The organism is Streptococcus downei MFe28, assembly GCF_900459175.1.
Taxonomy (GTDB): Bacteria; Bacillota; Bacilli; order Lactobacillales; family Streptococcaceae; genus Streptococcus; species Streptococcus downei.
This window is the reverse complement of the sequence record NZ_UHFA01000002.1, coordinates 461,055-518,042: the sequence shown is the minus strand read 5'-3', so window position 1 is coordinate 518,042 and position 56,988 is coordinate 461,055. Positions and strand designations below refer to the sequence as shown.

General features: G+C 44.0%; 57 protein-coding genes, 15 tRNA genes, 6 rRNA genes and 1 pseudogene (2 of these 79 running past the window's edge). 3 read left to right on the top strand and 76 right to left on the bottom strand.

Annotation, left to right across the window (positions count from 1 at the left end; all coding sequences use genetic code 11):
- A protein-coding gene (gene pbp1b, locus DYE66_RS02540) for a penicillin-binding protein PBP1B (protein WP_044123857.1) crosses the window boundary here: on the bottom strand, positions 1-72 show its start. The gene continues 2,331 nt to the left of window position 1, outside the view; the window shows 72 of its 2,403 coding nt (coding positions 1-72); its start codon is at positions 70-72; its stop codon lies off the left edge, out of view.
- A 101-nt stretch (positions 73-173) separates the two neighbouring features.
- On the opposite strand from pbp1b, the gene tyrS reads away from it, so the two are divergent.
- Positions 174-1,430 carry a tyrosine--tRNA ligase gene (gene tyrS, locus DYE66_RS02535; RefSeq protein ID WP_002999040.1) on the top strand — a complete coding sequence of 419 codons (1,257 nt, stop codon included), beginning with the start codon at positions 174-176 and terminating at the stop codon, positions 1,428-1,430.
- Between the two features lie 747 nt (positions 1,431-2,177).
- Here the strand turns inward: tyrS and DYE66_RS02530 are convergent.
- The 37 genes from DYE66_RS02530 to rpsJ all read right to left on the bottom strand — a co-directional run bounded on the left by DYE66_RS02530 (position 2,178) and on the right by rpsJ (position 25,482).
- Positions 2,178-2,984, bottom strand: coding sequence for a metal ABC transporter permease (locus DYE66_RS02530; protein WP_002999059.1), 807 nt, complete (start codon positions 2,982-2,984; stop codon positions 2,178-2,180).
- Entirely contained in the window at positions 2,977-3,681 is a 705-nt protein-coding gene (locus DYE66_RS02525) for a metal ABC transporter ATP-binding protein (RefSeq protein WP_002999046.1), read from the bottom strand. The genes DYE66_RS02530 and DYE66_RS02525 overlap by 8 nt, the downstream gene beginning before the upstream one ends.
- Entirely contained in the window at positions 3,681-4,124 is a 444-nt protein-coding gene (locus DYE66_RS02520; RefSeq protein ID WP_002999062.1) for a zinc-dependent MarR family transcriptional regulator, read from the bottom strand. Before DYE66_RS02520 ends, DYE66_RS02525 begins: the two co-directional genes overlap by 1 nt.
- Before the next feature lie 353 nt (positions 4,125-4,477).
- Positions 4,478-4,551: transfer RNA gene (locus DYE66_RS02515), tRNA-Asn, on the bottom strand.
- Positions 4,552-4,556: 5 nt separating this feature from the next.
- Positions 4,557-4,672: ribosomal RNA gene (rrf, locus tag DYE66_RS02510) — 5S ribosomal RNA — on the bottom strand.
- Positions 4,673-4,828: 156 nt separating this feature from the next.
- Positions 4,829-7,729, bottom strand: a 23S ribosomal RNA gene (locus DYE66_RS02505).
- Positions 7,730-7,924: 195 nt separating this feature from the next.
- A tRNA-Ala gene (locus DYE66_RS02500) sits at positions 7,925-7,997 on the bottom strand.
- A 204-nt stretch (positions 7,998-8,201) separates the two neighbouring features.
- Positions 8,202-9,758, bottom strand: a 16S ribosomal RNA gene (locus tag DYE66_RS02495).
- The 16S, 23S and 5S rRNA genes sit together here with 2 tRNA genes alongside, the layout of an rRNA operon.
- A gap of 490 nt (positions 9,759-10,248) precedes the next feature.
- The gene (rplQ, locus tag DYE66_RS02490) at positions 10,249-10,635 is read right to left on the bottom strand and encodes a 50S ribosomal protein L17 (protein WP_003001330.1); all 387 of its coding nucleotides are present in this window, start codon (positions 10,633-10,635) and stop codon (positions 10,249-10,251) included.
- Positions 10,636-10,655: 20 nt separating this feature from the next.
- Positions 10,656-11,594 (bottom strand): DNA-directed RNA polymerase subunit alpha, encoded by a 939-nt coding sequence (locus tag DYE66_RS02485; RefSeq protein ID WP_003001340.1) that lies wholly within the window; start codon positions 11,592-11,594, stop codon positions 10,656-10,658.
- Positions 11,595-11,645: 51 nt separating this feature from the next.
- Positions 11,646-12,029: a 30S ribosomal protein S11 gene (gene rpsK, locus DYE66_RS02480; protein ID WP_002959353.1), complete on the bottom strand. Its 384-nt coding sequence runs from the start codon at positions 12,027-12,029 to the stop codon at positions 11,646-11,648.
- Between the two features lie 17 nt (positions 12,030-12,046).
- Positions 12,047-12,412 carry a 30S ribosomal protein S13 gene (gene rpsM / locus DYE66_RS02475; protein ID WP_003001297.1) on the bottom strand — a complete coding sequence of 122 codons (366 nt, stop codon included), beginning with the start codon at positions 12,410-12,412 and terminating at the stop codon, positions 12,047-12,049.
- Between the two features lie 17 nt (positions 12,413-12,429).
- Positions 12,430-12,546 carry a 50S ribosomal protein L36 gene (rpmJ, locus tag DYE66_RS02470; protein WP_002959355.1) on the bottom strand — a complete coding sequence of 39 codons (117 nt, stop codon included), beginning with the start codon at positions 12,544-12,546 and terminating at the stop codon, positions 12,430-12,432.
- A 25-nt stretch (positions 12,547-12,571) separates the two neighbouring features.
- Entirely contained in the window at positions 12,572-12,790 is a 219-nt protein-coding gene (gene infA, locus DYE66_RS02465) for a translation initiation factor IF-1 (protein WP_001040189.1), read from the bottom strand.
- A gap of 115 nt (positions 12,791-12,905) precedes the next feature.
- Positions 12,906-13,544 carry an adenylate kinase gene (locus DYE66_RS02460; RefSeq protein ID WP_003001310.1) on the bottom strand — a complete coding sequence of 213 codons (639 nt, stop codon included), beginning with the start codon at positions 13,542-13,544 and terminating at the stop codon, positions 12,906-12,908.
- 318 nt (positions 13,545-13,862) lie between these two features.
- Complete coding sequence (gene secY, locus DYE66_RS02455; RefSeq protein WP_003001346.1) at positions 13,863-15,167, bottom strand: preprotein translocase subunit SecY; 1,305 nt, start codon at positions 15,165-15,167, stop codon at positions 13,863-13,865.
- Positions 15,168-15,182: 15 nt separating this feature from the next.
- Positions 15,183-15,623 carry a 50S ribosomal protein L15 gene (gene rplO / locus DYE66_RS02450; protein WP_003001307.1) on the bottom strand — a complete coding sequence of 147 codons (441 nt, stop codon included), beginning with the start codon at positions 15,621-15,623 and terminating at the stop codon, positions 15,183-15,185.
- Positions 15,624-15,757: 134 nt separating this feature from the next.
- Positions 15,758-15,940, bottom strand: coding sequence for a 50S ribosomal protein L30 (gene rpmD, locus DYE66_RS02445; protein WP_003001281.1), 183 nt, complete (start codon positions 15,938-15,940; stop codon positions 15,758-15,760).
- A 14-nt stretch (positions 15,941-15,954) separates the two neighbouring features.
- Complete coding sequence (rpsE, locus tag DYE66_RS02440; protein ID WP_003001334.1) at positions 15,955-16,449, bottom strand: 30S ribosomal protein S5; 495 nt, start codon at positions 16,447-16,449, stop codon at positions 15,955-15,957.
- 17 nt (positions 16,450-16,466) lie between these two features.
- Positions 16,467-16,823: a 50S ribosomal protein L18 gene (gene rplR / locus DYE66_RS02435; protein WP_003001342.1), complete on the bottom strand. Its 357-nt coding sequence runs from the start codon at positions 16,821-16,823 to the stop codon at positions 16,467-16,469.
- A 100-nt stretch (positions 16,824-16,923) separates the two neighbouring features.
- On the bottom strand, positions 16,924-17,460 hold the full coding sequence (gene rplF, locus DYE66_RS02430; RefSeq protein WP_003001350.1) for a 50S ribosomal protein L6: 537 nt from the start codon (positions 17,458-17,460) through the stop codon (positions 16,924-16,926).
- A 434-nt stretch (positions 17,461-17,894) separates the two neighbouring features.
- Entirely contained in the window at positions 17,895-18,293 is a 399-nt protein-coding gene (rpsH, locus tag DYE66_RS02425; RefSeq protein ID WP_003001294.1) for a 30S ribosomal protein S8, read from the bottom strand.
- Positions 18,294-18,627: 334 nt separating this feature from the next.
- Positions 18,628-18,813 carry a type Z 30S ribosomal protein S14 gene (locus tag DYE66_RS02420; protein WP_002959375.1) on the bottom strand — a complete coding sequence of 62 codons (186 nt, stop codon included), beginning with the start codon at positions 18,811-18,813 and terminating at the stop codon, positions 18,628-18,630.
- 17 nt (positions 18,814-18,830) lie between these two features.
- Positions 18,831-19,373 (bottom strand): 50S ribosomal protein L5, encoded by a 543-nt coding sequence (rplE, locus tag DYE66_RS02415; protein ID WP_003001326.1) that lies wholly within the window; start codon positions 19,371-19,373, stop codon positions 18,831-18,833.
- Between the two features lie 27 nt (positions 19,374-19,400).
- Positions 19,401-19,706 (bottom strand): 50S ribosomal protein L24, encoded by a 306-nt coding sequence (gene rplX, locus DYE66_RS02410; protein WP_003001275.1) that lies wholly within the window; start codon positions 19,704-19,706, stop codon positions 19,401-19,403.
- A gap of 95 nt (positions 19,707-19,801) precedes the next feature.
- Complete coding sequence (gene rplN, locus DYE66_RS02405; RefSeq protein WP_002959382.1) at positions 19,802-20,170, bottom strand: 50S ribosomal protein L14; 369 nt, start codon at positions 20,168-20,170, stop codon at positions 19,802-19,804.
- A 24-nt stretch (positions 20,171-20,194) separates the two neighbouring features.
- The gene (rpsQ, locus tag DYE66_RS02400; protein WP_003001300.1) at positions 20,195-20,455 is read right to left on the bottom strand and encodes a 30S ribosomal protein S17; all 261 of its coding nucleotides are present in this window, start codon (positions 20,453-20,455) and stop codon (positions 20,195-20,197) included.
- Positions 20,456-20,482: 27 nt separating this feature from the next.
- Positions 20,483-20,689, bottom strand: a complete 207-nt coding sequence (rpmC, locus tag DYE66_RS02395) for a 50S ribosomal protein L29 (protein ID WP_003001288.1) — start codon at positions 20,687-20,689, stop codon at positions 20,483-20,485.
- A gap of 9 nt (positions 20,690-20,698) precedes the next feature.
- Positions 20,699-21,112, bottom strand: a complete 414-nt coding sequence (gene rplP / locus DYE66_RS02390) for a 50S ribosomal protein L16 (protein WP_003001328.1) — start codon at positions 21,110-21,112, stop codon at positions 20,699-20,701.
- A 3-nt stretch (positions 21,113-21,115) separates the two neighbouring features.
- Positions 21,116-21,769: a 30S ribosomal protein S3 gene (rpsC, locus tag DYE66_RS02385; protein WP_003001322.1), complete on the bottom strand. Its 654-nt coding sequence runs from the start codon at positions 21,767-21,769 to the stop codon at positions 21,116-21,118.
- 12 nt (positions 21,770-21,781) lie between these two features.
- The gene (rplV, locus tag DYE66_RS02380; RefSeq protein ID WP_002959391.1) at positions 21,782-22,126 is read right to left on the bottom strand and encodes a 50S ribosomal protein L22; all 345 of its coding nucleotides are present in this window, start codon (positions 22,124-22,126) and stop codon (positions 21,782-21,784) included.
- A 15-nt stretch (positions 22,127-22,141) separates the two neighbouring features.
- Positions 22,142-22,417, bottom strand: a complete 276-nt coding sequence (rpsS, locus tag DYE66_RS02375; RefSeq protein WP_002959393.1) for a 30S ribosomal protein S19 — start codon at positions 22,415-22,417, stop codon at positions 22,142-22,144.
- 97 nt (positions 22,418-22,514) lie between these two features.
- A complete protein-coding gene (gene rplB / locus DYE66_RS02370; protein ID WP_003001305.1) occupies positions 22,515-23,348 on the bottom strand; it encodes a 50S ribosomal protein L2 in 834 nt (277 codons plus the stop codon).
- Between the two features lie 17 nt (positions 23,349-23,365).
- Positions 23,366-23,662, bottom strand: coding sequence for a 50S ribosomal protein L23 (locus tag DYE66_RS02365; protein WP_003001336.1), 297 nt, complete (start codon positions 23,660-23,662; stop codon positions 23,366-23,368).
- Positions 23,662-24,285, bottom strand: coding sequence for a 50S ribosomal protein L4 (rplD, locus tag DYE66_RS02360; protein ID WP_003001344.1), 624 nt, complete (start codon positions 24,283-24,285; stop codon positions 23,662-23,664). Before rplD ends, DYE66_RS02365 begins: the two co-directional genes overlap by 1 nt.
- A gap of 23 nt (positions 24,286-24,308) precedes the next feature.
- The gene (gene rplC, locus DYE66_RS02355; RefSeq protein ID WP_003001319.1) at positions 24,309-24,935 is read right to left on the bottom strand and encodes a 50S ribosomal protein L3; all 627 of its coding nucleotides are present in this window, start codon (positions 24,933-24,935) and stop codon (positions 24,309-24,311) included.
- Positions 24,936-25,173: 238 nt separating this feature from the next.
- Positions 25,174-25,482 (bottom strand): 30S ribosomal protein S10, encoded by a 309-nt coding sequence (gene rpsJ, locus DYE66_RS02350; protein ID WP_002959404.1) that lies wholly within the window; start codon positions 25,480-25,482, stop codon positions 25,174-25,176.
- A gap of 306 nt (positions 25,483-25,788) precedes the next feature.
- Here rpsJ and DYE66_RS02345 point away from each other — a divergent pair.
- Positions 25,789-26,202, top strand: a pseudogene (locus DYE66_RS02345) (transposase); the annotation flags it as partial.
- Positions 26,203-26,417: 215 nt separating this feature from the next.
- On the opposite strand, the gene DYE66_RS02340 reads toward DYE66_RS02345, so the two are convergent.
- The 29 genes from DYE66_RS02340 to DYE66_RS02200 form a co-directional block, all read right to left on the bottom strand.
- The gene (locus DYE66_RS02340; RefSeq protein ID WP_002962691.1) at positions 26,418-27,206 is read right to left on the bottom strand and encodes an acetoin reductase; all 789 of its coding nucleotides are present in this window, start codon (positions 27,204-27,206) and stop codon (positions 26,418-26,420) included.
- 136 nt (positions 27,207-27,342) lie between these two features.
- Entirely contained in the window at positions 27,343-28,629 is a 1,287-nt protein-coding gene (locus tag DYE66_RS02335) for an MATE family efflux transporter (RefSeq protein ID WP_044124101.1), read from the bottom strand.
- A gap of 177 nt (positions 28,630-28,806) precedes the next feature.
- A complete protein-coding gene (thrC, locus tag DYE66_RS02330; RefSeq protein WP_003001285.1) occupies positions 28,807-30,291 on the bottom strand; it encodes a threonine synthase in 1,485 nt (494 codons plus the stop codon).
- Between the two features lie 124 nt (positions 30,292-30,415).
- Positions 30,416-31,579, bottom strand: a complete 1,164-nt coding sequence (locus tag DYE66_RS02325) for a hypothetical protein (RefSeq protein ID WP_003001352.1) — start codon at positions 31,577-31,579, stop codon at positions 30,416-30,418.
- 227 nt (positions 31,580-31,806) lie between these two features.
- Positions 31,807-32,496, bottom strand: coding sequence for an adenine nucleotide alpha hydrolase family protein (locus DYE66_RS02320; RefSeq protein ID WP_003001338.1), 690 nt, complete (start codon positions 32,494-32,496; stop codon positions 31,807-31,809).
- 278 nt (positions 32,497-32,774) lie between these two features.
- On the bottom strand, positions 32,775-33,548 hold the full coding sequence (locus DYE66_RS02315) for a hypothetical protein (protein ID WP_003001348.1): 774 nt from the start codon (positions 33,546-33,548) through the stop codon (positions 32,775-32,777).
- Positions 33,549-33,644: 96 nt separating this feature from the next.
- Positions 33,645-35,426: an acyltransferase family protein gene (locus DYE66_RS02310; RefSeq protein WP_003001302.1), complete on the bottom strand. Its 1,782-nt coding sequence runs from the start codon at positions 35,424-35,426 to the stop codon at positions 33,645-33,647.
- Entirely contained in the window at positions 35,423-35,857 is a 435-nt protein-coding gene (locus tag DYE66_RS02305) for an MORN repeat-containing protein (RefSeq protein WP_003001313.1), read from the bottom strand. Before DYE66_RS02305 ends, DYE66_RS02310 begins: the two co-directional genes overlap by 4 nt.
- A complete protein-coding gene (locus DYE66_RS02300) occupies positions 35,836-36,261 on the bottom strand; it encodes a low molecular weight protein-tyrosine-phosphatase (protein ID WP_115324849.1) in 426 nt (141 codons plus the stop codon). The genes DYE66_RS02305 and DYE66_RS02300 overlap by 22 nt, the downstream gene beginning before the upstream one ends.
- Before the next feature lie 45 nt (positions 36,262-36,306).
- The gene (ruvB, locus tag DYE66_RS02295; RefSeq protein ID WP_003001324.1) at positions 36,307-37,305 is read right to left on the bottom strand and encodes a Holliday junction branch migration DNA helicase RuvB; all 999 of its coding nucleotides are present in this window, start codon (positions 37,303-37,305) and stop codon (positions 36,307-36,309) included.
- A gap of 254 nt (positions 37,306-37,559) precedes the next feature.
- On the bottom strand, positions 37,560-37,952 hold the full coding sequence (rpsI, locus tag DYE66_RS02290) for a 30S ribosomal protein S9 (protein ID WP_019769825.1): 393 nt from the start codon (positions 37,950-37,952) through the stop codon (positions 37,560-37,562).
- 19 nt (positions 37,953-37,971) lie between these two features.
- Positions 37,972-38,418, bottom strand: coding sequence for a 50S ribosomal protein L13 (gene rplM / locus DYE66_RS02285; protein WP_003001316.1), 447 nt, complete (start codon positions 38,416-38,418; stop codon positions 37,972-37,974).
- Positions 38,419-38,648: 230 nt separating this feature from the next.
- Positions 38,649-39,275, bottom strand: a complete 627-nt coding sequence (locus DYE66_RS02280; RefSeq protein ID WP_003001291.1) for a sigma-70 RNA polymerase sigma factor region 4 domain-containing protein — start codon at positions 39,273-39,275, stop codon at positions 38,649-38,651.
- Positions 39,276-39,977: 702 nt separating this feature from the next.
- Positions 39,978-40,061 (bottom strand) — tRNA-Leu (locus tag DYE66_RS02275).
- A 13-nt stretch (positions 40,062-40,074) separates the two neighbouring features.
- Positions 40,075-40,146, bottom strand: a tRNA-Gln gene (locus DYE66_RS02270).
- A gap of 5 nt (positions 40,147-40,151) precedes the next feature.
- Positions 40,152-40,224 (bottom strand) — tRNA-His (locus tag DYE66_RS02265).
- A gap of 6 nt (positions 40,225-40,230) precedes the next feature.
- Positions 40,231-40,301, bottom strand: a tRNA-Trp gene (locus tag DYE66_RS02260).
- 5 nt (positions 40,302-40,306) lie between these two features.
- Positions 40,307-40,387: transfer RNA gene (locus DYE66_RS02255), tRNA-Tyr, on the bottom strand.
- Positions 40,388-40,404: 17 nt separating this feature from the next.
- Positions 40,405-40,477, bottom strand: a tRNA-Phe gene (locus DYE66_RS02250).
- Positions 40,478-40,496: 19 nt separating this feature from the next.
- Positions 40,497-40,570, bottom strand: a tRNA-Met gene (locus DYE66_RS02245).
- A gap of 10 nt (positions 40,571-40,580) precedes the next feature.
- Positions 40,581-40,670, bottom strand: a tRNA-Ser gene (locus DYE66_RS02240).
- Positions 40,671-40,675: 5 nt separating this feature from the next.
- Positions 40,676-40,747: transfer RNA gene (locus DYE66_RS02235), tRNA-Glu, on the bottom strand.
- 10 nt (positions 40,748-40,757) lie between these two features.
- A tRNA-Ile gene (locus tag DYE66_RS02230) sits at positions 40,758-40,831 on the bottom strand.
- A gap of 33 nt (positions 40,832-40,864) precedes the next feature.
- Positions 40,865-40,935, bottom strand: a tRNA-Gly gene (locus DYE66_RS02225).
- Positions 40,936-40,940: 5 nt separating this feature from the next.
- Positions 40,941-41,013: transfer RNA gene (locus DYE66_RS02220), tRNA-Val, on the bottom strand.
- Positions 41,014-41,115: 102 nt separating this feature from the next.
- A 5S ribosomal RNA gene (rrf, locus tag DYE66_RS02215) occupies positions 41,116-41,231 on the bottom strand.
- A 156-nt stretch (positions 41,232-41,387) separates the two neighbouring features.
- Positions 41,388-44,288: ribosomal RNA gene (locus DYE66_RS02210) — 23S ribosomal RNA — on the bottom strand.
- 195 nt (positions 44,289-44,483) lie between these two features.
- Positions 44,484-44,556 (bottom strand) — tRNA-Ala (locus tag DYE66_RS02205).
- A gap of 204 nt (positions 44,557-44,760) precedes the next feature.
- A 16S ribosomal RNA gene (locus DYE66_RS02200) occupies positions 44,761-46,317 on the bottom strand.
- Between the two features lie 325 nt (positions 46,318-46,642).
- Between DYE66_RS02200 and DYE66_RS02195 the strand changes: the two genes are divergently transcribed.
- Entirely contained in the window at positions 46,643-48,016 is a 1,374-nt protein-coding gene (locus DYE66_RS02195; protein WP_002999538.1) for an NAD-dependent succinate-semialdehyde dehydrogenase, read from the top strand.
- Between the two features lie 239 nt (positions 48,017-48,255).
- On the opposite strand, the gene purB is transcribed toward DYE66_RS02195, so the two are convergent.
- The 9 genes from purB to purD all read right to left on the bottom strand — a co-directional run.
- Positions 48,256-49,554, bottom strand: a complete 1,299-nt coding sequence (gene purB, locus DYE66_RS02190; protein ID WP_002999470.1) for an adenylosuccinate lyase — start codon at positions 49,552-49,554, stop codon at positions 48,256-48,258.
- Positions 49,555-49,878: 324 nt separating this feature from the next.
- Positions 49,879-50,217, bottom strand: coding sequence for a hypothetical protein (locus DYE66_RS02185; RefSeq protein ID WP_002999563.1), 339 nt, complete (start codon positions 50,215-50,217; stop codon positions 49,879-49,881).
- A complete protein-coding gene (locus tag DYE66_RS02180; protein ID WP_002999540.1) occupies positions 50,207-52,369 on the bottom strand; it encodes a PHP domain-containing protein in 2,163 nt (720 codons plus the stop codon). The genes DYE66_RS02185 and DYE66_RS02180 overlap by 11 nt, the downstream gene beginning before the upstream one ends.
- 84 nt (positions 52,370-52,453) lie before the next feature.
- Positions 52,454-53,119 (bottom strand): hypothetical protein, encoded by a 666-nt coding sequence (locus DYE66_RS02175; RefSeq protein WP_002999695.1) that lies wholly within the window; start codon positions 53,117-53,119, stop codon positions 52,454-52,456.
- Positions 53,120-53,241: 122 nt separating this feature from the next.
- The gene (gene purK, locus DYE66_RS02170) at positions 53,242-54,321 is read right to left on the bottom strand and encodes a 5-(carboxyamino)imidazole ribonucleotide synthase (protein WP_002999660.1); all 1,080 of its coding nucleotides are present in this window, start codon (positions 54,319-54,321) and stop codon (positions 53,242-53,244) included.
- On the bottom strand, positions 54,308-54,796 hold the full coding sequence (gene purE, locus DYE66_RS02165) for a 5-(carboxyamino)imidazole ribonucleotide mutase (RefSeq protein ID WP_002999523.1): 489 nt from the start codon (positions 54,794-54,796) through the stop codon (positions 54,308-54,310). Before purE ends, purK begins: the two co-directional genes overlap by 14 nt.
- A gap of 11 nt (positions 54,797-54,807) precedes the next feature.
- Positions 54,808-56,019 carry an ATP-grasp domain-containing protein gene (locus DYE66_RS02160; RefSeq protein WP_115324845.1) on the bottom strand — a complete coding sequence of 404 codons (1,212 nt, stop codon included), beginning with the start codon at positions 56,017-56,019 and terminating at the stop codon, positions 54,808-54,810.
- Between the two features lie 122 nt (positions 56,020-56,141).
- Entirely contained in the window at positions 56,142-56,585 is a 444-nt protein-coding gene (locus DYE66_RS02155) for a 2-thiouracil desulfurase family protein (RefSeq protein WP_002959567.1), read from the bottom strand.
- Positions 56,582-56,988, bottom strand: partial view of a phosphoribosylamine--glycine ligase gene (gene purD, locus DYE66_RS02150; RefSeq protein ID WP_115324843.1) — the final stretch only. It continues 853 nt past the right edge of the window; only the last 407 of its 1,260 coding nucleotides appear in the window; its start codon lies beyond the right edge, outside the window; its stop codon occupies positions 56,582-56,584. Before purD ends, DYE66_RS02155 begins: the two co-directional genes overlap by 4 nt.

The following is a 56,988-nucleotide window of genomic DNA, read 5'->3' as shown; positions in this document are numbered from 1 at the left end:
CCTAGATCTATTTCTTTTTTTGGGGAAACCTTCCTGGAAGAGCCGACCAATTTTCTTAAAAAATTCAATCATAGCTTACCTCTAAGCCATTATATCAAAATCAAAGTCAACTTGCATGGCGGTCTAAAATTCTGCTATAATGGGCTTACTATTATATTTATTGGAGAGAATCTATGACAATTTTTGATGAACTGAAAGAACGTGGCTTGATTTTCCAGACCACTGACGAAGAAGACTTAAAGAAGGCCTTAGAAGCAGGCAGTGTCTCATTCTACTCAGGTTATGACCCAACTGCAGATAGCCTCCATCTGGGCCACCTGGTCCCCATTCTAGTCTGCCGACATCTTCAATTAGCTGGCCACAAGCCCTACCCTTTGGTTGGTGGAGCAACTGGTCTGATTGGCGACCCTTCCTTCAAAGATACTGAACGTAGCCTGCAAACCAAAGAAACCGTTGAGGGCTGGGTTAAGAAAATCCAAAAGCAACTCTCTCGTTTCCTTGATTTTGAAAACGGAGACAACAAGGCCGAGATGACCAACAACTACGACTGGTTCGGTTCTATCAGTTTCATTGACTTCCTGCGCGATGTTGGTAAATACTTCACCATCAATTATATGATGAGTAAGGAATCTGTCAAAAAACGGATCGAGACCGGCATCTCCTACACCGAGTTTGCCTACCAAATCATGCAGGGCTACGACTTCTACGAGCTCAACCGTCAGCACGGTGTCACTCTTCAAATCGGTGGTTCTGACCAGTGGGGCAACATGACTGCCGGAACTGAACTCCTCCGCCGTAAGGCTGATAAGACTGGCCACGTCATTACCGTTCCCCTCATTACCGATGCAACAGGTAAAAAATTCGGTAAATCAGAAGGAAACGCCGTCTGGTTGGACGCAGACAAGACCTCTCCCTATGAAATGTACCAGTTCTGGCTCAATGTCATGGATGACGATGCCGTTCGTTTCCTTAAAATCTTCACCTTCCTCCCTCTGGACGAAATCGCCGAAATCGAAGAAAAATTCAATGCTGCCCGCCACGAACGCCTAGCGCAAAAGATCTTGGCCAAAGAAGTGGTAACCCTGGTTCACGGAGAAGCGGCCTACAAAGAAGCCCTGCAAATCACCAAGCAACTCTTCGCTGGTAATATCAGGGCCCTCTCTGCCCAAGAACTCAAACAAGGCCTCAGTGGCGTTCCAAACTACGCCGTCCAAGCAGAAGACGACCTCAACATCGTGGAAATTCTGGTTAAAAGTGGTATCTCATCTTCCAAGCGCCAAGCCCGTGAAGATGTGCAAAATGGTGCCATTTACATCAACGGCGAACGCATCCAAGATTTGGACTATCAACTTTCCGATGCAGATAAGATTGATGGCGAATTAACCGTTATCCGCCGTGGCAAGAAAAAATATTTCGTGTTGACCTACTAATTAAAAAAACTATCGCCAAAAGGCCGGGATGCAAAAGCGTCCCGACCTTTTTTGATAGTCATACTCTTCAAAAATCAAAACTATCCTACGAATAAAGTCACTCTAGGATTTCTCATTAGGGTGACTACGAAAACTACGATTGTAGTCTTCTATATCTCTGGCTAACTCTGTATAAACTGTGGCAACGACAGTTTGTACCTTGTGTCGCATCGTTAACTCACTTTGCCGTACTTACTGAGGAAAGCGAAGCTTTCCCTCTTTCCAACCTCAAAAGGTCTCCCAGACCTTTTAAGCTACCTGCAGTTCGTGCGATGCGGAGCAAAGTTGGTCGATTTCACCAACTTTGTGAGGTTAGTAAGGGAGCTAGGCAATCGCTATAGAGATTGCCGTTTGGGAGTAAGACAGAAGGACTTTGACAGCTGTCAAAACCTTCGTCACCTCACACCTTTTTATTTTAAAGTGTCGGCTAAGACAGTCCGGACTGTCTTACTACCCCAGCAAGGGTGACTAGCTGTCTGCTGTGCCACATAGTGGCGCAAAGATAGCAGACACCTACTGCGACATCAGTCACTTTAGTGACTTGATGTCATTACTCCTTGCCTCGGCTAGATTGATTTTTATTGAGTAATAGTTGAACTTGTACCCATTCATTGACTGCCCTAAAAAACTACCCAAACTCCTAGTCTGACTCCTAAAAAAGCCTTCCTTGTTGAGCATCCAAAATCCCTTAAAAACTAAGCCAATCCCTCAATCCTTGAGTAAACGATCTAGGAGGCTGACCACCAAGAAGATGGCAATAAAAATAATAGTAATGGTCGCACTAGCTGGTGTTTCCCAATAATAAGAAAGGAAAATCCCCATCAGCATACCAAGAAAACCAATACCGATGGCCGTTAAAATAACCCCTTTAAAACTATCCGCCAGGCGCATAGCAATACTGGCTGGCAAAACCATGATAGTCGAAACTAAAAGAGCACCAGCCGCCGGAATCATGAGGGCAATGGCAACCCCTGTCACGATATTAAAGGCTAGGGACATGAAGCGAACGGGCAAACCATCAACAAAGGCCGTATCTTCATCAAAGGTCAGAATATACATAGGACGCAGGCAAAAGAGAGTCAGAAAGAGAACAAGCAGGGCAATGGCAAAGAGAGCCAGGACCTGTCCCTGGCTGATGGTAATGATGGAGCCAAATAAATACTGATCCAAGCTGATATTTGAACTGCTGGTCTTACTGACCACAATCAAGGAAACGGCCAGGCCCAAGGACATCAGGATAGCAGTTGAAATCTCGATATAATTTCGGTAGACCCTTTGCAAATATTCAAGGACCAGAGCTGCAATCACGACAATTAGAACTGTTGACCAAGTCGTATCCCAGCCCAGCAAAATCCCAAAAGCCACCCCAGCCAAGGAGACATGACTCAAGGTATCACTCATCAGACTCTGACGACGTAAAATCAAGAAAAGCCCCAGAATCGGAGAAAAAAGACTAATAGCCAGAACTGCTAGCAGGGCCCTTTGCATAAATTCAAACTGAAAAATTTCAAGCATCTTTAGTAACCTCCTCGCTGTCATGGATATTAAAACAACGCCAAGGTAAATCTTGATTTCTCACCAAATGAATATTTCGGTCAGCATAATCTTTAACTTCTTCGGGATCATGGGTAATCATCATGACAGACTTGCCATGCTGATGGGCACTATGATGCATGAGCTCATAAAAAGTCTTCGTTGTCCCTGCATCCATACCCGTTGTCGGCTCATCTAGGATAAAAATATCTGGATCAGAGGCAAACATCCGGGCAATGACAGCCCTTTGCTTTTGGCCTCCACTTAAGTCGCCAATCTTTTTCTGCCGATTTTCCCACATGCCTACAGACTCCAAACTAACCCTGATGTGGTCTTCGTCATGCTTGGTTAATCGCCTAAACCAGCCATTACGAGGGTAACGACCCGACTTTACGAACTCATAAACCGTTGAAGGAAAACCGGCATTAAAGCTGGAAATCTGTTGGGGCAAATAAGCTAATCGGAGCTTCTTACCATCTTTGTTCAACTTAGCAATTTTAACCTGGCCATGCTTAGGCTTAAGAATACCCAAGGTCGCCTTGATTAGAGTTGACTTGGCAGCCCCGTTTTCCCCTGTTAGGGTCACAAATTCGCCACTATCCAAATAGTAGCTAATACCTTCCAAAACAGGGTCCGAATCATACTGAAAGGATAAATTCTCCACAGTAATATAGCGCATTAGCGATCAAACCCCTTTTCCAAATTATTAATAAAGCGACCAATAACCGCCTGCTCACTAGTAGAAAAGCTACTTAAAATTTCATCATAAACGGCCAAGGTGGATTGATGGTGTTGATCATGTTCCAAAGCCACCGCCTTAGCTGCATCTGTTAAAGAGTAATAGCTTATCCGCGCATCGGAATCGTCCTTATGCGTCTCCAAAAGTTCCTGCCTAATCATGGCCTTGACCGCCTTAGTCACCGCTGCCTGACTGACCTTCAAGCGCTTTGCCAAATCAGAATTAGTCAAGCGCTCATGAGAAAGCAACATCAAGATATGCTCCTGTGTATTGGTCAATTCCAAATCAGATTGGCAGTGGCCCAAGAGCAACTCATTTTGATGTTCCGCCAAGACAAGAATCCTATTGAAAAAAACATCCAATTCCTTTGCTAATTTAGACATAAGACAAACTCCTTAACTAGTTAACAAAAACCATCTTACCATTTAAAAAAGACCAGGTCAAGTGAAGTAGATGAAAAAAGAATACTAAAGGCCTAATTTAAAGAGTAATTTCCTAGAGTAAATCGGAAAAGATTAGAAACATTAAGTAAAGGCACCCCAAATCATACTAGGCAGACTCTAAAACGAAAACTACAAAACAATCAAGTGTTTGGGCGCATAGCTCAGCTGATTAGAGCACACAAAGGCAATGTCCATCAACTACAGTCAAGTACCGCCCTATGCCCCACTTTCGGTCCTTCAGAAAAAAACAAAAAGAAAGAGCTCTCCTAGAACTCTCTCAAATCTCTTGTCTACTCCACCAGTAGGACTCGAACCTACGACATCATGATTAACAGTCATGCGCTACTACCAACTGAGCTATGGTGGATAAAGGCTAAGCGACTCCCATATCTAACAGGGGGCAACCCCCAACTACTTCAGGCGTTCTAGGGCTTAACTGCTGTGTTCGGCATGGTTACAGGTGTATCTCCTAGGCTAGCGTCACTTAACTCCTTGAGTGTACTCACTCAAAATTGAATACCTATCTATTGTACCAAGTCTCACCAAAACCTGTCAATGACTTTTGAAACCTTACTTATGAATTGTACGTCGGCACCTTCCTAATTTTCTGTTGCTTTCTTATTTGGTGCCTCTCGTAACTTATCTTGGATAAGTCCTCGAGCGATTAGTATTAGTCCGCTCCATGTGTCACCACACTTCCACTCCTAACCTATCTACCTGATCTTCTCTCAGGGCTCTTACTAACTTAACGTTATGGGAAATCTCATCTCGAGGGGGGCTTCACACTTAGATGCTTTCAGCGTTTATCCCTTCCCTACATAGCTACCCAGCGATGCCCTTGGCAGGACAACTGGTACACCAGCGGTAAGTCCACTCTGGTCCTCTCGTACTAGGAGCAGTTCCTCTCAAATTTCCTTCGCCCGCGACGGATAGGGACCGAACTGTCTCACGACGTTCTGAACCCAGCTCGCGTGCCGCTTTAATGGGCGAACAGCCCAACCCTTGGGACCGACTACAGCCCCAGGATGCGACGAGCCGACATCGAGGTGCCAAACCTCCCCGTCGATGTGAACTCTTGGGGGAGATAAGCCTGTTATCCCCAGGGTAGCTTTTATCCGTTGAGCGATGGCCCTTCCATGCGGTACCACCGGATCACTAAGCCCGACTTTCGTCCCTGCTCGAGTTGTAGCTCTCGCAGTCAAGCTCCCTTATACCTTTACACTCTGCGATTGATTTCCAACCAATCTGAGGGAACCTTTGGGCGCCTCCGTTACCTTTTAGGAGGCGACCGCCCCAGTCAAACTGCCCGTCAGACACTGTCTCCCTAGACGTTTAGCCTAGTGGGTTAGAGTAGCCATAACACAAGGGTAGTATCCCAACAGCGCCTCATTCGAAACTAGCGTCCCGAACTCAATGGCTCCTACCTATCCTGTACATGTGGTACAGATACTCAATATCAAACTGCAGTAAAGCTCCATGGGGTCTTTCCGTCCTGTCGCGGGTAACCTGCATCTTCACAGGTACTAAAATTTCACCGAGTCTCTCGTTGAGACAGTGCCCAAATCATTACGCCTTTCGTGCGGGTCGGAACTTACCCGACAAGGAATTTCGCTACCTTAGGACCGTTATAGTTACGGCCGCCGTTTACTGGGGCTTCAATTCATACCTTCGCGTTACCGCTAAGCACTCCTCTTAACCTTCCAGCACCGGGCAGGCGTCACCCCCTATACGTCATCTTACGATTTCGCAGAGAGCTGTGTTTTTGATAAACAGTTGCTTGGGCCTATTCACTGCGGCTGACTGAAAGTCAGCGCCCCTTCTCCCGAAGTTACGGGGCCATTTTGCCGAGTTCCTTAACGAGAGTTCTCTCGCTCACCTGAGGCTACTCGCCTCGACTACCTGTGTCGGTTTGCGGTACGGGTAGAGTATAGATTAACGCTAGAAGCTTTTCTTGGCAGCGTGACATCACTCACTTCGCTACTAAACTTCGCTCCCCTTCACAGCCTGGCGTTACAGGTATAAGCATTTGACTCATACCACGCCTCACTGCTTGGCCAGACACTTCCATTCGTCTGGTTGAGTTAGCCTTCTGCGTCCCTCCTTCACTCTATACTCTAGTACAGGACTATCAACCTGTTGCCCATCGGATACACCTGTCGGTCTCTCCTTAGGTCCCGACTAACCCAGGGCGGACGAGCCTTCCCCTGGAAACCTTAGTCTTACGGTGGACAGGATTCTCACCTGTCTTGCGCTACTCATACCGGCATTCTCACTTCTATGCACTCCAGCACTCCTCACGGTATACCTTCTGCGTACATAGAACGCTCTCCTACCATCCCCTAAAGGATCCACAGCTTCGGTAAATTGTTTTAGCCCCGGTACATTTTCGGCGCAGGGTCACTCGACTAGTGAGCTATTACGCACTCTTTGAATGAATAGCTGCTTCTAAGCTAACATCCTAGTTGTCTGTGCAACCCCACATCCTTTTCCACTTAACAATTATTTGGGGACCTTAGCTGGTGGTCTGGGCTGTTTCCCTTTCGACTACGGATCTTAGCACTCGCAGTCTGACTGCCGACCATGATTACTTGGCATTCGGAGTTTATCTGAGTTTGGTAATCCGGGATGGACCCCTTACCCAAACAGTGCTCTACCTCCAATAATCTAAATGTCGACGCTAGCCCTAAAGCTATTTCGGAGAGAACCAGCTATCTCCAAGTTCGTTTGGAATTTCTCCGCTACCCACAAGTCATCCAAGCACTTTTCAACGTACTCTGGTGCGGGCCTCCAGTGAGTCTTACCTCACCTTCACCCTGCTCATGGGTAGGTCACATGGTTTCGGGTCTACGTCAATGTACTATTCCGCCCTATTCAGACTCGGTTTCCCTACGGCTCCGTCTCTTCAACTTAACCTCGCACATTAACGTAACTCGCCGGTTCATTCTACAAAAGGCACGCTCTCACCCATTAACGGGCTCGAACTTCTTGTAGGCACACGGTTTCAGGTTCTTTTTCACTCCCCTTCCGGGGTGCTTTTCACCTTTCCCTCACGGTACTGGTTCACTATCGGTCACTAGGGAGTATTTAGGGTTGGGAGATGGGCCTCCCAGCTTCCGACGAGATTCCTCGTGTCTCGCCGTACTCAGGATCCTGCTAGGTATATAGACTATTTCGAATACGAGGCTCTTACTCTCTTTGGCTGTCCTTCCCAGAACATTCTTCTATAATCTATACGTCCACTGCGCAGTCCTACAACCCCGAAGTGTAAACACTTCGGTTTGCCCTCCTGCCTCTTCGCTCGCCGCTACTAAGGCAATCGCTTTTGCTTTCTCTTCCTGCAGCTACTTAGATGTTTCAGTTCACTGCGTCTTCCTTCTCATGACCTTAACAGTCATGGATGACAACCATTAGTTGTCGGGTTCCCCCATTCGGACATCTCTGGATCAAGGCTTACTTACAGCTCCCCAAAGCATTTCGTCGTTCGTCACGTCCTTCTTCGGCTCCTAGTGCCAAGGCATCCACCGTGCGCCCTTATTAACTTAACCTTATTTCTCTTTGGTCTCTTTAAAATATAACAGCGTTTCGGTTTATTTTCTTGTTACTATTTGATAGATATTCAATTTTCAATGAACAATTGGCAACTTCGTTGCTTCTTAGGATAAGGGGGCACTGCTCTTTGAGAATAGTTGAACTCCGGACTAACGTCTTAGGAAAAAAGCGAATCGTCCTCCGTATCCTAATGGAGCCTAGCGGGATCGAACCGCTGACCTCCTGCGTGCAAAGCAGGCGCTCTCCCAGCTGAGCTAAGGCCCCACAAAACCTCTGAAAACTAAATAGCGTCCCCAAAACGTGCTTCCGGTACTAAGCTTCAGGTACTTCTATTAACCACTTTGGCTAAATTGTACTCGGGCTAAAAGCTTGTGATTTAGATGACTGCCCTAAGAAATCAGGATTTCTTGGTCAGTCCCTAAAATCAAGTCGCTTTTTAGCGCCCTCTGTTACTTAGTTTATCCTTAGAAAGGAGGTGATCCAGCCGCACCTTCCGATACGGCTACCTTGTTACGACTTCACCCCAATCATCTGTCCCACCTTAGGCGGCTGGCTCCTATAAGGTTACCTCACCGACTTTGGGTGTTACAAACTCTCGTGGTGTGACGGGCGGTGTGTACAAGGCCCGGGAACGTATTCACCGCGGCGTGCTGATCCGCGATTACTAGCGATTCCGACTTCATGTAGGCGAGTTGCAGCCTACAATCCGAACTGAGATTGGCTTTCAGAGATTAGCTTGCCGTCACCGGCTTGCGACTCGTTGTACCAACCATTGTAGCACGTGTGTAGCCCAGGTCATAAGGGGCATGATGATTTGACGTCATCCCCACCTTCCTCCGGTTTATTACCGGCAGTCTCGCTAGAGTGCCCAACTCAATGATGGCAACTAACAATAAGGGTTGCGCTCGTTGCGGGACTTAACCCAACATCTCACGACACGAGCTGACGACAACCATGCACCACCTGTCTCCGATGTTCCGAAGAAAAACTCTATCTCTAGAGCGGGCATCGGGATGTCAAGACCTGGTAAGGTTCTTCGCGTTGCTTCGAATTAAACCACATGCTCCACCGCTTGTGCGGGCCCCCGTCAATTCCTTTGAGTTTCAACCTTGCGGTCGTACTCCCCAGGCGGAGTGCTTATTGCGTTAGCTGCGGCACTAAGTCCCGGAAAGGACCTAACACCTAGCACTCATCGTTTACGGCGTGGACTACCAGGGTATCTAATCCTGTTCGCTACCCACGCTTTCGAGCCTCAGCGTCAGTGACAGACCAGAGAGCCGCTTTCGCCACCGGTGTTCCTCCATATATCTACGCATTTCACCGCTACACATGGAATTCCACTCTCCCCTTCTGCACTCAAGTCTAACAGTTTCCAAAGCATACATTGGTTGAGCCAATGCCTTTAACTTCAGACTTACTAAACCGCCTGCGCTCCCTTTACGCCCAATAAATCCGGACAACGCTCGGGACCTACGTATTACCGCGGCTGCTGGCACGTAGTTAGCCGTCCCTTTCTGGTAGCGTACCGTCACTGTGTAAACTTTCCACTCTTACACGCGTTCTTCCGCTACAACAGAGCTTTACGATCCGAAAACCGTCTTCACTCACGCGGCGTTGCTCGGTCAGACTTTCGTCCATTGCCGAAGATTCCCTACTGCTGCCTCCCGTAGGAGTCTGGGCCGTGTCTCAGTCCCAGTGTGGCCGATCACCCTCTCAGGTCGGCTATGTATCGGTGCCTTGGTAGGCCGCTACCCTACCAACTAGCTAATACAACGCAGGTCCATCTGATAGTGATACAATGGTATCTTTTAAGTCTCTAACATGTGTTAAACACTCTCATGCGGTATTAGCTATCGTTTCCAATAGTTATCCCCCGCTATCAGGCAGGTTACCTACGCGTTACTCACCCGTTCGCGACTCATTAATATCAGTGGAGCAAGCTCCGGTGATATCAATGCGTTCCACTTGCATGTATTAGGCACGCCGCCAGCGTTCGTCCTGAGCCAGGATCAAACTCTCATTTAATCTTTACTCAATCCGTCTCTGACAGATTTATGGCTTTTCTTGACAGGTTAATTCCTTAACCCGCACGTCTTGGTTGCTTCGCTATTCAGTTCTCAAAGGTCTTTCGTCCCCTCTCGAGGACAGCTTCTTTATTCTAGCAAACACCTTCACCCTTGTCAATAACTTTGCTGGAATTTTTTTAAAATAATTCATAATAATTCATAATTCATAATCGGTCAGATTGGAAAGAAATGAAAAACATTCTAATTCTTTTAATAAAAGATTAAAAAATCCTAGGATTTTGGCTATTAGAACTAGGGCGCAAAAAAACGCCTGCTTGCGAAATCATTCTATGCTTTAGAAGGATTTCGTAAACAAGCGTTACGCTTTGTTCCTAAAAAATATGATGAGTGTTCCCGCTGAGAGCCTCCTCTCAGCGGTAGACCAGAGCTAGACTAAGATACCAGAGTTTAGGTATCCATCATCATAACACTCAACAAAATTGATGATCTTATACAAGTTCAATAATTGCCATTGGCGCAGCATCACCACGACGGGGTTCGGTTTTAAGAATCCGAGTGTATCCACCGTTACGTTCTGCATAACGTGGAGCAATTTCGCCGAAAAGTTTTTGAAGAGCAGTTGTTGAAGTGTATTCATCATTTGCTTCATCATAGCTTTCTGATGCAATCTCATTACGTACAAAAGCTGCTGCTTGACGACGAGCATGCAAGTCACCACGTTTACCAAGGGTAATCATTTTTTCAACTGTTTTACGAAGTTCTTTTGCGCGCGCTTCAGTAGTCACAATTGATTCATTGATCAAAAGGTCTGTAGTCAAATCGCGAAGAACCGCTTTACGTTGTGAGCTAGTGCGTCCTAGTTTACGGTAAGCCATCTTATCCTCCTATGTTAATTTTATTTATCGTTTTTAAGCCCGAGACCAAGTTCAGCCAATTTAACCTTGACTTCCTCCAGACTCTTACGTCCCAAGTTGCGAACTTTCATCATTTCAGGCTCTGTTTTTTCCGTGAGATCAAATACAGTATTGATACCTGCACGTTTCAAACAGTTGTATGATCGAACAGACAAGTCGATTTCTTCGATGGTGCGATCTAAGACTTGGTCATTTGAGACACTTTCAGTTTCCTTCATAACCTCTGTTGTCTTAGCAATTTCGGTTAAATCAGTAAAGAGATTCAAGTGCTCAATCAAGACACGAGCTGAGAGTCCAAGGGCATCTTCGGGAATAATTGTCCCATTCGTCATGATTTCGATGGTTAATTTATCGAAGCCAGCATTGCTACCAACACGAGCTGGTTCAACTTGGTAATTAACCTTTTTGACAGGTGTGTAGATTGAATCCACTGCCAAAGTCCCAACTGGTGCACTATCATTCTTATTGCCTTCAGCTGGCACATAGCCACGATTTTTAGCAACGGTCATGGTTGCTTTGAGGGTATGTCCTTCAGCAATAGTGAAGAGGTAGTGGTCGGGGTTGACAATTTCGATATCACTATCAGTCAAAATATCTCCGGCAGTAACTTCTGCTGGACCTGTGACATCAAGTTCAATTGTCTTTTCGTCTTCGACGTATGATTTGACGGCAAGTCCTTTGATATTAAGGATAATTTGCATCACATCTTCGCGAACGCCAGGGATGGTATCAAATTCGTGAAGTACACCATCAATCTTGATTGATGTTACTGCTGCACCCGGAAGTGAAGACAGAAGTACGCGACGAAGTGAGTTACCTAGAGTCGTTCCATAACCACGTTCGAGTGGCTCGATAACAAATCTGCCATAATCTTTATTTTCATCAATTTTTGTTATTGTTGGTTTTTCAAACTCAATCATTTAAATGCTCCCTCAAAACGATCTAGTGTACAGTTAGTAAGTTTGTTACGATTATACACGACGACGTTTTGGAGGACGAGCACCGTTGTGTGGCACAGGAGTCACATCACGAATTGCCGTGACTTCAAGACCTGCAGCTGCAAGAGCACGAATAGCTGATTCACGACCAGAACCAGGGCCTTTAACAGTAACTTCAACTGTCTTCAAACCATGATCTTGGGCAGACTTCGCAGCAGCTTCAGCAGCCATTTGGGCAGCAAATGGTGTAGATTTACGAGAACCCTTGAAACCAAGCGCACCAGCTGATGACCATGCCAAAGCGTTACCATGCACATCTGTAATCATAACAATAGTGTTGTTAAATGTAGCGTGAATATGAGCAACACCAGATTCGATGTTCTTCTTCACACGACGTTTACGTGTTGGTTTAGCCAATTTTTTTACCTCCTATTTTATTTTTTCTTACCTGCAATCGCAACGGCTTTACCTTTACGAGTACGGGCATTGTTCTTTGTGTTTTGTCCACGGACAGGAAGTCCACGACGATGACGAATTCCACGATAAGAACCGATTTCCATCAAGCGTTTGATGTTCATGTTCACTTCGCGACGAAGATCTCCTTCAACCTTGATGTTGTCAACTTCACGACGGATAGCATCTTCTTGATCGGTTGTTAAATCTTTAACGCGAATGTCTTCTGCGACACCTGCGGCAGCCAAGATTTTTTGAGAGGTTGCCAATCCGATTCCATAGATGTAAGTCAATGAAATTACTACGTGTTTGTCGTTTGGAATATCAACTCCAGCAATACGAGCCATGTCTTCTCCTTTCTATATTATCCTTGACGTTGTTTGTGTTTTGGATTTGATGGACAAATAACCATAACACGACCGTTACGGCGAATAACCTTACAGTATTCGCAAATTGGTTTGACTGATGGTCTTACCTTCATATCTTAATCCCTCCAATTATTTCGACTATTTAAAGCGGTATGTGATGCGTCCACGCGTTAAGTCGTATGGGCTCATTTCAACAGTGACACGGTCTCCGACCAAAATACGAATGTAGTTCTTGCGGATTTTCCCTGAAACTGTCGCCAAAATTTGGTGACCATTTTCAAGCTCAACTGTAAACATAGCATTAGGCATGGTTTCAACAACCTTACCTTCAATTTCAATCACATCTTCTTTTGCCACGCAAAAGTACCCCCTAAATTTCGATTCGATTCCCTTGAGCACAAGGGTAACAATTATAAGTCAGACTATCTTATAATATCACAAGTCCAACACTTGTGCAAGTAGGATAGCCAAATTATTTCAAGCCTGAAATCGCTTGGCTGACCTCTTTGAAGACATCATCGATATCTTGATCACCTTGGATATCGTGAACAAGATTTTGTTCCCGATAGTAGGCGATAATCGGTTGACCCTGAGCAATATTGACTTCCAAACGACGTTTAACAGCTTCAGGTTTGTCGTCTTCACGTTGGTAGTAGTCTTCTTCATTGTAATCAGCAGGTGGATTGAAAACCTTGTGGAAGGTTTCGCCTGTCTTACGATTGATGATACGGCCACTCAAGCGTTCAACCAACTTACTTGACTCAATATCAATATTGATAACAGCATCCAAGTTAAGGCCCAACTCTTTAAGAATTGTATCCAAAACCTTTGCCTGTTCCAGGGTCCGAGGGTATCCATCAAGCAAGAAACCTTTTTCTTTAACATCAGCCTGAGCCAGACGCTCTTTGACGATACCATTGGTCACTTCATCAGGAACCAGGTCACCCTTGTCCATGTATGACTTAGCTAAAAGACCAAGTTCAGTTTGATTGGCAATGGCCGCACGAAACATATCCCCTGTCGAAATATGAGCAACCCCAAACTCTTGGACAAGTTTTGCCGCCTGGGTTCCTTTACCGGCACCTGGCAGACCCATAATTAAAAGATTCATAATCGTCTCCTTTTTTGTTTTTAAATAAGCCTGCTAGAGTTAGCAAACTTATCAAAAAACAAAATAGAAGAGGTTGAGACAAAAGACTCTAACCTCACTATTTGTTTAAAATTAAAACCCTGATGCAGTCGCTGATTGGTGATGATAAGCTAGGTGCTTAAGCACTTGTCGAGGGAAGCCATCTCTCGATAAATAAGAGATAATTCTCTCCCAATCAACAGTTTAGTGGGTCGGCAGAACATTTCAGCCTCCCCCCCTTTAAACTAGAAAGTGAAAGGAAATTCATGGCTGAGCCATAAGAATTTTCCGTCTCATTTCCTATTCTGCATTCATAAATCCAACATATTTTTTCTTCAAAAGGTAACCTTCCAATTGTTTCATACCTTCAATACCAGTTGAAATCAGGATGAGCAAACTTGTTCCTCCTAGTGCTACTGTTGATGAGAGATTGAACAATTGTTGGGCAATGATTGGAATCAGAGCAACAAAAGCCAAGAAGATGGAACCAATCGTCGCTAGCTTCTTCAAGAGCGATGATAGATATTCCTCTGTTTCTCGTCCTGGCCGAACGCTTGGAATATAAGCTGCATTCTTTTGCAAATTCTCAGCTGTTTTCTCTGGATTAACCTGTACAAAGGTATAGAAGAAAGAGAAAAGAGCAATCAGAACAGCGTAAATCGCCATCCCTGTCGGAGATTGGTAAGAGAAAAGCTCCTGCAAAGTATCCAACCAAGGAAGGTTAACATTGGTGCTTTGAAGGAAGGTAATAATCGAGCTAGGCGCTGCCGTAATCGAACTAGCGAAGATAACAGGGATAACCCCAGCAGGATTGACCTTGAGTGGTAGGTAAGAGCTGGTCGGAGCTCCTTGTGCCAACTTTGTATATTGAATTGGAATCTGATATTCAGCTTGTTGAACGAAGGTTGTAAAGAAGATGATAACCAAGACTGCAAAAACAAGAAGTCCAATATAGATCCATGAATTTGTCAGTTGACCTGGCGCAATATTTACAAAGTATTCGTTGTAGATTGACTTGACGGCATTTGGAATTTGAGCAATGATCCCTGCAAAGATGATCATGGAAACCCCGTTACCAAAGCCCTTATCAGTAATTTGGTCCCCCAACCATGTCACAATGACCGTACCTGTCGTTAAAATTAAGCCGACGGTAATAAAGGTCTTAGGGCTGGGACTAGCTAACAGTTTGGACGAGGCCAAAATGTTAAAGCCTGCCGTTATGGAAATGGACTGGATAAAGGCTAAGACTAGGGAAATATAACGAGTTGCTTGGTTGAGCTTACGTCGACCAACTTCCCCCTGTTTACTCCACTCAACGAAGCGTGGGTAAATATCCATCTGCAAAAGCTGAACAACAATGGAAGCCGTAATGTACGGGCTAACCCCCAAGGCAAAGATGGAGAAGGAGCCCATGGCACTACCACTTATCAGGTTGAGCATATTCAGGAAGGGTAGGTCCTTCATATTCTCAAGAGCTGTCGCATTGACGCCTGGCACCGTGATGTGAGCACCGATTCGGAAAACCAGAATGGCAAAAATTGTAAAGAAAATCTTTTTCCTGACATTTTTTAACCGCAATGCTTCGACTAATAATTTAAAGAACATAATGAGTACTCCTCATTAGATGACTTCGATTGAACCACCTTTAGCTGTAATAGCTGCTTCGGCAGATTTTGAGAATTTAGCTGCTTTAACAGTCAATTTCTTAGTTAGTTCACCGTTACCAAGCACCTTAACACCTGATTTTTCAGCGCGGACGATTCCAGCCTCTTTCAGGACAACAGGAGTCACTTCCGTACCATCTTCGAAGACATTCAATTGGTCAAGGTTTACCAAAGCATATTCCTTAGCGTTAATGTTGGTAAATCCGCGTTTTGGCATACGACGGAACAAAGGAGTTTGTCCACCTTCAAATCCCAAACGGACCTTGCCACCACTACGAGCCTTTTGACCCTTTTGACCACGTCCTGCAGTTTTACCATTACCTGATGAGTCACCACGTCCAACACGGTTACGAGCCTTGCGGGAACCTTCAGCTGGTTTCAATTCATGAAGTTTCATGTCTAATTTTCTCCTTTTTTTGTAAAATGCTAGCGCCTTTGAGGAGGGAAAAGGACTCTCCTCAAAAACTCGCCTATACATTATCTCTTAATTTAGTAGAAGTCGCAAAGAAAAACCTTGCGACTTACTAAATTTTATTTTACATCTTCAACAGTAACCAAATGAGAAACTGCCTTGATCATACCACGGACAGCTGGATTGTCTTCTCTGACAACTGAGCTGTTCAACTTACCAAGTCCAAGAGCAACAACTGTTTTACGTTGTTCTGGCTTACGACCGATTGGAGACTTAGTCAAAGTGATTTTAATTTGAGCCATGCCTATCTCCTTTCTTATCCTAAGTCAGAAACTGAAATGCCACGAAGAGCAGCAACTTCATCTGCACGTTTCAATTGTTTCAAACCTTCAACAGTAGCTCGTACGATGTTGATTGGGGTATTAGAACCGAGTGACTTAGATGTTACATCAGCAATCCCTGCCAATTCAACAACGGCACGAACAGCACCGCCTGCAGCAACTCCAGCCCCTTCAACAGCTGGCTTCAACAATACGCGAGCCCCAGAGTAGTTTGAATAAACTTCGTGAGGAATTGTTGTACCAACCATAGGAACTTCAATCAAGTTTTTCTTAGCATCTTCTACTGCTTTGCGAATAGCTTCTGGAACTTCTTTAGATTTACCAGTACCAAAGCCAACACGACCATTGCGGTCACCTACAACTACCAGAGCTGCAAAACGCAGGTTACGACCACCCTTTACGGTTTTAGAAACCCGGTTAATGGCAACGACGCGTTCTTCGAATTCATTTGCATTGTCTTTAAATGCCATGTTTAGTGTCCTCCCTATTAGAATTTCAATCCGTTTTCACGAGCTGAGTCAGCCAAAGCTTTTACACGTCCGTGATAGAGATATCCACCGCGGTCAAACACCACTTCAGAAATACCTTTAGCTACTGCGCGTTCAGCAACAAGTTTACCGACAACAACGGCTTGTTCTGTCTTCGTTCCCTTAGAAACTTCCTTATCAAGAGTTGAAGCACTTGCGAGCGTTACACCCGCTACGTCATCAATCACTTGAGCGTAGATGCCTGTATTAGAACGGAAAACGTTCAAACGTGGGCGATCAGCAGTTCCAGAGAGTTTTCCGCGAACGCGACGATGGCGTTTTTGGCGGATTTTGTTTTTATCTGGTTTCGAAATCACAATTTTCACCTCTTAAATTTCTATGATGAGTTAGTTTTAGCCAACTCTCGTCAATTTAGAGAATGACAGATAACAGAAAATCTGCACCTGACACCATCTATTATTTACCTGTTTTACCTTCTTTACGACGAACGTATTCACCAACGTAACGAATACCTTTACCTTTATAAGGTTCTGGTGAACGAAGTCCACGGATGTAGGCTGCTGTTTGACCAACAACTTCCTTGTTAATTCCTTTAACAAGAATTTGTGTTGGACTTGGCAATTCAAATGTAACATCCTGAGGAGCTTCAACTTCATCTTGGTGAGATTTACCAACAGAAAGCACAAGCTTAGAACCTTGCAGTTGGGCACGGTAACCGACCCCACGCATTTCAAGTTCTTTTTGGAAGCCTTCAGAAACACCCACAACCATGTTGTTGAGGTTGGCACGGGTTGTTCCGTGGATGGTCTTCATTTCTTTAGAGTCGTTTGGACGATGAAGAGTGATTTCATTGCCTTCGACTTTAATTTCAATATTGCGGTCAAACTCGCGAGTGAGTTCTCCCTTTGGTCCTTTTACAGTTACAACGTGGTCCTTGTTGGTGATTTCAACACCAGCAGGCAACACGATAACCTTATTACCAATACGTGACATAGTTTTATTTCTCCTGTTAAATTGTCAGGCCGCCCTAGCGAGCGACTAGTTTTCACGGGGAAAACAAGATACTTAGCCGTTTAGCAACTCAAAGAAAAATAGGAAACTCAACTGAAGATGCTCGCATCTAGGGAGAGTTTATCTTTTTTCAAAGAGTTGCAGGCGTGTTCGATTCCAATATCTTGTTTCTATCTTCAAATCTGATACGAACTATTCAACAAGCTTGTTGATTTGAACACGGGATAAACGCTGGGCAAAAAAGATGAGTTTCCTAAAGTCCGAGCTACTACCTGTGCAAAAAGAGAGGTAGCTGTTTTGACTTTAGTCAATTACAGCTAAGACTACCTTTAGGTACAAAATTGTCTAGAGTCTCAAGACTCGTCGTCAATTTTCCTATTTTCGCTTTGGTAGCTTAACGCTCTCACATCATGATTTTACCAAACGTAGGCAACCACTTCTCCACCAACGTTCTTTTGGCGGGCTTCCTTATCGGTCAAAAGACCTTCGGAAGTCGAAATGATAGCAATTCCAAGGCCGTTCAGAACCTTTGGAAGCTCTTCGCGTTTTGCGTAAACACGAAGACCTGGTTTTGAGATACGTTTCAAGCCAGTGATAACACGTTGGCCATCTTGTCCATATTTCAAGAAAACACGGACAATGCCTTGTTTGTCATCTTCGACGACTTCAACCTTCTTCACAAAACCTTCACGTTTAAGAATTTCAGCAATTCCCTTTTTAATGTTAGATGCAGGAACTTCAAGAACTTCGTGACGTGCTTGGTTAGCGTTACGAATACGAGTCAAAAAGTCTGCAATTGGGTCAGTCATAACCATTTTTATTTTTCTCCTTACTAGTAGTTTGAAAACTCACTTGCTAGTTAATGTTGTCCGGATGGACGGACTCAGCCAAGCTGATTGGATGTTAACTCGCTTATAAAACGAGCTAATTTGAACTCGCCCTATGAACTGTGCAAAATAGATTCTTGTCTTGTTTGCAAGCAAACTGCAACAAGACCTAATTTTGCTTTGTTCATTGCGGGCTTAGTATCATTTTTATTTGAGTTCGAGCTACTACATGTGCAAAAAAGAGAAATTTCCTAGAGTCTTACGACTCGTTGTCAATTTTCCTATTTTTGCTTTGGTAGCTTAACGCTCTCACATCATGCTCTTACCAAGAAGCTTTGGTAACGCCTGGAATTTGACCTTTGTAAGCCAATTCACGGAAGCAAACACGGCAAAGTTTAAACTTACGGTAAACAGAATGTGGACGTCCACAACGTTCGCAACGAGTATAAGCTTGCGTAGAGAACTTCGCTTTGCGGTGGTTCTTAGCAATCATAGATTTTTTAGCCATTAGATTTACCTCCTATTTTATTTTGCAAAAGGCATACCAAGGCCTGTAAGCAATTCGCGTGATTCTTCATCAGTGTTAGCAGTCGTAACGATAACAATATCAAGACCGCGAACCTTATCAACATCATCGAAGTTGATTTCTGGGAAGATCAATTGTTCCTTCACACCAAGTGTGTAGTTCCCACGTCCATCGAATGATTTGGTTGGAACACCGTGGAAGTCACGGACACGTGGAAGTGACACAGATACCAATTTGTCCAAGAATTCGTACATGCGTTCGCCACGAAGAGTGACCTTAGCACCAATCGCTACCCCTTCACGAAGGCGGAAACCGGCGATTGATTTTTTAGCTTTGGTAATCAATGGTTTTTGACCTGAGATAAGTGCCAACTCAGCAGCAGCTTTTTCCAAGTTCTTACTATTGTTTACAGCATCACCAACACCCATGTTGAGAACGATTTTGTCAACTTTTGGAACGGCCATGACTGATGAGTAGTTGAATTTATCTGTCAAGGCAGGAACTACTTCATTAGTGTATTTTTCTTTAAGACGATTAGCCATTTTTTTACTTTCTCCTTTCCTTCGTGATTAATCAAGCACTTCGCCTGATTTTTTGTTGTAACGAACTTTTTTGCCGTCAACAAACTTGTATCCAACACGTCCAGCTACACCGTTCTTGTCCAAGACTTGAACGTTTGAAGCGTGGATTGGTGCTTCAACTTCAACGATAGCCCCCTGAGGGTTCTCGTTGTTTGGTTTTTGGTGTTTCTTAACAATAGCAACACCTTCTACCACTACCTTATTCACTTTTGGAAGAGCCTTGAGAACTACTGCTTCAGTTCCCTTGTCCTTACCAGCAATAACGCGAACTTTATCGCCTTTTTTTACAAACATTGAGTATTTTCTCCTATTATTTCTTACGCCCTCTGTCTAGGGCACCCTAGACTAGCTAGGGGACTAAGTTTGTTTTTTGTAACTAAGGCCAGAAATTAGAGAACTTCTGGTGCCAAAGATACGATACGCATATAGCCGTTTTCACGCAATTCACGTGCTACTGGGCCAAAGATACGTGTTCCGCGAGGTGTTTTGTCATCACGGATGAGGACTGCTGCGTTTTCGTCGAATTTGATATAAGAACCATCAGCACGACGAGCACCAGATTTAGTACGAACGATAACAGCCTTAACAACGTCACCTTTTTTAACAGCCGCACCTGGTGTAGCTTGTTTGACTGAGGCAACGATAACGTCACCGATGTTAGCGAATTTACGTCCTGAACCACCAAGAACTTTGATGGTCAAGATTTCACGGGCACCGCTATTATCAGCAACCTTCAAGCGACTTTCTTGTTGAATCATGTCAAATGTCTCCTTCTAGTTTGATTAGATAATAACAGCCTTTTCCAGTACTTCTACAAGACGGAAACGTTTTGTAGCTGAAAGTGGACGAGTTTCCATGATGCGAACGATATCGCCTTCTTTAGCAGTATTGTTTTCATCATGAGCTTTGTATTTCTTAGAATAGTTGATACGCTTACCATAGACTGGGTGGTTACGTTTTGTTTCAACTATAACAGTGATTGTTTTATCCATCTTGTCAGATACAACACGTCCAACAAGGGTCTTACGTTGATTACGTTCCATTATTAGAATTACTCCTTTCCCAATCTATTATTTGCTTTCTGCTTGCACGGTTTTCACACGGGCAATTTGTTTCTTGACTTCGTTCAAACGAGCAGTTTGATCAAGTTGACCTGCTGCAGCTTGGAAACGAAGATCAAAAAGTTCTTTTTTGAGTTCGCTTTCTTTTTGAGCAAGTTCTTCTTGAGACAAGCCACGAAGCTCAGCAACAAACTCTTTGATTTCTTTAAGTTTCATGTCTTCTCCTTATTCTGCTTCGCGTTTTACGAATTTAGTCTTAACTGGCAACTTGTGGCTAGCCAAACGAAGGGCTTCACGAGCAACTTCTTCTGGCACATCGGCGATTTCAAACATCACCTTACCACGCTTAACTGGTGCAACCCAACCTTCAGGTGCCCCTTTACCAGAACCCATCCGTACCCCGATAGCTTTAGCGGTGTAGGATTTGTGTGGGAAGATTTTAATCCAAACCTTACCACCACGTTTCATGTAACGCGTCATAGCGATACGGGCAGCTTCGATTTGACGGTTGGTGATCCAGTGGCTAGTAGTAGCTTGCAGGCCGTATTGACCAAAGGCTACTTCTTTACCACCCTTAGCTTCACCACGCATTTTTCCACGGAATTCGCGACGGTGTTTAACACGTTTAGGTACTAACATTTGTTATTTGCCTCCTTTAGTGTTTTTACGAGCTGGAAGCACTTCACCACGATAGATCCAAACTTTAACACCAAGTTTTCCGTAAGTAGTGTCTGCTTCTTCCCAAGCATAATCAATATCAGCACGCAAGGTGTGAAGCGGAACAGTTCCTTCAGAGTAGCCTTCTGCACGGGCAATATCAGCACCGTTCAAACGACCAGATACCTGAGTTTTGATTCCTTTTGCTCCAGCACGCATGGTGCGTTGGATAGCTTGTTTTTGTGCACGACGGAAAGCCACACGTTGTTCCAATTGACGAGCGATGTTTTCACCAACCAGGTGAGCATCCAAGTCAGGTGCTTTGATTTCAACGATATTGATGTGGACTTGTTTTCCTGTTAATTTATTCAATTTAGCACGCAAAGCATCAACATTTGCCCCACCTTTACCGATAACCATACCAGGTTTTGCAGTATGAAGGGAAACAATCACCTTGTTTACCGCACGTTCAATTTCAACAGTTGAAACTGAAGCGTCAGCCAATTCTTTGCTGATGAACTTACGGATTGCCAAATCTTCATGAAGGTAATCTGCGTATTCTTTTTCAGCATACCATTTTGCGTCCCAGTCACGAATAACACCGACACGCATACCAATTGGATGTACTTTTTGACCCACGATTTTACCTCCTTATTTTTCTGCAACAACCACAGTCACGTGGGTTGTGCGTTTGTTGATTGGTGAAGCTGAACCTTTTGCACGTGGACGAAACCGTTTCATGGTTGGTCCTTCGTTTGCAAATGTTTCAGATACGACCAAGTTTGCTTTTTCCAAACCAAAGTTATTTTCTGCGTTAGCGATTGCTGAGTTCAAAACTTTTTCAACCACACCAGCAGCTTTGTTTGGGGTGAATTTCAAGATTGCGATTGCATCGGCAACGTTCTTACCGCGAATAAGGTCAAGAACAAGACGTGTTTTACGAGGTGAAACACGCACTGTACGAGCCATTGCTTTAGCTGAAGTAATTTCTGCCATTGTGTCCTCCTCCTATTAACGAGTTCTCTTGTCGTCTGTTGCGTGACCTTTGTAAGTACGTGTTGGTGCAAATTCACCAAGCTTGTGACCTACCATGTCTTCTTGGATGTAAACTGGTACGTGTTTACGTCCATCATAAACAGCGATTGTATAACCGATAAAACTTGGGAAAATCGTTGAACGACGTGACCAAGTTTTAATAACTTTTTTCTTTTCTTCGTTCGCTTGAGCTTCAACTTTTTTCATCAAATGCTCATCGACGAAAGGTCCTTTTTTAAGACTGCGTCCCATTTAATAATTTCTCCTTTAAATAAGTACCACAGCGGCTTGGATAAGCGAGAGCAGCTCTCACTCATCCTACCGAGCTGGCGGATTTTTAATCTTATGCTTATTTTTCATTACGACGACGAACAATAAGTTTGTCTGATTTAGCCTTCTTGCTACGTGTCTTAAGACCAAGCGCAGGTTTACCCCAAGGAGTAGATGGCGCTTTACGTCCGACAGGTGCTTTACCTTCACCACCACCGTGAGGGTGATCGTTAGGGTTCATTACAGAACCACGAACTGTTGGGCGAACACCTTTCCAGCGATTACGTCCAGCCTTACCAAGGTTAACCAATGATTGTTGTTCGTTACCAACAACCCCAACGGTTGCACGGCAAGTTCCAAGAATCATACGAACCTCACCAGATTGAAGACGAACGAGAACGTATTTACCTTCTTGACCTAGTACTTGAGCGGAAGCTCCAGCCGCACGAACAAGTTCTCCACCTTTACCAGGTTTCAACTCAATGTTGTGGATGATGGTACCGACTGGGATGTTTGCCAATGGCAAAGCATTACCAACCTTGATATCAGCCTCTGGTCCAGATACGATACGTTGGCCAACTTCAAGACCCTTAGGGGCAATGATGTAGGCCTTCACACCGTCAGTATAGTGAACAAGGGCGATGTTAGCAGTACGATTTGGATCGTATTCAATTGTTTTAACAACTGCTTCAACATCGTCTTTGTTACGTTTGAAGTCGATGATACGGTAATGGCGTTTGTGTCCTCCACCATGGTGGCGAACAGTGATGCGGCCATTGTTGTTACGACCAGCTGTCTTGCTCAAAGAAATGAGCAATGATTTCTCAGGAGTGTTTGTAGTGATTTCTGCAAAATCCAAAGAAGTCATATTGCGACGGCCATTTGTTGTTGGTTTAAAAACTTTAATACCCACCTTATTTCCTCCTTAGATTATTCAGCTTCAGCTGCGAACAACTCAATTGCTTTTGAGTCAGCTGTAAGAGTAACGATAGCTTTTTTAGTTTTACTTGTAAATCCTGTATAGCGACCAACACGTTTTTGTTTTGGTTTCACATTTACAGTATTAACACTAGCAACCTTTACGCCATCAAAAGCCGCTTCGATAGCTTGTTTGATCAGCAATTTGTGAGCACGTGTATCAACTTCAAATGTGTATTTACCATTTTCCAAGTCAGCCATTGACTTTTCAGTGATGACAGGTTTTTTGATTACGTCGTACAAGTTCATTATGCAAGAACCTCCTCGATTGTAGAGATTGCTTCTTTAGTAACAAGAAGCTTATCTGCATTCATGATGTCAAGAACACTTGCAGTTTTAGCAGTTGCAACTGCTACATTTGGCAGGTTACGAGCTGACAAAGCAGCCACTTCGTTTCCTTCTTCCAAAACAACAAGTACTTTTGAATCGATGCTAAGCGCCTTAAGAACCTTAGCAAATTCAGCAGTTTTTGGTGCTGCAAATGAAAGAGCGTCCACAGCAACCAGTTTTTCTTCAGCAACTTTAGCTGAAAGAACTGATTTCAAAGCAAGGCGACGAACTTTTTGCGGGAATTTGTAAGCGTATGAGCGTGGGGTTGGTCCAAAGACCACACCACCACCACGCCATTGTGGGGAACGAATAGAACCTTGACGAGCACGGCCAGTTCCTTTTTGGCGCCATGGCTTACGACCACCACCAGATACTGCCGAGCGATTTTTAACCGCATGAGTACCTTGGCGCAGGCTAGCACGTTGGCTAATTACGACGTCGAATACTACTGATTCGTTTGGTTCGATACCGAAGACAGCGTCGTTCAATTCAACTGTGCTAACTTCTTTACCAGTTTGGTCAAATAGTTTTACGTTTGCCATTATTACTGTTTTCTCCTTTCTTATTATTTAGCAGCTTTAACTGCTGTTTTGATGGTGATAAGAGATTTCTTAGCACCTGGGACATTACCCTTAATCAGGATAACGTTCATCTCTGGAACTACTTGTGCAATTTCAAGGTTTTGAATAGTTACACGGTTACCACCCATGCGTCCAGCCAAGTGTTTATTCTTGAAAACACGGTTAGGGGCAACAGGACCCATTGAACCAGGACGGCGATGGTAACGAGAACCGTGTGCCATAGGACCACGTGATTGACCGTGACGCTTGATAGCACCTTGGAAACCTTTACCCTTAGTTGTACCAGTTACATCAACAACATCTCCAGCTTCGAATTGTTCAACTGTCAATTCTGAACCAACTTCCAAGCCTTCAATGTTTTTAAATTCACGAATGAAGCGCTTAGGAGCTGTGTTGGCTTTCGCCACATGGCCTTTGGCAGGTTTGTTGCTCAATACTTCACGCTTGTCATCAAAACCAACTTGAACTGCTTCATAACCATCTGTTTCAACAGTCTTCACTTGAAGGACAACGTTTGGTGTTGCTTCGATGACAGTAACAGGGATAAATTCACCAGATTCGGTGAAGATTTGAGTCATTCCCACTTTTTTCCCTAAGATTCCTTTTGTCATGAGAAAATATTTCCTTTACTTTATTTTTAAAAAGTTTTTTATGAGCGTTTTTCGTGCTCAAAAAAGTTTTTAACGAGCGTTTTTTATGCTCGAATCAAGATACAAAGGACGTCAAACTCAAAGTGAAAACAGGAAAATCAGCGACGGTTCTAGAACCGAGATGATTTTATCTTTTTTCACACAGAGTTTAGTCCGTGTTCAATTTCACTTGAACACCCATCACCTTGTTTTTTCTTGATTAAAGTTTGATTTCTACGTTCACACCACTTGGAAGATCCAACTTCATCAAAGCATCAACAGTTTTTTGTGTTGGGTTGACGATGTCGATCAAGCGTTTGTGGGTACGCATTTCAAATTGTTCGCGAGAATCTTTGTATTTGTGAGTCGCGCGAATAACGGTGTAAAGACTGCGTTCAGTTGGTAATGGAATTGGACCAGCAACTGATGCACCTGTACGGGTTGCAGTTTCTACGATTTTTTCTGCCGCAGTATCAAGTGTGCGATGTTCGTACGCTTTCAAGCGAATACGGATTTTTTTGTTTGCCATCTTTTCTCCTCTCGTCTATTTACGATAATAGGCTAGCTCCTCAAGAAAACCGACAGGTTGCTGCGTGGCAATGCAGCCGAGCGTGTCGCAACCTCTTGTATCATAGCTAAGGCTGTATTTTACAGCACCATAATATAATAACAGAAATGCCAAGGCTTGACAAGGGTTTTTGCTCTTTTTATTAAAAACTTCTTCTTTTTGTAAAGCTGAAAGTTCTAAAATGAAGTTAGCCAGCACAAGGGTATAAAAAAACACCTCAGAGAGATATAATGTAATTCACCACAAACACATTAGAAAGACTCTGAGATGCAAGACTATTATACACCAAAAGGGAAACAGTTAACACTAGCAGACCGTAGAATGATTGAACGGTGGTTACGAGAAGGGCTCTCCCATCGTGAAGTGGCTAGGCGATTAGCCAAAGCTCCCCAAACCATTAACAACGAAGTCAAACGTGGACAAGTTAGACAGCAGGTACGCAAAGGCAAGTTTGAACGGGTTTACTCAGCTGACTTTGCTCAAAAAGTCTATGAAAACAACCGTAAGCGCTCTGTTAAGCAGATCTCTCTAACCAAGGAGCTTAAAGAAAAGATTGTCCACTACATCAAACAGAAATACTCTCCGGAAATGATGGTTAAGGCAAAAGGTATCCCTGTTCCCATCTCAACCATCTACTACTGGATTCACCACGGACACCTGGGTTACCCAAGGGAAGCAAAAATGCGACTCCACAAGAAGTCGCAGTCATTGAAAACTGGATAAACAACTATCCAAAGAAAATACTGGATTACAAATCTCCTAGAGAGTTTTTACAAAAAGGCTAACTTGGACTTGAAATTTGATCTTTTTGTAAAACAAGTAACCGTCACTCTCATTTTTATACTAAAAAGGAGCTCTTAAAAATGCTCCCTAGTAGCTATTTAATCGAAGTTTGGCTATATAAATTGAATTCCTCCATCTATTTGAACAGCTTGACCAGTCATATAGTCAGACTTAGGTGAGGCCAAGTAAGAGACATAGTCGGCAACATCAGCCGGAGTCTGTACACGTTCCATGGTAATCATCTTAGAGTATTGTTCTAAGTATTGACCTTTTTGTCCCCCTTTAAGTTCGACCATTTTTTCATCAATCAAGTCCCACATACTCGTTCCCACAATTCCTGGGCAATAAGCATTAACAGTAATATGTTCGTGTCCCAATTCTTTTGCGGCTGCCTGAGTTAATCCTCGAACTGCAAATTTGGTTGATGAGTAGGCACCTAAAAGATCAAAGGCAACATGGCCTGCAATACTTGAGGCGTTAATAATTTTCCGAATCTTTTCTCCGTCATCTTGTTCACGGAATTGTTCAGTTGCAGCCTGAATACCAAACAGTGTACCAAAAACATTGATTTTAAAGATTTGCTCAAAGTCTTCTGGTGTTTCCTCTTGTAAGGTTTTAATTTGTGCAATACCGGCATTATTGATATAGGTATCTAAGCGTCCAAACTCAGCAACTGCCTTTTCAACAAACTTAACATGAGCTTCTTTTTTAGAAACATCACCTACAACAAAACTTACTTTAAAGCCTTTTGCTACCAATTCATCTGCTGTTGCTTTTGCAGTAGTCTCGTTTAAATCAGCAAGAACAACCGCATAGCCATCTCGGCAAAGTTGTTCAACTATTCCTTTACCAATTCCTTGACCGCCACCTGTTACAACTGCAACTCGATTTTCATTTGTCATAATGGTACTCCTTTCATTTTTACCAGGCTAAACCAGTATCCAAAAATACTTTCAAATTCGCCTAACAACCACTATAAGAGTCATTTTATAGCTAAGAGAAAACGCTGTCAACTTTGACGAGGCAGAGCAAAGATACTTAATCATTCAAAAAAATTACACGTTTATAACAAAGGTAGAGAAAAGCAAAGCGAAAAGCATTATCAGCAAGGGTAGCAATCCAAACTGCGGCCAGGCCGTAACCCATTATAACCACGAGTAGGTAGCCGAGGCCAAGTCTGATAATCCACATTCCTAGGCTTGTTGCATAGAAAGGCAGTTTAGCCTGACCAAGTCCCTGCCAGACTGCTGTATAAATCAGGGTCCCCGACGTCATTAGACTACCGATAAAAGCGTAAAATATAACAATACTACTATAGACAATAACACTAGCATTACTAGTAAAAAGACTTGATAACTGCTCACCCAGAAGGAAGACTAAGCCCCCAACAGCCAGCATGAGCAAGCTGGCTGCCCAGTAGGCCTCGCGAACAATTTTCCTGAGCGCTTGATAGTCCTTTTGTCCTAAACTATGGGCAACCAAAATAACCGTTGCCGTCGCCACGCCCATTCCTGGCATATAATCAAATTGAGTCAAAGTCTCACCGATGGCATTCCCGGCAACCGCCTTGGTTCCTAGACCAACAATCAAACTGACAATGATGACATCACCAGCTCGCATCATCAGTCTCTCACCCGAAGCAGGTAGGGCCAAATTGATGAGTTCCTTATTGGTCAACTTACTCTTAAGCAAATCCCTTAGCTTAAGTTTTGAGGAATGCCAAAGGATAATGGTCCCCAGCAGGCGAGCGAGGACTGTCCCCCAGGCAACACCCAGGACTCCCCAGTGGCAAACAAAGACGGCTAGGGCCGATAAAACAGCGTTTAAAAAATTGGAAAAAAGGCTGACATACATGGAAATTTTGGGCCGTCCCTGGGCGCGAAGAATATTGCCCAAAACCGTCATCAAGCCCAGAAAAACTACCCCGCCACCAACAATAGCTAGGTAGTTGCCTCCGGTCTGGGCAACAGCATCTTGGGTTCCCAAGAGAGACAGGGTTGTCCTACCAGCAAAAATAGAATAGGCTCCCAAGACCAGGGTTAAGACAAGAGTCAACAAAAGCGAATCCCAACTGGTTTGTAAGACGGCCTCTTTATCCGTTTGCCCCAGCTTTTTAGCAATAAGACTGGCTACGGCACTCCCGAGAGCAATCATGAGAGCCTGATAAATAGCCATAATATTATTAGCGACCGAGACGCCCGAAACCGCAACAATCCCAACTTGAGCCACCAAATAAGAGTCCACAAAGCCCATTAACATCTGCAGAAAGTTTTCTACCATGGCTGGTAGGGCTAGTGCCATAATCTTTTTTTGAAATGTTATCATCTTATAAACAAAAAAGCCCAAGCCTCGTTACTTTTCACCATCGAACACCTTGACGCAGTGGATGATTGAAAGTCCTTATCCCTTGCTAGGCAAGTGATAGCGGCCATCCTAATCAACTGTGCGGAGGCGGGACGACAAAATCGATTTCTCCGAAATCACGATTTTTGTCCCGCTCTCCTACACTCCTAGATAATCCTCAACGGCCTTCTGCATAGCGTTTGTGGCCACGACGGTCTTATGGCGAACCTCTGCTGTCTCTAAACCAGCCACTGCTCGCGGAATAGCAACTCCAGACAGGTCATGGAGCTCTTCTACGGCCTTGAAGTCATCCCCAGCATCTCGACCACTGACGGCAGATACGGCTACACGTGGAAATTTGTAGGGACTGGCTGTCGAAACGATAACAACGGGAGTCTCATCTCCAGACTCTTTCTTGTAGGCCTGATAGACTGCGGAGGCTACCGCCGTATGAGGGTCCTCAATATAATGAGTCTCCTGGTAGATCCGTTTGATTTCAGCAGAAGTCTCTTCCTCTGTCGCAAAACCAGCCGTAAAGTTTGCCAGAATTTCTGGATGGAGGGCTTCCAGATGGTATTGGCCCTTTTCAGCCAGTTCTTCCATCAAATGCTTGGTTTTAGCGGCATCATTTCCTAGGAGGTGGAAAATCAGGCGTTCCAAGTTTGAAGAAACTAGTATATCCATTGAGGGACTAGAGGTTACCTTAAAGTCCCGTTTTTTATCATAGGTCTTGCTTGCAAAAAAGTCGGTCAAAACCTTGTTTTCATTGGAAGCACAAATCAGCTTGGCAATGGGAACCCCAATTTCCTTGGCATAATAAGCTGCTAAAATATTCCCAAAATTCCCTGTCGGAACCGTCACATTGATTTTTTGCCCATTTTGAATATCCCCAGACTTGAGCAACTGGGCATAGGCATAGACATAATAAACAATCTGAGGCACAAAACGACCGATATTCATGGAGTTGGCAGAGGACAACTGCATCTTATGAGCCAGCAACTTTTGCCCCAATTCCTTATCATTAAACATCCGCTTAACATCGGTCTGGGCATCATCAAAATTCCCCTCAATAGCAACAACGTGGGTGTTCTTGCCCTTTTGGGTAGTCATCTGCAACTCTTGAATCTTGCTGACCCCACCCTTAGGATAAAAGACAATAATTTCAGTTCCATGCACGTCAGCAAAGCCAGCCATGGCTGCCTTTCCAGTATCTCCAGAGGTCGCTGTCAGGATGACAATCTTATTATCAACCCCCTGCTTCTTAGCCGCAGTGGTTAAGAGATGGGGCAAGATGGATAAGGCCATATCCTTAAAGGCGATTGTAGACCCATGAAAGAGCTCCAGATTGTATTGGTCTCCCAGTTTTACCAGAGGCGCAATAGCCTTGGTGTCAAACTTATCATCATAGGCCTTGGCGATACAATTATCCAATTCGGCTGGGGTAAAATCGTCCAGGAAGGCCGACAAAACTAACTTGGCTACCTCTTGGTAGGAAGCCTCCTTCAATTGGTCAAAATCAAGGTCAAGCTCTGGCATTCTTAGAGGAGTAAAGAGCCCCCCATCACTAGCCAATCCCTCTAGAATGGCCTGGCTGGCGGTCACTTGATTTTGAGCATCCCTAGTTGATTGATAAATTAAGGTCATGGTCTTATCCTCTCCTTGCTAGTCTTTGAAACATTATATCACAATTGTCAGAAAATTTGGTAGCCTTTGGGAAATCAAGCTCCAAAAAAAGAATCTCAAGGAAAGTCCTGAGATTCTCTTTATCTTATTCGGTTGTCAGGTTGATGGTATGCTCGTTGTTATCCTTCAGAGTCAAGCCATTTGAGGTCTTCTTATAGGAGATCTTTTGACCTTTTTCAAAATTAACTAACTTACTGTCGGAATTGACCTTAGTAATTTCAATCTTGCCACTGACACGATTAACCTTCCCTTCAAACAAGGTTCCCGATGCCTGATTTTTATCAGAATCGTAGCTCAAACCGTCATCCTCAACTTCGCTAGATAGGGTCTTGGTGAAACCTTTTTCATCAAGGTCCGATCTTTTAATCAGTGTATCCAACAAATAATTCCACTCATCATTGGAGAAGCTACTCTTATAGGTCGAATAAGTCGAAGAAAGGTTTGACTTCACTTCGTCATAAAAATCATCATAACTAACATCATAAGTTACGCTGGCTTTGACAACATCACCCTTGATAACCGTCTCAACCTTGACATTATCAGTAAAGCTTGAATAAGCAATGGTTCCCTTATCAAAGGCCTTGTCCTTCAAATCCTTTTTCAAGCTACTTTGCAGGGTCGTTGCTTGATAGGTCCCATCAACATTGCCAGAAAAATGACGGTAGAGTAGGACACCTCCGATAATGAGGAAGACAGCTGCTACCCCACCAACAATACTCCAAATAATCTTCTTGACCATTCCAGATTTTGCCTGGGAAGGTTGCATATAAGGAGCTTGGGCAAAGCCATTTGCAGCCATTTGGGGATTGGTCATATTAGGGGTCTGGTAGTTTTGAGCAGGCATCCCATTCACCGCTCCTTGGTTTCCTTGATTGACCAATCCAGCTTGGTTAGTTGGTTGCCCATTGTAAAAGGCTTGGTTGGGAGCCACCTGACTAGGAGTAGCAGTTTGGAAACCAGCCTCTCCTGAATTAGCAAGGCCAGCAGGCTGGGGCTGATTCGGTAAGACCTGCCCAGCTTGAGGGACCGCTTGAGATGGATTTTGTAGGATTTGAGGATTAGCTGGGCCTTCTTGGGAAACCGGCACTTGCCCGGCTGAGTCTGGGCTTTGAGCCCAACCAGCTTCCGGATTTTGGACCTGACTAGCTAGCCCTGGGGCTGCATTGACCTCTGATTGAAGTTCCACCTGACTCTTAAGAGACTCGGATTGAGCACTCTGCGAATTTGTATTGAATTCTTCTGATGACATAAGGACTCCTGTTTAGATTAGTTTAAGTTTATCCTACCACGCTTTCCCATAACTGTCAATCACCTTTTCACAAAAATCAGCCCCAAAAGTCAAAACCTTCCATGAAAATAGACGGCCCTGTACAGAAGGTCTGAAATCCTACCCCTGGGTGGCTAAGCTGCTATCGTTTCTCTTAGGCCTGAGCTACAATAAAAAGCCAGTTCAATCGAACCGACTTTCTAATAACCTTATTTCTTTTCAAGTTCAACGGTTTTTTTACCATCTAAGGTTACACCGCTTGACGTTTTCTTGTAGTCATAGCCCTTACCTTTTTTGAAGATATCCTTCTTGCTAGACTTATCTGTTGAAACTAAATCATCACCATCGAATTCCTTGGTAATCGTAAGAGTACGAGACCAAGGGTTAACCTTGCCCTCAAAGGCAGTTAGGGTCGCCGTCCCGGTATCTGAATCATATTTACCACCGTCTTTTTTGGCAGACTCTTCCATGGATTCATCAAATTCTTTTTTAAATTTCGACTTACTTTCAACTTCCATGCCATAACTGTCGGCTTCTTCCTTGGCAGCTTGGTACATGCCATCACGGTCAACGGTAATACTTTCTTTGGCGACAGCCTTACCATTTTCAATCGTAACGTCAACCTTAAAGGTGATGTATTCGCTGTATGGATTGTCCTCTTTTTCCAGTTCTTTGGTGAATTCCTTCTCAATGGAAGTTGCCCGATAATGGCCGTCAATGTTTCCCGACAGGTACCACCAGGCCGAGCCACCTCCAGCGATTAAAGCAATCGCCACGACGGCTGAAACAATGATTGTAACAATCAATTTGACATTGGTCTTCTTCTGCGGTTGTCCTGGCACTTGCCCAGGTGCTACTCCTGGCATAGGGGCTTGATTCTGATTGGTTTCTCCTGACATAAGCGTCTCCTTTTAATTTCGTTTAAGGTGATTTTAACACTCTAACCACTAGCTGTCAAACCAAAATCAAAATTTTTCATCTAGGCTGAGGCCAAACTTCAATAGTTAAAGACTTTTTATCGCTCCCCCCAAATAATGGCCTTCTCCCTTCAAAAATAAAAAGAGCTTGAGAGCCCCTCTCAATCAAGAAGGTCTCCCAAAACTCAATGTCTTATTTGGACAAGCGCAAATCCTACTAAAAAAATTTTGTTTTTTATGATTAGATTTCCGAGCTAGTCTTAATTCTTTTGCAAGTGGATGGTCTTATCCGCCTTCAAGTCGAGGCCTGAGTCCGTCTTGTTAAAGGAGAGAGAATTTCCTTTTTTGAAGACATCCAAGGGATTTGAGGCCGCTTTACTGTCACCGATAGTCAGGCTACCCTTGCCATAAACCTTGCTAACGTCGATGGCGTGTGTCCAACGATTAACCTTTCCTTCAAAGACTGTTGCCTTTACTATTCCAGCATCCTCATCATAAGTGAGACCTGCTCGCTTGGCTGATTCCTTAATATCTGCGTTGAACTTTTGTAAGAACTCTTCCTCAGTCGTAGGTGTCCCATATTGGTGAAGATCATCAAGGGTCACCCCTGGCTTATCCTTGATCTGTGACTCCAGCATATTTCGATATTGTTGATAGGCTTTCTTGCGATCAAAGGTAATGGTTTCTATAGCCTGAGCCTTGTCATCTTTAATCGTGACATCCACCTTAAAGCTGATATACTGGCTGACATCAATCTGACTCTCGTCTGAGCTGGTAGTACTTGGGTTCTTTAGTTCTTTCTTGGATTCTTCTTCCAAAGTCGTTGCTCGGTAGCTTCCGTCGATGTCACCTGACCAATAGCGATAGGCTGCCCCTGCTCCACCTAGAACTAAAATAAGCAATAAGAGAGTCCAAAAGATTTTTTTTCCTCTTGACTTCTTCTTTTTAGGTTTAGCAGATGATTGCGAGCGTGAAACTGCTCTGCGACTGTAGGTTTGCTCTGCTTCAAATTCTTGATTATATTTTTCTGACATCTTTACTCCTCATTATTCGTGCTAAAAGCCAGCTTATCATCTAAGCTGGCCCCTGTCAACGATATTCCTTCATGTTTTTTAAATGTAATATTCCTGTTACTGACCCTTGGCAGACTTCTTAGATGCCTGAGAAATAGCATCCTGGATAGTCTGGACATAGAGGTCGGCTCCATTGGTTGATTGGGAATAATGAACCCCATCAGTCCCTCCCCAAATATCAGGATTATCTTTGGCGGTCTGATACCAGTCAGCCACCGTAACATAGTCATTATCCTGGGCCAACTGCAGCTCATAATCCCGAACAGCAGACATCTTAGTATCTTCTTGCGCATCATAAGGCGTTACCAAGACCAATCGATGGCCATCTGGCAGAGCATCCAAGAATTGCTGGATATCACTTTGGTAGTTGTCTGGTGAATTAACCCCAACCGCCAAGACAACCGTCTCTGGCAGGGTATTGGCATCAACATTGGTCTTAAAGGTCTCATAGGCCGCATCGAAACTTCGGCTAACAGAAGCATCAATCAAGGCATTAGGCATCTTACTGCTAAAGGTGTCCTGTGAACGCAGGGCTACCGAGTCCCCGATAATCAGGACATTATTCTGGGCATTGGCATCGCCCGCTGTTCGCTGATTGGTTAAGTTCATCCCTGTGTCAGCCTGGGTGAGGGAATCCACCAAGACACCAGACTCAAATTCTCCTAGTTTAGGAGCTGCAAAGCTGATAATCAGGCTAATAACAGCTAGAATACCAGCCGAGCCAATGATCCATTTTTTACAGGGAGTCACATTAAGCTTAATTCCCAGCATCTTAGGCTCCTTACCAGCAATCATGGGCTCGATAACATAGAAAGACAGGGCCGCAAAAGCTGTTGAAAGGACAAAGGTCAGCAGACTGGCCAACCAATTAGACATCAGTTGTGAAAAGATAATGTAAAAGGGCCAGTGGAAGAGGTAAATGCCATAGCTTATATCCGAGAAAAAGGTGACGACTACTGGTTCATCAACAGCAGGAAGCTTGTCATGCAGAGCCCTAGCTGCATAAATCATTAGGCAGGCAAATAGACTAGCGAGGGCGAAACCAAAAAGATAGGTCAACTGCCCATCATAGCTTAAAACAAAGCCTAGCAAGAGAAGCAGAGCAAAGCTACCAACAAATTGGAATAAAATCCGTCGGAGCGACCAACGTTGGACATTTTTTTTGAAGCGCTTGGTGGTATCAGCCACCCCCGACATGGTCGCATAAATAGCCCCCAGATAAAAGGGGAAACTGTGGCTAAAGGTCGAAAAATAGTTGAAAGAAACATTCTTAACCAAAAAGCTACTAATAAACATGACTAGGTAGCCAGAAAAAAAGAGGGCCGTTGAGGCTAAAAAGATAGCCCCCCGGAAATTTACACTGGTCAGCTTACGCCTAGACAGCCACCAAACAAGAATTCCCCAAAAGATATAGAAATGCACTTCGACGGCCAAACTCCAGGTATGGAGGAAGAGGTGGGGATTAAATTGATTTTCATAGTTACTGCCGATGAAGATTTCATACCAATTGGTCATAAAACCAAAAGCTGCTACAATCTGCCTACCGATACTAGCGATAAAATCATTTCTAACCAAGAGCGTAAAGGGCATGGTAACCAAGACCATAATGACAATTGGTGGAACAATGCGATAGAAACGCCGTTTAAAAAAGCTCAGCAAGTCGATACTCTGCTTGCGATGATATTCATCAATCAAGAGAGCTGTAATCAGAAAACCAGAGAAGGCAAAAAAGACATCAACCCCAATAAATCCGCCGGGCAATGCTTTTCTAAAAAAGTGGTAAACCAGAACCAGCAAGAGCCCTGTTACCCTGACAAAAGAAAACCACTTAATTCTCATTTTTGATAAATTCCTTGCTTAAACCTTCCACTATACTTCTTTCCATCAGCCGTCGTCAGGGTTCCTTTGCCATTCGCTTGACCCTTGCTAAACTCACCCTTATAACTCCAGCCAGTCTTAGACCTAAAAGTCCCCTGACCTTCAAACTGGCCATTGACAAATTGGCCCTGGTATTGATCTCCGTTTTTATAGGTTAACTTGCCTTGACCATTCATTTTATTATTCTTAACACGACCAACATAGACAATTTTGTCCTTATCAAATTTCAAGGTTTTGTGACTACCAAAAGGCATCTTTAAAACCGAGAGGGCACATAAGAGAAGAATGATGACAGCAGCCCACTCCAAACGTTCTCTGGTCAATTGACCAAGATAGGTCTTGAGCAAATCCTTATTATTTTTATGTCTCTTTAGCTTAGTCTTTCTAGCCAAGACCTGCACCCCTCTCTAACTAATTGATAGGTCTCTTCAAAATCGCCTGTATACCAAGGATCTGGCACCCCACCCTCAATAAAGAGTTGAATTCGTGAGGTCGAAGCTTGTGGAAAAAGTGCCCGCAAATCTGCAACATTTTGTTGGTCCATCCCGATGATGACATCAAAGTTTTCTAGATCTTCTTGAGAAATTTGTTGAGAAGTCTTGGTTCTACTATAGGGCACACCATAGCGCTTCAAGATAGCCTGGGTCCCTTGATGAATAGGATTCCCGTGTTCCCATGAAGAGGTGGCCCGGCTTTCAACATAGACTTCTGCAGGGTCAGCCATGGACTTCATCACAAATTCTGCCATCGGGCTACGACAGATATTTCCAAGACAAACAAAACAAATTTTTTTCATAGCGCTATTATATCATAGAGATGACAAATCTAGAGAGGGCCAAACCTAATCAATCTTAGGCTCAAGCCCCAAATGTTCATAGGCCTTGGCAGTTGCCACCCGACCCGAACGCGTCCGCATCATAAAGCCCTTTTGAATCAGGTAGGGCTCATACATATCCTCAACCGTCTCACGTTCTTCTGCAATATTGATGGACAGAGTCCCAAGACCGACTGGACCGCCACCATACATCTCAATCATGGTTCTGAGAATCTTCTGGTCAATGTAGTCCAAACCTTCTTGATCAACATCCAAGAGGGTCAGAGCCTTGTCGGCAATTTTATTATCAATCAAACCATCCCCAATGATTTGAGCATAATCTCGAACCCGCTTGAGTAAGCGGTTGGCAATCCGAGGCGTTCCTCGACTGCGCTTGGCCAATTGGATGGCCGCCTCATGAGTAATCTCTGCCTCAAAAATTTCAGCCGTCCGCTCAACAATTTCGGTCAGGTCAACTTCTTCATAGTACTCCATATGACCATTGATACCAAACCGAGCCCGCAAGGGATTGGACAGCATCCCGGCACGAGTTGTCGCTCCAATCAAGGTGAAAGGAGGCAAATCTAGGTGGACACTACGACTAGCTTCTCCGGCTCCGATCATGATGTCAATGTAGAAATCTTCCATGGCACTGTAGAGCACTTCTTCAACCGCCATAGGCATCCGATGGATTTCATCGATGAAGAGGACATCACCAGGTTCTAAATCATTGAGGATGGCAACCAAATCCCCAGCCTTCTCGATGGCGGGGCCAGACGTTTGCTTGAGATTGACCCCTAACTCATTGGCGATAACAAAAGCCATGGTGGTCTTCCCCAAGCCTGGAGGGCCAAAGAGTAAAACATGGTCCAAAGCTTCATCCCGCAATTTGGCTGCCTCAATAAAAATCGCCAACTGATCCTTGACCTTATCCTGACCTATATATTCCTTGAAAGTTTGAGGCCGAAGCGTTCGCTCGACCTGTTCTTCACTTTCCATTAGTTCATCATCCAAAATTCTAGTCATGTAGTCATTATATCACAAAATCCAGTGCTTAAAATGACGAATGACTAAAGATTTTTACTGAATTTTGCTCACCAAGGCTGTCAAAAGAAGGACCAGCTAAAAGCCAGAAGCAATCTCAACATTTCCCAACTCCCATAATATTTCTCCCTTTATCTGGCTATCAAAATTCCAAACAGTTATTGCCAGTAGACTACCAAAAAACACCCCACAGCCAAGGCCATGAGATGCTTGAAACGTTGATATAATCGTACTGATTAACGTTTTGAGAATTGTGACGCTTTACGAGCTTTCTTAAGACCTGGTTTCTTACGTTCAACCATACGAGCATCACGAGTAAGAAGACCAGCACGCTTAAGTGAGTCACGGAAATCTGGATCAACTTGAAGCAATGCACGGGCGATACCATGACGGATTGCCCCTGATTGTCCACCGTAGCCACCACCGTTAACGTTTACGAAAACGTCGTAAGAACCAACAGTTGAAGTCACTGCGAATGGTTGGTTAATGACGAGACGAAGGTCTGCGTGTGGGATGTATTCTTCTACATCTTTGTTGTTTACAGTAATTTTACCAGTACCTGGAACCAAACGTACGCGTGCTACAGCATTCTTACGACGGCCAGTACCTGCATATTGTGCTTGTGCCATTATTTATGCTCCTTTCCTCTTAGATAAGTCCTGAAATATCAAGAACTTCTGGTTGTTGTGCAGCATGAGTGTGTTCGCTACCTACGAAAACTTTCAACTTCATACCTTGTGCACGTCCAAGAGTATTGTGGGGAAGCATACCCTTAACTGATTTTTCAATCAAGCGAACGGCATTCTTAGAACGCAATTCTCCAGCAGAAATTTGCTTCAAACCACCTGGATACATTGAGTGAGTGTAATAAATCTTATCACTCGCCTTTTTACCAGTCAATTTAACCTTTTCAGCATTGATAACAATGACAAAATCACCTGTATCAGTGTGGGGTGTAAAGGTTGGTTTGTTTTTACCACGAAGTACGCTTGCTACTACTGCAGAAAGACGTCCAAGTGGGACATCGGTTGCATCAACAACGTACCATTTGCGTTCAACTTGGCCTGGCTTAGCCATGTATGTTGTTTTATTCATGATTTCTCCTATAAGTCGTTTTTGTTTACAGTGTGGATGTTCCGGTCCACGGGTTATTTCTAAAGCTTTCCGGGGCTTCTGAAATGGGGTAAACAATACCAGCTATTATCATACCAATTACAAAAGGCTAAGTCAAGTAGTTTTCCTTTACTTTCTGGGAAAAATGAGTCTGTTAATTCCCAAAGTGAACTTCAATTAGAAAAGTACCTAGATAATTTGAAAGGTTAGCTTCAGTGGTCATCGTCGAAGTCCTCGAACTCGACTTTAATATCCTTAATAAAGGCCCGCTTCCCTTTAAAGGCACCTCCTTTCATCAACAATAAAATTTTGGCATAATCTTCAGGCGCTAACTTTTCCTTCAACTCCTTCAGCTTCTCTTTTAAAGCACAATAGTCGGCAGTATCCATCTGCTGGCTAGGAATCATATGACCAAGCTCAGAAATCTCTTCATAAATCATTCTATCAAAGGCTCGCTTTTGACTCTCCTGCTTACGGATATTATCCATCACATAACTTCTAAACTTAGTTTTAAAATAAGCCCGCAATTTTTCTTCGTCGCCAGCCAAGTCTGGAAAACGTTCTAGGAGTTGATAGAGGATAATCTGAGCTTCCTGTCTCCAATCATCATAAGCCCATAGCTTGATGTAATAATCTCTGGCCAATTTGGTAACCGTCTTTTCGACCCGACTAAACGCGCTCATAAATGTAAAATCATCCATGCTCAATACCTCCTTTAAACAGAATAACAAACCTGCAGTGACAACCTCCTTGGCCATACCATCATCAAACTCTTCTTCCTCTTCGGGAGGTAGGGCCGAATGCTTATTGAAAATCTCTTTTAGTCTTTCTTCGTCCATTCAATGTCTCCTTTTCTTTTGTTTCCTAAATTATAATAGGACTCCGAAATAATTTGTAGTGACATAAATGTCACTATGAGTGAGGCTGGAGACGCAAACAAATTAGCCTCTTACAAATTTAAGGCAACCTCCCACAATCACCTTATACCTACTTATTCGAAAAAGAACTGAAAAAAGAACAAAATCTTAAAAAAATTTCTGGAAAACTTAACCTGCTATTGATAGTTCATTCCAAAACTCATACTTAATAAGATCCAAAATATGAAATCTTCTAGCCTTGTAAGAGCCCGGGAACTAGTCAATCCCAATAGCGAATGGACTTAGCAAGGTCCTCAACTTTAGTCGCTTATCCCATGCTCTCCGGTAATTATGAACCGAAGTCATAATCTTGCGTTCTAATTGGATTAAGGTTGTCACATAGAAAACCACGACGGCAACAATACCAAGTAAAACTCATTTTTCAGGTGAGAATCTCCAAAAAATAAGAAATTATGCAATTATCTTCCATAAATTTCAGTCGCTGGCTTAACTCCTAATAAAACTTCATTGTTTCAACCAATACAAAGCAAAAAGAGAGCGAACTGTTCTCACTCTCTTATTTATAAATAGTGCACTAGGACTGATTCAAGCCAAGATTGACTTAAATTATAAGACAAAAAAAGAGAACCAACTCGATTCTCCTGATTTAAATTGCTATAAATATACCGGCGGCCGGGGTCGAACCGGCACGTCCGTGAGGACACTGGATTTTGAGTCCAGCGCGTCTGCCAATTCCGCCACGCCGGCTAGTATATTAAAACTGGGGTAGCTGGATTCGAACCAACGCATGAGGGAGTCAAAGTCCCTTGCCTTACCGCTTGGCTATACCCCAAAATAGGCGAATGATGGGGATCGAACCCACGCATGCCAGAGCCACAATCTGGTGTGTTAACCACTTCACCACATTCGCCATTAACACGGGCAGTAGGAATTGAACCCACACTGAAGGTTTTGGAGACCTTAGTTCTACCTTTAAACTATGCCCGTAACTATGGAAGGGGAGGGATTCGAACCCCCGAACCCGAAGGAGCGGATTTACAGTCCGCCGCGTTTAGCCTCTTCGCTACCCTTCCAAAAAAATATTAAATTATGGCGCGAGACGGAATCGAACCGCCGACACATGGAGCTTCAATCCATTGCTCTACCAACTGAGCTACCGAGCCAAGAACCTCTTTATAGGTATTGCGGGAGCAGGATTTGAACCTACGACCTTCGGGTTATGAGCCCGACGAGCTACCTAACTGCTCCATCCCGCGTTAGTCTTAAAGGAGGATGTGGGATTCGAACCCACGCGTGCTTTTACACACCTGACGGTTTTCAAGACCGTTCCCTTCAGCCGGACTTGGGTAATCCTCCAACAATAGTCCGTACGGGATTCGAACCCGTGTTACCGCCGTGAAAAGGCGGTGTCTTAACCCCTTGACCAACGGACCTTGTTGTTAATGGGCACAAGTGGACTCGAACCACCGACCTCACGCTTATCAGGCGTGCGCTCTAACCAGCTGAGCTATGCGCCCAAACTCTTGTTTGGTTTATAATCTTCATTATAAAGCGGGTGACGAGAATCGAACTCGCGACAACAGCTTGGAAGGCTGTAGTTTTACCACTAAACTACACCCGCTAAAATGGGAGTTAACGGGTTCGAACCGCTGACCCTCTGCTTGTAAGGCAGATGCTCTCCCAGCTGAGCTAAACTCCCATAACTCGGAGTTTGCTCACTGGGTCCCTGTCGTGCACTGGCTTCACCAGCTTCGACAAAGGCGAACTTACGTTCCCCTTAGCTGAGCTAAACTCCCTATGTGCTAAGCGACTTCCATATCTAGCAGGGGGCAACCCCCAACTACTTCAGGCGTTCTAGGGCTTAACTGCTGTGTTCGGCATGGTTACAGGTGTATCTCCTAGGCTAGCGTCACTTAACTCCTTGAGTGTACTCACTCAAAATTGAATACCTATCTATTGTACCAAGTCTCACCAAAACCTGTCAATGACTTTTGAAACCTTACTTATGAATTGTACGTCGGCACCTTCCTAATTTTCTGTTGCTTTCTTATTTGGTGCCTCTCGTAACTTATCTTGGATAAGTCCTCGAGCGATTAGTATTAGTCCGCTCCATGTGTCACCACACTTCCACTCCTAACCTATCTACCTGATCTTCTCTCAGGGCTCTTACTAACTTAACGTTATGGGAAATCTCATCTCGAGGGGGGCTTCACACTTAGATGCTTTCAGCGTTTATCCCTTCCCTACATAGCTACCCAGCGATGCCCTTGGCAGGACAACTGGTACACCAGCGGTAAGTCCACTCTGGTCCTCTCGTACTAGGAGCAGTTCCTCTCAAATTTCCTTCGCCCGCGACGGATAAGGACCGAACTGTCTCACGACGTTCTGAACCCAGCTCGCGTGCCGCTTTAATGGGCGAACAGCCCAACCCTTGGGACCGACTACAGCCCCAGGATGCGACGAGCCGACATCGAGGTGCCAAACCTCCCCGTCGATGTGAACTCTTGGGGGAGATAAGCCTGTTATCCCCAGGGTAGCTTTTATCCGTTGAGCGATGGCCCTTCCATGCGGTACCACCGGATCACTAAGCCCGACTTTCGTCCCTGCTCGAGTTGTAGCTCTCGCAGTCAAGCTCCCTTATACCTTTACACTCTGCGATTGATTTCCAACCAATCTGAGGGAACCTTTGGGCGCCTCCGTTACCTTTTAGGAGGCGACCGCCCCAGTCAAACTGCCCGTCAGACACTGTCTCCCTAGACGTTTAGCCTAGTGGGTTAGAGTAGCCATAACACAAGGGTAGTATCCCAACAGCGCCTCATTCGAAACTAGCGTCCCGAACTCAATGGCTCCTACCTATCCTGTACATGTGGTACAGATACTCAATATCAAACTGCAGTAAAGCTCCATGGGGTCTTTCCGTCCTGTCGCGGGTAACCTGCATCTTCACAGGTACTAAAATTTCACCGAGTCTCTCGTTGAGACAGTGCCCAAATCATTACGCCTTTCGTGCGGGTCGGAACTTACCCGACAAGGAATTTCGCTACCTTAGGACCGTTATAGTTACGGCCGCCGTTTACTGGGGCTTCAATTCATACCTTCGCGTTACCGCTAAGCACTCCTCTTAACCTTCCAGCACCGGGCAGGCGTCACCCCCTATACGTCATCTTACGATTTCGCAGAGAGCTGTGTTTTTGATAAACAGTTGCTTGGGCCTATTCACTGCGGCTGACTGAAAGTCAGCGCCCCTTCTCCCGAAGTTACGGGGCCATTTTGCCGAGTTCCTTAACGAGAGTTCTCTCGCTCACCTGAGGCTACTCGCCTCGACTACCTGTGTCGGTTTGCGGTACGGGTAGAGTATAGATTAACGCTAGAAGCTTTTCTTGGCAGCGTGACATCACTCACTTCGCTACTAAACTTCGCTCCCCTTCACAGCCTGGCGTTACAGGTATAAGCATTTGACTCATACCACGCCTCACTGCTTGGCCAGACACTTCCATTCGTCTGGTTGAGTTAGCCTTCTGCGTCCCTCCTTCACTCTATACTCTAGTACAGGACTATCAACCTGTTGCCCATCGGATACACCTGTCGGTCTCTCCTTAGGTCCCGACTAACCCAGGGCGGACGAGCCTTCCCCTGGAAACCTTAGTCTTACGGTGGACAGGATTCTCACCTGTCTTGCGCTACTCATACCGGCATTCTCACTTCTATGCACTCCAGCACTCCTCACGGTATACCTTCTGCGTACATAGAACGCTCTCCTACCATCCCCTAAAGGATCCACAGCTTCGGTAAATTGTTTTAGCCCCGGTACATTTTCGGCGCAGGGTCACTCGACTAGTGAGCTATTACGCACTCTTTGAATGAATAGCTGCTTCTAAGCTAACATCCTAGTTGTCTGTGCAACCCCACATCCTTTTCCACTTAACAATTATTTGGGGACCTTAGCTGGTGGTCTGGGCTGTTTCCCTTTCGACTACGGATCTTAGCACTCGCAGTCTGACTGCCGACCATGATTACTTGGCATTCGGAGTTTATCTGAGTTTGGTAATCCGGGATGGACCCCTTACCCAAACAGTGCTCTACCTCCAATAATCTAAATGTCGACGCTAGCCCTAAAGCTATTTCGGAGAGAACCAGCTATCTCCAAGTTCGTTTGGAATTTCTCCGCTACCCACAAGTCATCCAAGCACTTTTCAACGTACTCTGGTGCGGGCCTCCAGTGAGTCTTACCTCACCTTCACCCTGCTCATGGGTAGGTCACATGGTTTCGGGTCTACGTCAATGTACTATTCCGCCCTATTCAGACTCGGTTTCCCTACGGCTCCGTCTCTTCAACTTAACCTCGCACATTAACGTAACTCGCCGGTTCATTCTACAAAAGGCACGCTCTCACCCATTAACGGGCTCGAACTTCTTGTAGGCACACGGTTTCAGGTTCTTTTTCACTCCCCTTCCGGGGTGCTTTTCACCTTTCCCTCACGGTACTGGTTCACTATCGGTCACTAGGGAGTATTTAGGGTTGGGAGATGGGCCTCCCAGCTTCCGACGAGATTCCTCGTGTCTCGCCGTACTCAGGATCCTGCTAGGTATATAGACTATTTCGAATACGAGGCTCTTACTCTCTTTGGCTGTCCTTCCCAGAACATTCTTCTATAATCTATACGTCCACAGCGCAGTCCTACAACCCCGAAGTGTAAACACTTCGGTTTGCCCTCCTGCCTCTTCGCTCGCCGCTACTAAGGCAATCGCTTTTGCTTTCTCTTCCTGCAGCTACTTAGATGTTTCAGTTCACTGCGTCTTCCTTCTCATGACCTTAACAGTCATGGATGACAACCATTAGTTGTCGGGTTCCCCCATTCGGACATCTCTGGATCAAGGCTTACTTACAGCTCCCCAAAGCATTTCGTCGTTCGTCACGTCCTTCTTCGGCTCCTAGTGCCAAGGCATCCACCGTGCGCCCTTATTAACTTAACCTTATTTCTCTTTGGTCTCTTTAAAATATAACAGCGTTTCGGTTTATTTTCTTGTTACTATTTGATAGATATTCAATTTTCAATGAACAATTGGCAACTTCGTTGCTTCTTAGGATAAGGGGGCACTGCTCTTTGAGAATAGTTGAACTCCGGACTAACGTCTTAGGAAAAAAGCGAATCGTCCTCCGTATCCTAATGGAGCCTAGCGGGATCGAACCGCTGACCTCCTGCGTGCAAAGCAGGCGCTCTCCCAGCTGAGCTAAGGCCCCACAAAACCTCTGAAAACTAAATAGCGTCCCCAAAACGTGCTTCCGGTACTAAGCTTCAGGTACTTCTATTAACCACTTTGGCTAAATTGTACTCGGGCTAAAAGCTTGTGATTTAGATGACTGCCCTAAGAAATCAGGATTTCTTGGTCAGTCCCTAAAATCAAGTCGCTTTTTAGCGCCCTCTGTTACTTAGTTTATCCTTAGAAAGGAGGTGATCCAGCCGCACCTTCCGATACGGCTACCTTGTTACGACTTCACCCCAATCATCTGTCCCACCTTAGGCGGCTGGCTCCTATAAGGTTACCTCACCGACTTTGGGTGTTACAAACTCTCGTGGTGTGACGGGCGGTGTGTACAAGGCCCGGGAACGTATTCACCGCGGCGTGCTGATCCGCGATTACTAGCGATTCCGACTTCATGTAGGCGAGTTGCAGCCTACAATCCGAACTGAGATTGGCTTTCAGAGATTAGCTTGCCGTCACCGGCTTGCGACTCGTTGTACCAACCATTGTAGCACGTGTGTAGCCCAGGTCATAAGGGGCATGATGATTTGACGTCATCCCCACCTTCCTCCGGTTTATTACCGGCAGTCTCGCTAGAGTGCCCAACTCAATGATGGCAACTAACAATAAGGGTTGCGCTCGTTGCGGGACTTAACCCAACATCTCACGACACGAGCTGACGACAACCATGCACCACCTGTCTCCGATGTTCCGAAGAAAAACTCTATCTCTAGAGCGGGCATCGGGATGTCAAGACCTGGTAAGGTTCTTCGCGTTGCTTCGAATTAAACCACATGCTCCACCGCTTGTGCGGGCCCCCGTCAATTCCTTTGAGTTTCAACCTTGCGGTCGTACTCCCCAGGCGGAGTGCTTATTGCGTTAGCTGCGGCACTAAGTCCCGGAAAGGACCTAACACCTAGCACTCATCGTTTACGGCGTGGACTACCAGGGTATCTAATCCTGTTCGCTACCCACGCTTTCGAGCCTCAGCGTCAGTGACAGACCAGAGAGCCGCTTTCGCCACCGGTGTTCCTCCATATATCTACGCATTTCACCGCTACACATGGAATTCCACTCTCCCCTTCTGCACTCAAGTCTAACAGTTTCCAAAGCATACATTGGTTGAGCCAATGCCTTTAACTTCAGACTTACTAAACCGCCTGCGCTCCCTTTACGCCCAATAAATCCGGACAACGCTCGGGACCTACGTATTACCGCGGCTGCTGGCACGTAGTTAGCCGTCCCTTTCTGGTAGCGTACCGTCACTGTGTAAACTTTCCACTCTTACACGCGTTCTTCCGCTACAACAGAGCTTTACGATCCGAAAACCTTCTTCACTCACGCGGCGTTGCTCGGTCAGACTTTCGTCCATTGCCGAAGATTCCCTACTGCTGCCTCCCGTAGGAGTCTGGGCCGTGTCTCAGTCCCAGTGTGGCCGATCACCCTCTCAGGTCGGCTATGTATCGGTGCCTTGGTAGGCCGCTACCCTACCAACTAGCTAATACAACGCAGGTCCATCTGATAGTGATACAATGGTATCTTTTAAGTCTCTAACATGTGTTAAACACTCTCATGCGGTATTAGCTATCGTTTCCAATAGTTATCCCCCGCTATCAGGCAGGTTACCTACGCGTTACTCACCCGTTCGCGACTCATTAATATCAGTGGAGCAAGCTCCGGTGATATCAATGCGTTCCACTTGCATGTATTAGGCACGCCGCCAGCGTTCGTCCTGAGCCAGGATCAAACTCTCATTTAATCTTTACTCAATCCGTCTCTGACAGATTTATGGCTTTTCTTGACAGGTTAATTCCTTAACCCGCACGTCTTGGTTGCTTCGCTATTCAGTTCTCAAAGGTCTTTCGTCCCCTCTCGAGGACAGCTTCTTTATTCTAGCAAACACCTTCACCCTTGTCAATAGGTTTGTCTTAAAAATTTTTATTTTCAAGAAGATTTACAAGCTGTCATTGAATCTTACCAGCTGCTCGACCAACAAGGACCTCTTGGCGGGAATTCTACAACAAATTCTTGAAAACGGTTTCTTGGGTGTTATAATAGTCTTGTATGAAAAGGAGGATACTACTATGGCTTATAAAACTACTTATCCCTACAGCGGGCAAGTCCTGAAATCCTACGATAATGTCACAGATCAAGACATCGAAAAGGCTCTGGCTGACGGGCACGCCCTCTATAAAGCTTGGCGTGAAAATGATCAGTTGCAGGAACGCAAGGCTATCCTGCACAAGGTGGCCGATCTTTTGCGACGAGACCGCGACAAATATGCAGAAGTCATGACCAAGGACATGGGTAAACTCTTTGTTGAAGCCCAAGGTGAGGTCGACCTCTGTGCAGCAATCGCTGACTACTATGCCGACAAGGCGGAAGAATTCCTCAAACCACAGCCTCTGGAAACCGATACTGGCGATGCCTACTATATCAAGCAAGCCACAGGGGTACTCTTGGCTGTTGAACCTTGGAATTTCCCATTTTATCAGGTTATGCGGGTCTTTGCTCCTAACTTTATGGTTGGAAACACCATGGTGCTCAAGCACGCTTCTATCTGCCCTGGCTCTGGTCAAGCCTTTGAAGATTTGGTTAATGAAGCTGGCGCACCTAAGGGAGCTTTCAAGAATATCTTTGCGACTTACTCCCAAGTTTCTGATATTATTGCCGATCCTCGGATAACCGGAGTTTGCTTGACAGGTTCTGAACGTGGCGGGGCTTCTATTGCTGCCGAAGCTGGTAAGAATTTGAAGAAATCCTCCATGGAATTGGGCGGTAACGATGCCTTTATCATCCTAGATGATGCCGATTGGAACCAACTTAAGGCTCTGCTCCCAGACGTCCGCCTCTACAACGCCGGTCAGGTCTGCACCTCATCCAAGCGCTTCATTGTCTTGGAAAAAGATTATGACAAATTCTTGGACATGTTAGTGGAAGCCTTCAAAACTGCTAAGTGGGGCGACCCAATGGTGGCCGACACAACCTTGGCTCCCCTATCATCTGCTTCTGCCAAGGAAGATGTTCTGAGGCAAATCAAGCTGGCTGTCGATAACGGCGCAAATGTAGCCTTCGGTAATGAAGCTATTGACCATCCTGGCTACTTCGTTATGCCAACCATCTTGACTGACATCAGCAAGGACAATCCAATCTACAACCAAGAAATCTTCGGTCCTGTGGCTTCGGTCTATAAGGTGGCTAACGAGGAAGAAGCCATCGCTCTGGCCAATGATTCTAGCTACGGCCTGGGTGGCACGGTCTTTTCCAGCAATCCTGAACACGCTGAAAGGGTCGCTGCCAAGGTCGAAACCGGTATGTCCTTCATCAATGATGGCTGGGCATCCCTGCCTGAATTGCCATTCGGTGGTATCAAGAATTCTGGTTACGGTCGGGAATTGAGCCAACTGGGCTTTGATACCTTCACCAATGAACATCTGATTTACACGCCTAAGAAATAATTCAAGGTCCTCATAACTAATACTCAATGAAAATCGAAATTAGCCGAGGCAAGGAACCGAAGACAGTACTGGAGTACGGCAAGGTGAGTTAACGACGGTAAATTTTGATGTTCGAAGAGTATAAGAAAAGAGAGATTGGAAGCCCAGTCCCTCTTTTCTATATTTAGGAAGCTCCAAATTCGAAGAGTTTTTTAATACCTGCAAACCTAGAAAAGCAGGCCCGATAGTTTCAATACTTCTTAATCTTCTAGGCCGATGCGTTTGAAGATGTCGTCTACCCGTTTGGTGTAATAAACTGGGTTGAAGAGCTCGTCAATCTCCTCTTGAGTCAGGCGTGAGGTGACTTGCTCATCGGCTTCCAGAAGGGGTTTGAAGTCAACTTGATTGTCCCAAGAATAAGCGGTCTTGGGTTGAACCAAATCGTAGGCTTCTTCTCTGGTCATGCCTTTTTCAATCAGCTTGAGCATAACCCTCTGGCTAAAGATAAGGCCGAAGGTTGAGCCCATATTGCGAAGCATATTTTCTGGGAAGACGGTCAGATTTTTGACGATATTACCAAAGCGATTGAGCATGTAGTCAATCAGGACAGTGGTGTCGGGTGCTATAATCCGCTCTGCCGAGGAGTGGGAAATGTCACGCTCGTGCCAGAGAGAAACATCCTCGTAGGCCGTAATCATGTGACCACGGATAACCCGAGCCAGGCCGGTCATGTTTTCCGAACCGATAGGGTTGCGTTTATGGGGCATAGCCGAGCTGCCCTTTTGACCCTTGGCGAAGAATTCTTCGACTTCACGTTGTTCGGACTTTTGCAGGCCACGGATTTCGGTAGCCATGCGTTCAATTGAAGTTGCGATGCTAGCAAGAACTGCAAAGTACTCAGCGTGAAGGTCACGAGGAAGGACTTGTGTTGAAATTTCTTGAGCACGGATACCCAATTTGTCGCAGACGTATTTTTCAACGAATGGTGGGATGTTGGCAAAGTTACCAACTGCACCAGAGATTTTCCCAGCTTCAACACCAGCAGCCGCATGCTCGAAACGCTCAATGTTGCGCTTCATTTCGCTGTACCAAGTGGCCAGCTTGAGACCAAAGGTCGTTGGCTCGGCGTGAACACCATGGGTGCGGCCCATCATGATGGTGAACTTGTGCTCCTTAGCCTTTTCAGCAATGATGTTGGTGAAGTTTTCAAGGTCACGACGGATGATGTCGTTGGCTTGTTTGTAGAGGTAGCCATAAGCCGTATCGACCACATCGGTCGAGGTCAAACCGTAGTGAACCCACTTACGCTCCTGACCTAGGCTCTCAGAAACCGCCCGGGTAAAGGCCACCACATCGTGGCGAGTCTCCTGCTCAATCTCCAAAATACGATCGATGTCAAAGTCCGCCTTCTCGCGAATCAAAGCCACATCTTCCTTAGGGATTTCCCCCAACTCAGCCCATGCCTCATCAGCCAAGATTTCCACCTCAAGCCAAGCACGGTATTTATTTTCTTCACTCCAAATGTTCGCCATCTCAGGGCGAGAGTAACGGTTGATCATGATTAAGATACCAAGGGCGACTAGAAAGCGACTGAATTTTAGGAAACCAACAACGGACGCAAGCGTCCTAGGAGGTTTATCTAAATTCCGAGCTTTCCGCCCGGGTTCAGTTCTGCAAACTAGATGTCCCTTTCCTTTCTTTGTTTACAATTAGGAAGTCCGTACCCCGTATTCAGTTTTGGTGAATACGCGGGCCCTTGTTCCTTTCTTTTTTTATTTATTTATCAAAGATCGGATGTCCAGGTTCAAATTAGTGGAACCTCGTGTCCTTTCCTATCCAAGCTTCAGATTTATTCTTATAAAGACATCTAGTTTCAAGTTTAATTACTTAGATGCGATATCTTCTTTATCATTTTTATTTTCTTTAAATCCAATAATTTCAATAAAATTCTGTTCAGAGTCCTTAATTTCTGAATTTACTTGTTTTATCAAATCATTAGCTACATTATAAAACAGTGTCTTATCCGTTAAACTTTCTAGTTCAAATTCTAATATTTTTTCATTTCTAACTACATATTCAAAAATTTTATCAAAAAAATCTTTTAAATCTAGAGAATTAGAATTCTCTAGATTTATAGAAACACCTAACTCTGGATTATTTAATACTAAACCTGTTCCCTCACCTTCGTCTTTAAGGGTAATTTTCATTTTTTTAAATTCCATAAATATCTCTCCTATTAGTAAACATTTCCTCACTACCCTCTAGATGTACTAAAGCCACATCTTCCCATTTTAATTTTCTTAAATTAGCATCAACTAACTGATTATTATACATATTTCCTACATAAAAACTAGGCATGGTGTTATCAATATTGTAATCACAATATATGGTTTGACTTGGCAAGGTATTAATAGCTATATTAGCATTATGAGTAGATATGATTATCGTTTTTCCTCTATCTCTCAAGTCCTTAATTTTAGGAATCAAATACAAACTGATATATCGATTCCCTAGCCCCCTTTCAATTTCATCAAAGATATAAAAATCATATTGATTGTTCTCTAGTATTGCACTAATCGAGAGTATGGCTTGCTCACCTTCAGAGGGATTATAATTTTTACTATTTCCGTCTTTATCCTTTAAAATCGTCTTATTAGAGTGCTTAATAATTTTGTCAACAAAATCATCTATATTTATTACTTTTTCCTCAGGTGTGAAATACTCATTTATTTCAGAAAAATCAGAAATGATATCAAATTTTCTAAGTTTTTTAACCAATTCCCTTCTTCCTGATATCCCTGATCTATCAAATACAGAATCAGCATGATAGACATCCATTTCTGATAAAACTTTAATTTCTGTTTCTAAACAAATTTCACCTTTCTGTGGTAGAATACCTAGCTTATTAACTTCTTTGTGTTCAATATCTTTAAATAATTCAATTAATTGCTTGTTACTTTTTATACGATGTAGTCTTTTACTTATTAATTCAGCTAATCCGATTTGTGTTGGAGCAGAATCTGAACCAGTCTGCTTCTTTATACTGGCTTTAATACTGTCAATAGAATTTATAACCCCTTTGTTTGAAAATGATATTTTTATTTTTTCTTTCGAATTGTTCAAAATATCTACTTTCAACAAAGTTAATTTCTCACGCAGTTCCCTTTGATCACTGTCACTTCTTATCGTATCTTTATTTATAGTTATAACATCATCAATCTTTTTAAAATTACGGCTCGTATCGTTTAAAACCATCTGAATATCTCCCGAATTAGATATACTAGAAGCTATTGCGTCCTTTTTACAAATTCTAATTGCATTTTTATTTTTTAATTCAGATTGTCTAAAATCAATAAATTTTTGAAGACCATCATATCTATTTGATTCAGAATATTCAAGTAAACTCGTTACAATTTCTTTAATCCTAAATATTTTGTCATCATCTTTTTCGATTTTACTACCTAACTCATTAATTATACTCTGATACTCAACTTTATAATCTTTCCCTTCATGAAAAAAAACGTTTTTCCCTAGATTTTTTAACGTAGGAAACACATAATTTTTTACAAAAATAGTCTTACCTGAGCCTTTTTCACCAAATATAATATTTATGTCTTCAAAAATTTTAATAGGCTCTGTTAAACTTTTATATTCACTCGCCTGATTACTATCTTTGACTAAATAATGTTTTGTATCTGCTAATATCGTCTTGATAAATAGCGATGGATCATCTGCAAGTTTATAAAACTTAGCAAAAGAATCAATTTTATATTTTATTTCAGGTAATATAATCTCACCATATTTGTGCCAGTTTTTTACATCACTCCCAAATAAAGCTAAATCATTGTGAGCATTAATTATCCCCATCGCTTGCAAGCTCTTTGGCTCTAAAATTACAATGTAATTTTTTAAATCTGTTCTAAGCCTATCTGCTTCTTCAGTAGTAAGCCCTCGCTCTTTATCTTTTAAATAAAAATGTGGAATTATAATAATTTCTGATTTATCAAATTTCTTGACATTAGAAACAAAACTATCATACTCTATTCTATAAGAATCGTAATTTCTTAAGTCTTCATCAAAAACTTTATCAAACTTTTCTTTTTTATCTGGACTAGCTATCACAATAACATGTCGATGTTTTCCATTATATAAATTAACATCAATCTCCATTCCAGGAAAAATAGTTAGTCCGTCATCAATTTCCTGAATTTTATTGTATTCTTCTATATCAAATTTATTATGGTTAGTTATGGAACAAATTTCAACACCATTATCTTTCATTGTTTTTACAAAATCTTCTGGTGATATTTTTCTTTGTTTACCGTCGCCCTGCTTACAAACTTGAGTATGAATATGCAAATCAATCTTCTTCATCCTAATCTCTTTCTATTTTTTTTGGTAAGAAATAACATCTATGATAATTAGTTTTTATATACCCACATTACTTATTTTTGACTGTTAATCAATTCCAATATCTCTCCTAATGACTTGTTCAAGTTCCCAACGAATATCATCCAATTTATTGTTTCTACCATCGTTATATTCTAAAGGTCTACCTGCAATAAAAGCGTTGTGCCAAGTAACATCAAACTTGACTAAGCAATTTTTTACGTCTTGACTGGCATACAACTCAATAATTTTATCGTTTCTTCTAAATTGTTCATATCCTTTCTTAGCTAAAAAATACTGATTTTTGATTTTTTCTATTTCTTTGATATAGTATTCTCTATTCCGAATTTCTGTTTTGATATCTTCTTCATCTTGATAAGTAAGACATTCTCGCTCTAATCGCTTTTGATAATCTTCCTTAATCTGAATTTCCAAAATTCTATTTACCGTATCAAAATCTTCTCGGTTAAATACTGGGGAAAACGGTAGGTTAGTAATAATATCATAGGGCGTTTTATTAGGAAATAAAGCAATAATCTTAAGTAGCTCATTGTAGGTTGCTGTTAACTTGTCTCTCTTATTTCTTTTTCCCTCTATGTATCGGTCATATTCTTTATCTTTTTTCTCACGAAAATATTTAATAACTCCCCCGATAGCAACAATAATTGCTAAAAGAATCCCAACTATCGAAGCGATGTAAGACCAATTCTCTAACTGATTAACTTGTAATAACATATATACCAATCAATCCCTTTCCGCAGTGGTTGACTGGCTTCTCTTGCTGACTTTATCAGCTACGACAAACCTAGTCAACCTTGCAGGAGTAAGACAACGAACCTTGTAACTAGGGTCCTGTCTTACTCCCCAAACTCAACCACACTATCCGGCACATCACTAAACAAAGTCACGTGTCCCATCTTGCGGTTGTGCTTCGCTTCTACTTTACCATACATGTGGAGATGGGCGCTTGGATTTTCTGTGACATATTTTTCAGCGGCCTCGACGTGTTGGCCGAGGACATTGAGCATAACAGCCGGAGCATGCAGTTGGATAGCTGGCAATGGTGCTCCGAGAACACCGAGAATATGCGTGTCAAACTGCGAGAAGTCACAAGCTTCGATCGAGTAGTGGCCTGAGTTGTGTGGACGTGGCGCAATTTCATTGACGATGATATCATCGGCCGTCGCAAACATTTCCACGCAGAGGGTGCCAGACAGTTCCAGCTGTTTGGCGATTTGCACCGCCATGGCTTGCGCTTTCTGGGCTAGCTCTTCTGAAATACGGGCTGGAATAATAGTTTTTGAGAGGATGTTATTGCGGTGGATGTTTTCCTGAACAGGGAAAACCGTCACTTCTTTGCCATTACCAGATACGATGACCGAGATTTCTAAGTTGAAATTGACAAACTCTTCCAAGACACAATTAGCTGAGTCCGCTAATTGGCGCGCGTCAGCCAGATTTTCTGCTGATTTGACGACCACTTGTCCATGCCCATCATAGCCGCCTGTCGCGGTTTTGAGGACATAATTTTTTGACAGGTCAAGGCCGTCCAAGTCACTGCTGCTTCTGATGACCTGATAAGGTGCCACAGTGACACCAGCCTTATTTGACAGAAAATCTTTTTCAAAGATGCGATTTTGGGAAATGCGGAGCAGGTCTGTGCCCTGCGGTAGCTGAGCTGGCTTGACAACAACGTCAAGGCCGTCTGCATCCACATTTTCAAACTCATAGGTCAGCACATCGCAGCGCTGGGCTAATTGACGCAAAGCATCTACGTCATCATAAGGCGCCACAATCATATCGCTGACCTTGGAGGCCGGGCAGTCCGCAGCAGGATCCAGGGTCACCACCTTGTGACCCATGTAGATAGCGGAGATAGCCATCATCTGACCCAGCTGGCCACCGCCGATAATGCCAATGGTTTTAGTCGAGTTCATAGCTGGACTCCTCGGCGATTCTGCCTTGTTCTTTGTGGAAATCAGCTAGCGCCTGAGCGATTTTTTCGTCCTCAATAGAGAGAATGCGCAGGGCAGTCAGGGCAGCGTTGGTAGCTCCCGCTTCACCAATAGCCATGGTTGCCACAGGCACACCTCCCGGCATCTGCACAATGGAATAGAGGGAATCCAGTCCGCTGAGGGCGCGTGATTTGACAGGCACACCGATGACGGGCAGGGTGGTCTTGGCCGCTACCATCCCTGGCAGATGGGCCGCACCGCCCGCGCCTGCAATGATAACCTTGATGCCGCGGCCGCGTGCTTCCTCAGCATGCTTGAACATAAGGTCAGGAGTGCGGTGGGCAGAGACGACCTTCTTTTCATAGGCAACGCCGAATTTGTCCAAGACCTCGGCGGTTTTTTGCATGGTGGCCCAATCAGATTTGGAGCCCATAATGATGGAAATGATTGATTGCATTTATTTCTCCTTTAATAACTAGTTTTCATTGACGCCTGCTGTTCAACAGCTTTTATCGTGGCAGGAGCCACACTATAGTGGCCAACGGTATGCTCAACAAGCTTTTTCACACTCTTGGGATTTAGCAATAGGCGAATCGTAATCACGACCAAGGGAATGACACTTGGAAAGTCATGCCTAATCGGAGTCAACACCTCAGCGCTGTCGCTTTTAAAAAGCCATTCTCTTATCGTTTGCCAAATTTTTCTTCTGCTCTGGGTTCTTTCAGCAGTCCCGATAATTAAGGCTAACAAACTGTGTGTTTTTACATCTGGCTTACCGACACAAATATCCGTTTGAGAATCGTTGCCCTTGGCTAATTCTATCAAGATTTTCGGGAAATTCACTCCCGCTTTATAAGCATTGGCTGGCTCAACCATTCTGGGATTGCATTCGATGTAATAGAACGCATGATTAACAGATATGAAGTCTAAGGTTAGACCGCCATGCCATTTTAAATGACGTCCTATCTTTTCGATATGTTCTCTTGTTGCTACAGATTCTATACTTAATCTGGCGGCTGCCGAACCACCAGCACCAGATCCAATCTTTATACTAGAGTGCACAGCAAGTAATTTCCCATGGTTAAATACGGCTTGAACTTGACCGTACTGCCCTGCTATATCTTGCTGTGCCATCCATCTCTCATTGCCAAACAGCTGACGCTTTACTAGGTTTTTTAAATCAAGGTCACTCGTCACTTTATAAACTGAACGACCAGCTGTTCCGTAATCGGCTTTGAGCCAATAAGGGTAGGGTAAATGGATAGATTCTAAGTCTGTCACATACTCCCACTTAGGAATTGGTATATCTAACTTATCTGCAAGTTCCGCAAAAGCAATTTTCCCTGCCACCTCCTGAAACGTCTCTGCTTCAGAAAGAACAAGCGGTAAATCGGATGATAATAGGGATTTCCCATTTGCTAAGAGCCACCCCTCTTCATGGGTTGGCAAGATAGCCTTATAGTCCTTCTCTTCTAGCAACTGATCAAGCTGCTTTAAATAGGTCAAAGGAGAACGATTCACATCAACTGTTGTAAGCATGTGCGTCAAGCGACTGAAGGCCGTAATAGAAAATCTATCAGGAGATAGCACGTCTACCTTATACTTCTCCGCCAGCAAGACTGTGAGTGTTTCCCTTGAAGTTAGACTGGCCCCTTCTAAAAATAGCAATCTATCTTTCATTTTTTTCGTCTCTTTTTACACTAAAAGGTCTTCTAATTGTCCTTGTCGAATGAGATCCGCTAACCCTTACTTACACAACGGCGGTGATTAGCTGTATAGGATCGCTAAAGCTCGCCCTTTTGCTAATGCTTCATTTTATTTATGTCTTCTGCATCAACGACATGGTAACCTTCTTTTAGCAGCACTTGTGCAAAAAGTCCACGTCCTGCTACCTTTTTTCCTCTAAATGTGCCATCATAAACTTGATTAACACCACAAGAAGGACTTCTAGATTGAAGAATCGCTAGGTCAATTTTTTGGTCGACAATAATGTCCATTGCTGTGGTGACGCCCTTTTCATAAATTTCATGGATGTTTTGACCTGAAATATCATAAACACAACCGTCTTTTAGTTCGGCTGGTTCGCGAGGTGTTGGTAAACCTGCTAATATTTCCGGACAAATCGGTATAACTTCCTTGTCAGCAACATAATCAATAACATCTTGATTATAATTATTTTTACCATTATACTTACAATTTTCACCTAGAAGGCAGGCACTGACGAGTACACACTTTTTATCTGTCATAGAGCTTTAGTTCCAATATCTTTGCGATAGAATAGACCTTGAGTAGCTTGCTCAGATAGTTTTTGGTAGATTTTGTCCTGGGCTGCTTTGACAGTGTCTGCTGTGGTGACCAGCATGTAGACACGGCCGCCATTTGACAGCAGAGCTTTGCCATTTTCAGCGAACTTAGCACCTGCATAGTAGGTGATGATGTCGCCAGAAGTCTTTTCTGGCAGCTCCACGCCTTTTTCATAAGCCAGAGGATAGCCCTCAGAGGCAACCACAACGCCCAGCGTCACGCCTTGTTCTGTCCAAGTGAGGGTTGGCTCCTTGCCATCCAGAATGTCGCTGATATTTTGCGCAAAATCGGAGGTCAGGCGAGGCAGGATAATCTGGGTCTCAGGGTCACCAAAGCGCGAGTTGA

Coding starts and splice junctions, on each gene's coding strand:
- DYE66_RS02340 (WP_002962691.1), bottom strand. CDS start 27,206: ATGACAAATGAAAATCGAGTTGCAGTTGTAACAGGTGGCGGTCAAGGA.
- rpsE (WP_003001334.1), bottom strand. CDS start 16,449: ATGGCATTTAAAGACAATGCAAATGAATTCGAAGAACGCGTCGTTGCC.
- rpsM (WP_003001297.1), bottom strand. CDS start 12,412: ATGGCTCGTATTGCTGGAGTTGATATTCCAAACGACAAACACGTAGTA.
- DYE66_RS02195 (WP_002999538.1), top strand. CDS start 46,643: ATGGCTTATAAAACTACTTATCCCTACAGCGGGCAAGTCCTGAAATCC.
- rplD (WP_003001344.1), bottom strand. CDS start 24,285: ATGGCAAACGTAAAACTATTTGACCAAACTGGTAAAGAAGTTAGCACA.
- rplN (WP_002959382.1), bottom strand. CDS start 20,170: ATGATTCAACAAGAAAGTCGCTTGAAGGTTGCTGATAATAGCGGTGCC.
- DYE66_RS02315 (WP_003001348.1), bottom strand. CDS start 33,548: ATGTCAGAAAAATATAATCAAGAATTTGAAGCAGAGCAAACCTACAGT.
- thrC (WP_003001285.1), bottom strand. CDS start 30,291: ATGACCTTAATTTATCAATCAACTAGGGATGCTCAAAATCAAGTGACC.
- rplE (WP_003001326.1), bottom strand. CDS start 19,373: ATGGCTAATCGTCTTAAAGAAAAATACACTAATGAAGTAGTTCCTGCC.
- rplM (WP_003001316.1), bottom strand. CDS start 38,418: ATGAATAAAACAACATACATGGCTAAGCCAGGCCAAGTTGAACGCAAA.
- DYE66_RS02460 (WP_003001310.1), bottom strand. CDS start 13,544: ATGAATCTTTTAATTATGGGTCTGCCAGGTGCCGGTAAAGGAACCCAG.
- tyrS (WP_002999040.1), top strand. CDS start 174: ATGACAATTTTTGATGAACTGAAAGAACGTGGCTTGATTTTCCAGACC.
- rplX (WP_003001275.1), bottom strand. CDS start 19,706: ATGTTTGTAAAAAAAGGCGATAAAGTTCGCGTTATTGCTGGTAAGGAC.
- DYE66_RS02155 (WP_002959567.1), bottom strand. CDS start 56,585: ATGACAGATAAAAAGTGTGTACTCGTCAGTGCCTGCCTTCTAGGTGAA.
- purK (WP_002999660.1), bottom strand. CDS start 54,321: ATGAACTCGACTAAAACCATTGGCATTATCGGCGGTGGCCAGCTGGGT.
- DYE66_RS02280 (WP_003001291.1), bottom strand. CDS start 39,275: ATGGACGAAGAAAGACTAAAAGAGATTTTCAATAAGCATTCGGCCCTA.
- DYE66_RS02175 (WP_002999695.1), bottom strand. CDS start 53,119: ATGTTATTACAAGTTAATCAGTTAGAGAATTGGTCTTACATCGCTTCG.
- DYE66_RS02325 (WP_003001352.1), bottom strand. CDS start 31,579: ATGTCATCAGAAGAATTCAATACAAATTCGCAGAGTGCTCAATCCGAG.
- DYE66_RS02365 (WP_003001336.1), bottom strand. CDS start 23,662: ATGAACTTGTACGACGTAATCAAAAAACCTGTCATCACTGAAAAGTCA.
- purB (WP_002999470.1), bottom strand. CDS start 49,554: ATGATCAACCGTTACTCTCGCCCTGAGATGGCGAACATTTGGAGTGAA.
- DYE66_RS02180 (WP_002999540.1), bottom strand. CDS start 52,369: ATGAAGAAGATTGATTTGCATATTCATACTCAAGTTTGTAAGCAGGGC.
- DYE66_RS02420 (WP_002959375.1), bottom strand. CDS start 18,813: ATGGCTAAAAAATCTATGATTGCTAAGAACCACCGCAAAGCGAAGTTC.
- rplV (WP_002959391.1), bottom strand. CDS start 22,126: ATGGCAGAAATTACTTCAGCTAAAGCAATGGCTCGTACAGTGCGTGTT.
- rpsS (WP_002959393.1), bottom strand. CDS start 22,417: ATGGGACGCAGTCTTAAAAAAGGACCTTTCGTCGATGAGCATTTGATG.
- DYE66_RS02300 (WP_115324849.1), bottom strand. CDS start 36,261: ATGAAAAAAATTTGTTTTGTTTGTCTTGGAAATATCTGTCGTAGCCCG.
- DYE66_RS02185 (WP_002999563.1), bottom strand. CDS start 50,217: ATGGAATTTAAAAAAATGAAAATTACCCTTAAAGACGAAGGTGAGGGA.
- DYE66_RS02310 (WP_003001302.1), bottom strand. CDS start 35,426: ATGAGAATTAAGTGGTTTTCTTTTGTCAGGGTAACAGGGCTCTTGCTG.
- rplO (WP_003001307.1), bottom strand. CDS start 15,623: ATGAAACTTCATGAATTGAAACCAGCTGAAGGTTCCCGCAAGGCTCGT.
- DYE66_RS02335 (WP_044124101.1), bottom strand. CDS start 28,629: ATGATAACATTTCAAAAAAAGATTATGGCACTAGCCCTACCAGCCATG.
- rpsJ (WP_002959404.1), bottom strand. CDS start 25,482: ATGGCAAACAAAAAAATCCGTATTCGCTTGAAAGCGTACGAACATCGC.
- secY (WP_003001346.1), bottom strand. CDS start 15,167: ATGTTCTTTAAATTATTAGTCGAAGCATTGCGGTTAAAAAATGTCAGG.
- rpsH (WP_003001294.1), bottom strand. CDS start 18,293: ATGGTTATGACTGACCCAATTGCAGACTTTTTGACTCGTATTCGTAAC.
- DYE66_RS02525 (WP_002999046.1), bottom strand. CDS start 3,681: ATGCGCTATATTACTGTGGAGAATTTATCCTTTCAGTATGATTCGGAC.
- rplP (WP_003001328.1), bottom strand. CDS start 21,112: ATGTTAGTACCTAAACGTGTTAAACACCGTCGCGAATTCCGTGGAAAA.
- ruvB (WP_003001324.1), bottom strand. CDS start 37,305: ATGACTAGAATTTTGGATGATGAACTAATGGAAAGTGAAGAACAGGTC.
- rplF (WP_003001350.1), bottom strand. CDS start 17,460: ATGTCACGTATTGGTAATAAGGTTATCGTGTTGCCTGCTGGTGTTGAA.
- DYE66_RS02320 (WP_003001338.1), bottom strand. CDS start 32,496: ATGTCAGGAGAAACCAATCAGAATCAAGCCCCTATGCCAGGAGTAGCA.
- DYE66_RS02160 (WP_115324845.1), bottom strand. CDS start 56,019: ATGAAAGATAGATTGCTATTTTTAGAAGGGGCCAGTCTAACTTCAAGG.
- rpsI (WP_019769825.1), bottom strand. CDS start 37,952: ATGGCACAAGCACAATATGCAGGTACTGGCCGTCGTAAGAATGCTGTA.
- rpmC (WP_003001288.1), bottom strand. CDS start 20,689: ATGAAACTTAAAGAAATCAAAGAGTTTGTTGCTGAGCTTCGTGGCTTG.
- DYE66_RS02485 (WP_003001340.1), bottom strand. CDS start 11,594: ATGATTGAGTTTGAAAAACCAACAATAACAAAAATTGATGAAAATAAA.
- DYE66_RS02530 (WP_002999059.1), bottom strand. CDS start 2,984: ATGCTTGAAATTTTTCAGTTTGAATTTATGCAAAGGGCCCTGCTAGCA.
- purE (WP_002999523.1), bottom strand. CDS start 54,796: ATGCAATCAATCATTTCCATCATTATGGGCTCCAAATCTGATTGGGCC.
- rpmD (WP_003001281.1), bottom strand. CDS start 15,940: ATGGCTCAAATTAAAATCACTTTGACTAAGTCTCCAATCGGTCGTAAG.
- rplQ (WP_003001330.1), bottom strand. CDS start 10,635: ATGGCTTACCGTAAACTAGGACGCACTAGCTCACAACGTAAAGCGGTT.
- rpsQ (WP_003001300.1), bottom strand. CDS start 20,455: ATGGAACGTAATCAACGTAAGACCCTTGTTGGACGTGTTGTATCTGAC.
- rplC (WP_003001319.1), bottom strand. CDS start 24,935: ATGACAAAAGGAATCTTAGGGAAAAAAGTGGGAATGACTCAAATCTTC.
- rpmJ (WP_002959355.1), bottom strand. CDS start 12,546: ATGAAGGTAAGACCATCAGTCAAACCAATTTGCGAATACTGTAAGGTT.
- DYE66_RS02520 (WP_002999062.1), bottom strand. CDS start 4,124: ATGTCTAAATTAGCAAAGGAATTGGATGTTTTTTTCAATAGGATTCTT.